Here is a 48,401-nt window from a genome sequence, read left to right as displayed (position 1 = left end):
GCGCCCCGGGGGCCCCCCCCCCGCCCCGGCGCCCCGGGGGGCCTGCGGTTGGGGGCGGGGGGGCCCCGCGACCCCACCCTAACCCAAACGGCAGACCCTAGACGTTACTCCGCACAGGGGTGTGAGACAGACCCTGGGTGCGGGCATGCTGCTGGCAGGGACCGAGCGACTGGCAGGGACCGAGCGACGCGAGGTGGCGCATGGCGCGGATCGGGAGACGGGGCTTCGTGGCGAGCGCGGCGGTCGGGGCGCTGGCCGCCCTGGGGACGGCGGGCGACGCGGCGGCCGCGCCGCGTCGGCACAGCGCGCACCCCGAGTTCCGGGGCATGTGGCTGGCGACCGTCACCAACCGCGACTGGCCGTCCCGGGCGGGGCTGAGCGCGGAGCGGCAGCGCGAGGAGCTGACCGCTCATCTCGACACCGCCGTGGCGCGCCGGCTGAACACCGTCGTCCTCCAGGTCAGACCGGCCGCCGACGCGCTGTGGCCCTCGCCCTACGAGCCGTGGTCGCAGTATCTGACCGGCGTCCAGGGCCGGGACCCCGGCTGGGACCCGCTCGGCACCGCCGTGACCGAGGCCCACCGCAGGGGCCTGGAGCTGCACGCCTGGTTCAACCCCTACCGGGTCGCGACACACACCGACCCCTCGCGGCTGGTGCCGGAGCACCCGGCGCGCCGCCATCCGGAGTGGGTCCTGCCGTACGGCGGGAAGCTCTACTACAACCCGGGGATCCCCGAGGTCCGGGCCTTCGTCCAGGACGCCATGACCGACGCGGTGCGCCGCTACGAGATCGACGCGGTCCACTTTGACGACTACTTCTATCCGTATCCGGTCGCCGGGCAGACCTTCGGCGACGACGAGACCTACGCGCGGTACGGCACGGGCTTCGCCGACCGGGCGGCCTGGCGGCGCGACAACATCGACCGGCTGGTGCGGGAGATGTCCGCGCGGATCCGGGCGGCCCGGCCGGGCGTACGGTTCGGCATCAGCCCCTTCGCCGTCTGGCGCAACGCGGCGACCGACCCGCGCGGCTCGGACACCAGGGCCGGAGTGCAGACGTACGACGATCTGTACGCCGACACCCGTACCTGGGTCCGGCAGGGCTGGATCGACCATGTCGTACCGCAGGTCTACTGGAACATCGGCTTCGCCGCGGCGGACTACGCCAAACTGCTGCCCTGGTGGAGCGAGACAGTCCGGGGGACGGGCGTCGATCTCTGCATCGGCGAGGCGCTCTACAAGGCGGGCGACCCCGCGCAGCCGGCCGCCTGGCAGGACCCGGCGGAACTCTCCCGCCATCTGACGCTGGCGCGCGAGTACGAGGAGGTGCGCGGGCACTTCTTCTTCTCGGCCAAGGAGGTCGGGGCGGACCGCAACGGCGCGATGGCCAGGGTGGTGGCGGACCACTATCCGAGCAGGGTGCTCCCGCCCGGCTGACGCCCCGGCCCCGGCGGGCCCTGTCAGAGGGCGTGCTCGTGCGGCCTGACCACACAGTCGGGGCCGGGGGACATCACGGTCTCGTGCCCGTCCTCGAAACGGACGCGGTACGGGGGCGAGCCCTCGGGTCCCAGCACTTCGACGACTTCGGCGACCCTGTCGTGCACGCCCACGGTCCTGCCGTGCACCAGCAGCTTGTCGCCCACGCTCGCATGCATCGGAAAGCGACCTCCTCGCAAGGGCGGTGATCCGTCCGGCGATCCGTACTGTCGAGTCTACGGCGCACCCCGGGGCCCCGCCCGTGACGGTCAGCTCCTGGCCCGCTGGGTGACCGCGATGCAGACCAGGACGGCCACGGCCGCGAGCGGGGCGGCGGGGGTCAGCTCCTCGCCCAGCAGCGCCACCGACCAGAGGAGGGTGAGCAGGGGCTGCGCCAGCTGGAGCTGGCTCGCCCGGGCGATGCCGATCGCGGCCATGCCCCGGTACCAGACGTACAGCCCGAGGAAGGACGATCCGGCGGCCGCCCAGAGCAGTCCGGTCACTCCCGGGACCGTCAGCCGCACCGGCTCCACGGCCAGCGCCGCCGCCGCGCCCGCCAGCATCAGCGGCAGACACAGGACCAGGGCCCAGCCGATCACCTGCCAGCCGGGCATCTCGCGGGCCAGCCGGCCGCCCTCGGTGTAACCGGCGGCGCACACCAGCAGCGCGCCGAAGAGATACAGATCGCCGCTCCGGAGCGAGCCCCCGCTCTGCGACACGGTGAAGACGATCACGACGGCCGCTCCGGCGGTCGCCGCCAGCCAGAAGGCGCGGGAGGGCCGCCTGCCCTCGCGCACCGCCGCGTAGCAGGCGGTGGTCAGCGGCAGCAGCCCCACCACCACGGCGGCGTGCGAACTGCTGGAGGTCTTCAGGGCGAGCGTCGTCAGCAGCGGATATCCCACCACCACACCGGCGGCCACCACCGCGAGCGACCCCCAGTGGCGGCGCTCGGGCGGGGCGACCCGCAGCGCCAGCAGAAAACCGCCCGCGATCAGCGCCGCGAGCGCGCCGCGGACCGTCACCAGCGACCAGGGGCCGAAGGACTCCAGGCCCCAGACCGTGGCCGGGAAGGTGAGGGAGAAGGCCACCACGCCCAGCACGGCGAGCAGGGTGCCGCCGCCCGCGGCCGGGGCGGTGACCGCTATCGGCGCGGTAACGGTAGCGCTATTCTGTACTCTCATGCACGAGCGTAGCAGCGTCACCGAACTGGCCGGAATCCTGCGCCAGGAGTTCAACCGCTACTCATCAGGCGAGAAGCTGCCATCGAGCCGAGCCCTGGTGGAACGCCATCGGGTCTCCCCGGTCACCGTCTCCCGCGCCCTCGCCCGGCTCACCGCCGAGGGGCTGGTCGTCACCCGCCCCGGCGCGGGCGCGTTCCGCGCCGAGCCCCGCGCCCGGACGGCCGACGCCGGGGACACCTCCTGGCAGGAGGTCGCCCTCAGCGCCGACGCCTCTGCCGACGCCGTGCCGCGCACCGTCGACGCCTCCGGGGTGCTGGTCACCCTCGCCGCGCCGCCGCCCGGCGTGATCGAGTTCAACGGCGGCTATCTGCACCCCTCGCTCCAGCCCGAGCGGGCCATGGCGGCGGCGCTCGCCCGCGCCGGCCGCCGCCCCGGAGCCTGGGGCCGACCCCCCTCCGAGGGCCTGCCCGAGCTGCGCGAATGGTTCGCCCAGGGGCTCGGCCCCACCGTCGCCGCCGCCGATGTGCTGGTCACGGCGGGCGGCCAGTCCGCCCTGACCACCGCGCTGCGCGCGCTCGCCCCGCCCGGCGCGCCCGTGCTCGTCGAATCGCCCACCTACCCCGGCATGCTCGCCATCGCCCGCGCGGCCGGGCTGCGGCCCGTACCCGTCCCGCTCGACGCCGAGGGCGTCCGCCCCGAACTGCTCGACGCCGCCTTCCGGGCCACCGGGGCCCGGGTCTTCGTCTGTCAGCCGCTCTTCCAGAACCCGACCGGCGCGGTGCTCTCGCCCGCCCGCCGCCCCGAGGTGCTGCGCATCGCCCGAGCGGCCGGGGCCTTCATCGTCGAGGACGACTTCGCGCGCCGACTGGCCCACGACGACGCGGGCCGCCCGCCGGGCCCGCTCGCCGCCGACGACCCCGACGGCGTGGTGGTCCATGTCAGCTCGCTGACCAAGGTCACCTCGCCCAGCCTGCGGGTCGGGATGCTCGCCGCGCGCGGACCGGTCCTCGAACGGCTGCGCGCCATCCATGTCGTGGACAACTTCTTCGTACCCCGGCCGCTCCAGGAGGCCGCCCTCGAACTGGTCGGCGCGCCCGGCTGGAGCCGCCATCTGCGCGCCCTCGCCGTCGAACTGAGGACCCGCCGCGACATCATGGCCGCCGCCCTCCGCCGCCAACTGCCGGAACTCACCCTTCCGCACCTCCCGTCCGGGGGCCATCACCTCTGGCTCCGGCTGCCCGACGGCGCGGACGACACCCTGCTGCTCGCCGCGGCGCTGCGCGCGGGCGTCGCGCTCGCCCCGGGCCGCCCCTACTTCTGCGCGGAGCCCCCGGCCGGGCGGGTGCGGCTCAGCTTCGCCGGAGTGGCGGGCGGCCAGGAGATCGCCGAGGGGGTGCGCAGGCTCCGCACGGCGGCCGACGAAGTACTGGAGCCGGGACCGGGGCCCGGACCGAGGCCGGGGCCTGGACCGGAAAAGGGTGACGGGGGCGGGAACAGCGGGTGAACCCTGGACCGCCGGTACCGGAGTGGACCGTTCTGTCCCCTTGACCGCTCCGGGGCTTCAGGCACACCATCTCGCCATGAGTGTCCGGATCACGCTGGTGGCTGCCGCTCGCAGCTCCGCCCTGCTCGCGGAGCGCTTCGACGACGACCGGCCGCTCGACGGCGCGGGCTGGGACGAGGTGCGGCTCGCCGCGCACGCCCTGGTACCGCTCAACGCCGCCGAACTGCGCTACTGCTCACCGAGCCCGCGCAGCCGCGCCACCGCCCAGGCGCTCGGCTTCGCGCCGATGGCCCAGCCCGGGCTGCGCGACTGCGACATGGGGCGCTGGCGCGGCCGGACCCTCGCCGAGGTGACCGCCGTGGAGCCGGGCGCGGTCGACTGCTGGCTCGGCGACCCGCGCTCAGCGCCCCACGGCGGCGAGTCGCTCCTCGCCTTCATCGGGCGGATCGGCGGCTGGCTGGACACCCGCCCGGCCGGGGACGACGGCTCCGTCGTCGCCGTCGCCGAGCCTTCCGTCGTACGGGCGGCGCTGGTGTACGCGCTCAACGCGCCGCCCCACGCCTACTGGAGCGTGGATGTACGCCCGCTCTCCACCCTGGTCCTCACCGGCCGGGCCCGGCGCTGGAGCCTGTGCCTCCAGTCCGCCGCCTGAGCGGGCCCGCGCCGTTGACGGCTTACGCGCCGAAGCCCGTCACCCGGCTGGGAGCGATCCGCAGCACGACCCGGACATCCTCCGGCGGCAGCTCCAGATAGGCCACGCCCGCGCCGGGCCCGTCGTACTTCTCCGCGAGCAGCACCGCCGTACGGCGGCCGGTGTCCTCGACCACCGTCGCCGTGCCGCGCACCTCGATATAGCGGTCCGGCTGCCGGGGGTCGCAGACGCTCAGGCTGACCCGGGGGTCGGCCTCGATGTTCTTGACCTTCTGCCTGCCTCGCTGGGAGGAGATGATCACCTCTTCGCCCTCGACGCCGAGCCAGACGACCGAGGTCTGCGGACTGCCGTCGGGGAAGAGGGTGGCGAGGGTGGCGAGATGCGGCTCGTCGAGAATCCGGCGCGCGGAGTCGCTGAAGGCGAAAGTCATGCCGGGAGCCTAGTCCGGAGGCGTCAACTACCGCCGGACAATCGGGACTTGATCCATCTCATCGGCCGGTTGTCGCCCTTCGGCGGCCTTGGCCCGCCGGTGGGCCGCGACCCGCTCACGGGTGGCGCACCGCCGGGAGCAGTAGCGGCGCGGCGGCCCGGCCCCCTGGGTGAGGAAGACGTTTCCGCAGCTCGCCGAGGCGCAGAGGCCGCCGGGCGGGCACTGCCGGTCCCATACGAGGACGGTCAGCGCCAGGGCGGAGGAGGCCAGCAGCCACTCGCCCCAGGGCGCGTCGTCATGGCTGTCGAGATGGGGGTGCCAGGGGGACGCGCCCCGGTGCGAGGTGAGCCGCAGCGACCCGGCGGTGAGCGCCAGCAGCCCGTTGAGCCGCGCCGCCGCCTCCGCCGCCCCCGGCGCGGCGAAGACCTCGCGCAGCCGCAGGGCCGCCGCGCGCATCTCGGCGGTGTCGCGCTCGGAGAGATCGAGCTCTCCCGGCTCGCCGTGCTCGCGCAGCACCGCGACGACGGCCGCCGCCGACGGGGCCTCCCGCGCCGTCAGTACGTTGACCAGGGCCGCCGTCCGCCGGGCGGCGGCCTCCACCGCGTGCCGGGCGGACCAGGTGCCGCCGTCTGATGTCACCATCCGGCGAATGTAACGCATCTGGCGCATATTTGAGTTACCTGCGTACCGTGCCCGGGATGGAAAAGCGTCACCCCCGGCGTCGGCTGTGGAGCTGGACGGCCGGTGCCACCGCCGCCCGCACCGGCGACGAGATGTCCGGCCCCGCCCTCCTGCTCGCGGGCCTCGCCGTCACCGGCTCGCCCGCCTCGGCCTCGGCCCTGCTCGCCGGGGCCACGGCCGCGGCGGCCGTGGGCGGCCCGCTCATCGGCGTACTCCTGGACCGCTCGCCCGCCCCGGGCCGCCTCCTCGCGGCGGTGCTCGCCGGACACGCCCTCGCGCTGACCGCCGTCCTCGTCTGCCTCGGCCGGGCCCCGCTCGGCTGGACCGTCCTGATCGCGGTCGCCGCGGGACTCCTCGCCCCCGCCCTCGCGGGCGGCTGGAGCGCCCAGCTCCCGAACGTGGTCCCCGCCGGAGCACTGCCCCGCGCGGGCGCGCTCGACGCGCTGACCTTCAACGCCGCCGCACTGGCGGGCCCCGCGCTGGCAGGCGGGACCGCGCAGCTCGCCGGGGCCCGGGCCGGGGTCGTCGCCTCCGCCGTCCTGATCTGCCTGGCGCTGCCCGCCGCCCTGCGGCTGCCCCGGCGCACGGCGGGAGCACCCCCGTACCCCTTGTCCGCCGGGATCGCCTCCGAGATCGCCGCCGGGTTCCGCGCCATCACCCGCGTCCCGCCGCTCGCCCGGGCCACCGCCGTCACCGCGGTCTCCTGCGCGGGCGAGGGCATGCTCGTCGCCTGCGCCCCGCTGCTCGGGGAGCGCGCCCTGGGCGGCGCGGGTCACGGGGCCCTCCTGCTCACCGGGATCGCCGTCGTCGCGCTCGCCGCGGGCGCCCTGCCCGCCCGCCGCCACGGCCCCCCGAGCCCCGACACGGTCCTCCCCGTGAGCGCCCTCCTGCTGGCCGCCGCGACGGCGCTCGCCGCGACCGCCGCCCCCGTACCCCTGGCGGCGGCCGTGGTGCTCGCCGGGGTCGGCCAGGGAGCCCAGCTCACCGCCCTGTTCGCGATACGCCACCGGGAAGCCCCCGGCCGGCTGCGGGCCCAGGTCTTCACCACGGGCGCGAGCCTCAAACTCACCGGCTTCGCCGCGGGCGCGGCCCTCGCCGGGCCCCTCGCCCTGTGGTCGCTGCCGGGCGCGCTGCTCACCGCCGCCGCCGTCCAGCTGCTGGCCGCGCTCCCCGGCGTGAAACCCTGCGCGGGAAGACGGCGAGAGCGAGGAGCGGGGACAGATGGACGAGCGTGAGAACACCGCGGCGGGGCGCACCGTCGCGGGCTTCGGCGTGGACGACATCCTGCGGCAGCGGTACGTGACCGTCCCGGCGGCCGGCCGGCAGGTGTCCCTGAGCTTCGAGGACGCCGACCGCGAGACGGTCGAGGCGCTCCTGCCGCAGGCCCGGGCGGTGCTCGCGGCCTTCGCCCGGCTGAGCGAGGAGGGGACCGCCTTCCTGTGGGCGTGGGGAGCCGAGGGGGACGAGAGCGCCGAGGAGGCCGCCGGCTTCCTGGCCTCGATGAACCCGACCACCGTGGTCATCGGCCCCTCGGGAGCCTTCGCGCTCCACTACGAGGAGGTCGGCGAGGAACACTTCCTCGACGGCTACTGGCCCGCCGTCCACTTCACCGCGGGCCTCACCCCGGAGAAGGTCACCGTGGAAGCCTGACCAATCCTGACCCGCTCCGACCGGCCCCGCCGCGCCCCGGGAGGGAGGGCCCTTTCGAGAGGGGGGCGCGGACGAGATATCTTGATGTCGAGCAATGTTGCAGACGTGGAGCGGAGCACCCGGTGACTGACTCGACCATCATCTACACGCACACCGACGAGGCCCCAGCGCTGGCCACGCACTCGTTCCTGCCCGTGGTCGAGGCCTACGCCTCGACGGCCGGGGTCACGGTGGAGAGCCGTGACATCTCCCTCGCGGGGCGGATCATCGCCGGCTTCCCCGAGTACCTGGAGGAGAGCCAGCGCATCGAGGACGCACTCGCCGAGCTGGGCGAGCTGGCCAAGACCCCCGGCGCCAACATCATCAAGCTGCCGAACATCTCGGCCTCGATCCCGCAGCTGAAGGCCGCCGTCGCGGAACTCCAGGAGCAGGGTTACGCGCTGCCGGACTACCCGGACGACCCGAAGACCGACGAGGACCGCGACGTTCGCGCCCGCTACGACAAGGTCAAGGGCAGCGCCGTCAACCCGGTGCTGCGCGAGGGCAACTCGGACCGCCGCGCCCCCGCGTCGGTCAAGAACTACGCCAAGACCCACCCGCACCGCATGGGCGCCTGGACCCCCGAGTCCAAGACCAATGTCGCCCACATGACCGCCGACGACTTCCGCTCCACCGAGAAGTCGGCCGTCCTCGCCGAGGCGGACTCGCTCCGCATCGAGCTGACCGCCGCCGACGGCACCACCACCGTGCTGCGCGAGTCGGTCCCCGTCCTCGCGGGCGAGGTCGTGGACGCCTCCGTGCTGCGCGTCGCCGCGCTGCGCGAGTTCCTGGCCGCCCAGGTGGCCCGCGCCAAGGACGAGGGCGTCCTCTTCTCCGTCCACCTCAAGGCCACGATGATGAAGGTCTCCGACCCGATCATCTTCGGCCATGTGGTGCGCGTCTTCTTCCCGAAGACCTTCGCCGCGCACGGCGCCGCGCTCGCCGCCGCCGGCCTCAGCCCCAACGACGGGCTCGGCGGCATCCTCAAGGGCCTGGACTCCCTCCCCGAGGGCGCGGCGATCAAGGCGTCCTTCGAGGCCGAGCTGGCCGAGGGCCCCGCGCTCGCGATGGTCGACTCGGACCGGGGCATCACCAACCTGCACGTGCCGAGCGATGTCATCGTCGACGCCTCCATGCCGGCGATGATCCGCACCTCCGGCCACATGTGGGGCCCCGACGGCAAGGAGGCCGACACCCTCGCCGTCATCCCCGACAGCAGCTACGCCGGCATCTACCAGGCCGCCATCGAGGACTGCCGCGCGAACGGCGCGTACGACCCCGCCACCATGGGCTCGGTCCCCAACGTCGGTCTGATGGCGCAGAAGGCCGAGGAGTACGGCAGCCACGACAAGACCTTCGAGATCCCCGCCGACGGCACCGTCCGCGTCCTGAACGGCGCGGGCGAGACCGTGCTGGAGCACACGGTGGGCGAGGGCGACATCTGGCGCATGTGCCAGACCAAGGACGCCCCGATCAAGGACTGGGTCAAGCTCGCCGTGACCCGCGCCCGCGCGACCGGCGTCCCGGCCGTCTTCTGGCTGGACGAGGGCCGCGCCCACGACGCGAGCCTCATCGCGAAGGTCCGCGAGTACCTGCCCGAGCACGACACCGAGGGTCTCCAGATCGAGATCAAGGCCCCGGTCGACGCGATCAACTTCTCCCTGGAGCGGATCCGCCGCGGCGAGGACACCATCTCGGTCACCGGCAATGTGCTGCGTGACTACCTCACCGACCTCTTCCCCATCCTGGAGCTGGGCACCAGCGCCAAGATGCTCTCCGTCGTCCCGCTGATGAACGGCGGCGGCCTCTTCGAGACCGGCGCGGGCGGCTCCGCGCCCAAGCACGTCCAGCAGCTCGTCAAGGAGAACTACCTGCGCTGGGACAGCCTGGGTGAGTTCCTCGCCCTCGCGGTCAGCTTCGAGCACCTCGCCCAGACCACGGGCAACGCGCGCGCCCAGGTCCTCGCGGACACCCTGGACCGTGCCACGGCCACCTTCCTCAACGAGGACAAGTCGCCCAGCCGTCGCCTCGGTGGCATCGACAACCGCGGCAGCCACTTCTACCTCGCGCTGTACTGGGCGCAGGAGCTGGCCGGGCAGAGCGACGACACCCAGCTCGCGGAGGCGTTCGCGGCGCTCGCCAAGACGCTCTCCGAGCAGGAGGAGACCATCGTGGCCGAGCTGATCGCGGTCCAGGGCTCCCCGGTCGACATCGGCGGCTACTACCAGCCCGACCCGGCCAAGGCCGCGGCCGTCATGCGCCCCTCGGCGGCCTTCAACCAGGCCATCGCCTCGCTCGGCTGACACGACCCCGGGGCGGTGAGCCGCCCCGGTCGAGCACGGAGCGGTGAACGCGCCCCGGCCGGTGAAACCCACCGGCCGGGGCGCGCCCGTGTACCGGGCCCGTGCCGGGCCGTGGGTACGCCGGGGGCCCTCACCCGGATGGCGTGCCCGCCGCGCCCGGGATCCGCCGGATTGTTCCACTGGAGCCATGACGACAGCGATTGTGGGCACCGGCAACATCGGATCGCGGCTGGCCGCGAATCTGACCCGGGGAGGCGAGCCCGTCCTGGTGGCGGGCCGCGACGAGGCCAGGGCGCGCGAGCTGGCCGCCCGGCTCGGCACCGGGGCGACCCCGGTCACCACCGACCGGGCGGTGGCCGGTGCGGACGTCCTCGTCCTCGCCGTCTGGTTCGAGACGATCAAGGAGTTGATCGCGGAGTACGGCGAGCGGCTGAACGGCCGGATCGTCGTCGACCCCTCGAACCCGATCGCCCCCGACGGCAAGGGCGGATTCGTCAAGACGATCCCCGAGGACCAGTCCTCCGGAACCGTCCTCGCCGCCCTGCTCCCCGAAGGGGCCCGCCTGGTCAAGGCCTTCGGAACCCTCGGCGCCGAATCCCTCGACAAGCTCTCCCACCGCACCCCGGACCGCGCGGTGGGCTTCTACGCGGCCGACGACGAGACCGCGGGCGAGACGGTGGCCCGTCTCATCCGGGCGGCGGGCTTCGAGCCGCTCTCCGTGGGCGGCATCGACCAGTCGCGAAGGATCGAGGTCTTCGGCGATCTGCACGAGTTCAGCCTCGGTACGGTCCCCTCCGCCGAGGACGCGAAGAGCCTGCTCTGAACCCGGCACGCGGCCCCGGCCCGCCCGGCCTCACCCCCGCCCGGCCTCACCCCCGCCCGGCCTCACCCCCCGGCGCGGCCCGCGCCGGCCGCGGTGACGACGGCGAGTTCCTCCTCGGTCAGCGGCGGCCCGCCCAGCGGCGGATGCCGGGGCCCGACCGCGGCGGCCAGCAGCACCCGGGGCCTGACCAGGGTGCGCAGCGGGGCCTCCAGCGAGGTGACGTCGGTGAACTCCTTCGTCATCAGGAAGCTCCCGGTGGACGTCTTGACCAGCCGGTCCACATACCGCGCGAGCATCCGGTCGGTCCGGCTGGGGGAGCCGCCCCGCACCCCGGGGAAGAAGACGTCCTGGCCCGTCGCCAGATCCCAGGCCACCGAGACCCGCCGGGCCACCGAGTACTGCACCCGCCGGGCGAGCCGGGGCGCGGCGAGACCGTGCTCCGAGGCGTGCTCGCGCAGCGCGGCCGCGCTCTGGGCGGCCACCGACATGCCGTGCCCGTACACCGGGTTGAAGGTCGCCACCGCGTCGCCGATCACGACGAACCGCTCCGGCCACTCCTTGACCTTCTCGAAGAACTGACGCCGATTGCGGGTGCTGCGGTTGATCGTCACCCCGCCCAGCGGCTCCAGATGCGAGATCAGCTCCCCGACCACCGGGTGGCGCAGGCTCCGGGCGAAGCCCTCGAAGTCCTCGGCGCGGTCGGTGGGCTCGCCGCCCCGGGTCCCGGAGTTGGTCACCAGCCAGCGGCCCCCTTCGATGGGCAGGATCGTCGCGCTCCGCCCCGGGCGGGCGGCCCGCGCGTCGGCCTGCACACTGACCACGGGGAACTCCTCCGCCCCCGGGGGCGCGCGGAAGACCCGGCTCGCGTACACCAGCCCCAGATCGACCGTCCGCCCAGCCGGAGAGTCCACCCCCAGCTCCTCCAGGAACCGCGGGGCCCGGGAGCCGCGCCCGCTCGCGTCCACCACGAAGTCGGCCTCCAGCACCCGCCGTACGCCGTCGGCCCCCCGTACCCGGACACCGGTGACACGTGTCGCCGTTCCGACGAGACCCTCCGCCCGGGTGCGCTGCACCACCCGTACCGCCGGGTCCTCCAGCACCTGTTCGCGTACCACCGCGTCCAGCAGATCGCGGCTGCACGCGATCAGGAAGTGGGTCTCGCGCCGCCAGCGGCGGTACCAGCCCTGCGGACTCAGACCGACCATCCCGGTCGGGACGGGTATTCGCCGCGCGCCCGCGGCCAGCCATCTGCGGGTCACTCCGGGCAGCAGCTCCTCCGCCGCGCGGACCCCGCCGCTCCACAGCAGATGCACATGGCCGGCCTGGGGCAGCCCCCGGCGGGGGAGCGGACCGTCCGGCAGCTCGTCGCTCTCGATCACACGGATCTCGTCCGCCAGACCGCGCAGCGCCGCCGCCGTCAGCATTCCCGCCAGCCCGCCGCCGATGACGACTGCCCGGCGACCACGCGCGTCCGCACAAACTCTCTTGGGGTCGGTCATGTGTGCCTGCTCTCTACCAGGCCGCCCGGGGGCGGGCTTCTTCGGCGAGGGGGGATGGTCGGGTGAGGGGGGCCGCGGCGGTCCTCGGCCGGGCGGCCGGCATCCCGGGGAACGGAGGTCCGGCGGCGTACGGTTCAACGGCGTGCGCCCCGGCGGCCGGGGCCCGGGCCGTAGCCGGGGCCGGGGCCGAGCGAAGATCAACAATCATCGGTCCATGATCGCTCAGCTCTCCGGCAGCCGGTCGGGCCGCCCACCGCCCGCTCTCCCGCCCGCCGCACCTCCGCCGCCGGACGGACCCCGCGGGCCGGCGCCCTCCCGTGATCCGCTCCGGCGGGCCGCCCCGCGCCTCCCTGGGACACCATTTCCCGCTCCTCGCTCTCCGCTGCCCGGGGAGATCGCCGCGCCGACGGCCCGGCCATCGGAACCCTAGCCTTTAGGCTGGCGGCCATGGTGATGTCAACAGGCGTTACGGGGCTGTGGAGTTCGGGCCTTCGGTTCGCGGGGACGGACGACGCCGTGGCGGCGGCGGTACGCGCGGAGGAGCTGGGCTACGCCTCGGTCTGGGTGCCCGACGCGGACGGGAAGGGCCTCTTCGACCGGCTGTCGGCGCTGCTCTCCGCGACCGGCCGGATCACCGTGGCCACCGGGGTCCTCAATCTCTGGATGAACGACCCGAAGACAGTCGCACAGCGGTACGCGGAGCTGACCGCCGCCCATGAGGGGCGGCTGCTCCTCGGCATCGGCGTCAGCCACGCGCCGGTCGTGGAGGGCTCCGGGGCCGGTGTCTACACGAGGCCGATCGCCCGGACGGCGGAGTTCCTCGACGCTCTCGACGCCGCCTCGCCGCCGGTGCCCGCCGGGAAGCGGCTGCTCGCGGCCCTCGGGCCCCGGATGCTGGACCTGGCCAGGGAGCGTACGGCGGGAGCGCACTCGTATCTGGTGACGCCCGGGCACACCCGTGCCGCCCGAGCGGCGCTGGGCGCGGACCGGCTGCTGGTGCCGGAGGTGACCGTGGTGGCGGAGAGCGACCCCGGCAGGGCCAGGGAGATCGCCCGGGCCGGGCTGGCCGTCTATCTCACCCTGCCCAACTATGTGAACAACTGGCTGCGTTCCGGGTTCACCGAGGACGACGTGGCCCGGGGCGGCAGTGACCGGCTGGTCGACGAGCTGGTGGCCTGGGGCGGCGACGAGACGATAGCCGCCCGTCTCCAGGCCTTCCGGGACGCCGGGGCGGACCATCTCGCGGTGCAGATGTGGGACAGGGACACCCTCGCGGCCTCCCGTCGAGGCGAGACGCAGACGGGCTTCCCCCTCGCCGACTGGGAGCGGCTGGCCCCGCTCCTCAACGGCTGACCGCGCCCCCCTGGGCAGGGGGGGGCAGGGGGGCAGAGGGCCGGGTCGGTCCGGATCCCGCCGGATCCGGACCGTACCCCGCCGGATCAGCCGCCGACGATCTCGCGGACCTCGGCGGTCACGGTCCAGTGCTCGTCGTGCACCTCAAGGAACCGCCTGGCCCACTTCACGGCCTCGGCCCTGTTCTCGGCCTGGATGATCGAGTAGCCGCCGACGACCTCCTTGGCCTCGGTGAAGGGCCCGTCGGTGTGGCTGATCCGGCCCCCGGACCAGGTCACCCGGGTCCCCTCGGAGACGGGGGTGAGCGCCGCGGTGTCCAGCATCACCCCGGCTTTGGTGATCTCCTCCAGCAGCACCCCCATGCGCTCGGTGCACTCGGGGCTGAGGCCCTCCTCGGTGGTGGTCGTCTCGTCGACACGGATCATCGTCAGAAAGCGCGGCACGGTGACTCCTCGGCTCGCTCGGGTTCCTCGGGCGGGGCCTCTCCCCGCCTCTCACGGGTATGTCGAACGGGAGAGGCCCGGATCGACAGCCGCCGGGAACTTTTTCCGGGAAATCTTCGAAACCGTTCGGCGACCGCACACGGGCACACGGGTGACTTCCTCAGGGGTCGGCGGCGACCGGCGCGGGAGCGCGTTTCCCGGCCGGGTCGTCGGTAGCCTCGCGCCATGGCTGACACTTTCGACCACGCCCCCGCGGTGTGGACTGCGGGGCGGCTCCGGGAAGCCCTCGTGAACCTGCCGGACGACACGCCCATCCACATCGGAGTCGCCGACGGTCCCGGTGACTTCGACGGCTACAGCGAGTACGCCCTGGTGAACCTCGAACCGGTGGAGAAGGACGCCACCGGAAGGACCGGCGCCCCCGCCACCGTGGAGTACACCCTCTTCGCCGACTACAAGGCGGGCAGCTACCACCCCGACCCCGCCTGATCCGAACGAACGACAGGCCTGAGCCCGCCCGGGTCCGCCCGGGCGGGCGGCCATCGTCGCGTTGAACGAGCCGTGGCCGAGGCCGTCGGCGAGCGCGGTGGCGGTGCCGGACGCGAGGAGTTCCCGCGCGGCGCGCGCGACCAGGGCGTAGCCGCACTCGGCGACCCCGGGGCCCCCGGGGGAGGACTACGCCACGGCCTAAGGCCTGCGGCGGGGCTTTCCGCGCTTGGCGGCGGCCTTGGCCCCGCCGGAGCCGCCCCGGGCGCCCTTGCCGCCCTTGGCGCCGCCCGCGCCGCCACCGGCACCGCCGCGCGGGTTCTTGCCCCCGGCGCTCTTGCCGCCGGATCCGGGCCTGCCCCGGGCGCCGGTCTTCTCCGCGCGCTTGGTCTTCGGCTGCGGCGGGGTCGGCCGGCCGCGAGAGCTGTTGACGGTCCGCCCCCGGACGATCCCGATGAAGTCCTCCACCAGCTCGGTGGTCGCCTCCTGCGGCCAGGACAGCGCGATCCGCGATTCGGGGGTGCCGGAGACCGGCCGGTAGGTGAGGTCTTTGCGGTGGTGCAGCCGGGCCAGCGACTGCGGCACGACGAGCACGCCGATGCCCGCGGCCACCAGCTCGACGGCGTCCGCCGTGGTGGCGGGGCGCTCCAGCGCGGGCTTTCCGGGCAGCCGCTCCCAGCTGAGGATGTCGTCGAGGGGGTGCAGCACGATCTCCTCGGCCAGATCCTCGGCCGAGATCTCCTCCACCGCCGCCACGACATGGTCCTTCGGGACCACGACCACCGTCGTCTCGGTGTAGAGCGGGATCGCGCTGAGATCGTCCCGGTCGACCGGCAGCCGGACGAATCCGGCGTCCGCGCCGCCGCTCCTCAGTACGCCGAAGGACTCGGCCGCGGTCACCGCGGTGAGGATCAGGGGGACGTCGGGCCGTCGCTCGTTCCAGATCCGCACCCACTTCGTGGGCGTGACCCCCGGGACATACGCCAGCCGGAACGAAGGGGAGGTATCCGAGCCTGTCACCCCGCCAGGTTAACCGGTCGTGGTCGGCGGCGGCGCACACGCTCGATACCCTTGACAGCATGAAGTCGCACCAGACCGCCCAGACGATGAAGCCCGCGACCGCGGCGAAGAAGCTGGGTGTGTACCTTGAGGCCACCCCCGCCGAGTTCCAGGAGGGCGTCGTCTCGCGCAGCGAACTGAACGCGCTGCAGACCGACCCGCCCGAGTGGCTCCAGGAGCTGCGCCGCACCGGCCCGCACCCCCGGCCGGTCGTCGCGGCCAAGCTCGGCGTCTCCATCGCGGGTCTCGCCCGCGGCGGTGTCACCGAGCCCCTCACCACGGAACAGATCGACGCGCTGAAGAAGGACAGCCCCGAGTGGCTCCAGAAGGAGCGCGCCACCCAGGCCGAGGTCCGCAAGGAAGCGGTCCGCATCAAGGAGAAGAACGCCGAGCGGGCCGAGCAGTCCCGCCCCCCGCGCTCCTGATCCACCGGAAGCGCCCCCGTACCTCCCGTACTCCCCGTACGACACCGGCCGGACCGCGGGCGGTCCCCACCATCTCGGTGAGGACCGCCGGCGGCCCGGCTCCGTCGTTCTCGGGACCCCCTCACGGGATCAGTCCGAACGACTCCGCGCCGTCATGGCACATCGCGCCGCACCAGCGGCATTTCCCGCGCCTGGGGGGATCAGCCGGCGAGCGGCACAGCTCAGCCGCTTGACCTTGACACGGTGACAGGGCCTTCACTGCTGCCGAGGAGGTGGTCTCGATGACGATCACGCGACAGGACACGGACCGGCAGGACACGGACCGGCAGGACACGGACCGGCAGGACACGGGCGCGGACGCGGTACGGGCGGTGCTCCGGGGTCTGGAGGACGGCCGTTCGTCCGTGCGGCTGCGGGCCGCCCTGGAGGCCGGTACGACGCCGGACCCGCGCTTCGTCGACAAGCTCGTCGAGCGGTGCGCGATCGAGCCCGAGTTCTTCGTCCGCGACATGCTGACCTGGGCGCTCACCCGCCACCCGGTGTCCATGACGCTTCCCGGGCTGCTCCGGGAAGTCCGCTCGGAGCGGACGCAGGCACGGAGCCAGGCGCTGCACACGCTGTCCAAGGTCGGGGACCGGCGGGCGTGGCCGGCGATCACCCGGGCGCTGCTGTCCGACGCCGACGACGAGGTGGCGCGGAGTGCCTGGCGGGCCGCGGTCGTGCTCGTGCCGGAAGGCGAGGAGGCGGCGTTGGCCGTGGTGCTGGCGACGCAGCTCGGGCGCGGCGGGCGGGAGACGCAGCTGAGTCTCAGCCGGGCGCTGGTCGCGCTGGGGGAGGTGATCGCGCCGGCTCTGCTCGCCGCGACGACAGCCCCCGACCCGGGCGCACGCGCACACGCGCTGGCGACACAGCGGCTGCTGCGCGACCCGGACACCGGATTCGAGTCCGCGATCGAGGAGGCGAAGCGCATCGTGGCCCTCGACGGATGGGGTCAGGAGGGATGATGGGGCCGTGTTGATCGGCGAGGTGGCGCGACGGTCCGGGGTCAGTGCCCGCATGCTCCGGCATTACGAGTCGCTCGGCCTGGTGCGCCCTTCGGGCCGTACCGGCTCCGGCTACCGGGAGTACTCCGGGGAGGACATCCGGCGGATCTTCCACATCGAGAGCCTGCGGTCGCTGGGGCTGTCGCTGCGCGAGGTCGGACGCGCGCTCGACGATCCCGGCTTCACGCCTTCGGCGCTCGTCGACGACCTCGTCCGGCAGACGCGCGAACGGATCGCGGCGGAGACCGAGCTGCTCACGCGGCTGCGCCGGATCGACGCCGCGGACCCCGCCGGCTGGGAGGGCGTCCTCCAGGTCGTCTCGCTCCTCCAGGCGCTGGGATCGAAGAGCGCCGATGTGCGCCAGCGCGCCGCCCTCTCCTCGGTCGACGAGGTGCCGGTGCCGGTGGAGGCGCTGGTCGAGGCGGTGCTGAGCGAGAGGGATCCGAATGTCGCCGGGGCCCTTCGATGGGCCCTGGCGCGATCGGGCGGCCGTGGCACGGCACTGCTGTCGAAGGGCCTTCGCTCACCGGCGGCCGCGGTGCGGGAACGCGCCGTTCAGTCCCTCGCCGAGATGCCCGGCGACGAGGCCGCCGCGCGGCTGCGGGACGCCCTCGCGGACGACGACATCACGGTCCGCGGGCACGCGGCCCTGGTGCTCGGGGCACGTGGTGCGGCCGACGCGGTCCCGACGCTCATCGACATGATCGTGGCGGGAGGGAACGACACCGGCGCGGCCGACGCACTGGGCGTACTGGCGAGCGACACCGCTGCGGCGGACCGGATCACGGCGAGGCTCGTCGACCGCCTCGCCCACGACACCACCCCCGCGCCCGCGCGCGGACGGCTGACCCAGGCGCTGGGGGACATCCCGGGCACGAGCGCGTCGGACGCCCTTGAGGAGTTGTCGCGGGACGCGGACCGCGCCGTCGCGCTGACCGCCGCGTACCTCCTTCGGCTGCGCGACGCACGATGACGGACCCTTCCCAGGGCCGTCGGGCCCCCGGGCCGTCCGTGGTCCGTCCCCACTCCATTGCATAAAAGTGCAGTGCTGCGTATAGTCATGCCGTCGACAAGGAGGGTTCGATGGCGGTACGAGCAGCAGTGGCGGGCGCGAGCGGCTATGCGGGCGGGGAGGTGCTCCGGCTGCTTCTGGGGCATCCCGGGGTCGAGATCGGCGCGCTCACCGGCCATTCAAACGCCGGGCAGGCGCTCGGCGGACTTCAGCCGCATCTGACGCCGCTGGCCGGACGGGTGCTGGAGCCCACCGAGGCCGAGGTGCTGGCGGGGCACGATGTCGTGTTTCTCGCGCTGCCGCACGGGCAGTCGGCCGCCGTGGCCGAGCAGCTCGGCGAGGATGTCCTCGTCATCGACATGGGGGCGGACTTCCGGCTGGCGGACGCCGCGGACTGGGAGAGGTTCTACGGCTCGGAGCACGCGGGGACCTGGCCCTACGGCCTCCCCGAGCTGCCGGGCGCGCGGGGCGCGCTGACGGGGGCCAGGCGGATCGCGGTGCCCGGGTGCTATCCGACCGCCGTCTCGCTGGCGCTCTTCCCGGCGTACGCGGCGGACATCGCCGAGCCCGAGGCCGTGATCACGGCCGCCTCCGGGACCTCCGGCGCGGGCAAGACGCCCAAGGCGCATCTGCTGGGCTCCGAGGTGATGGGTTCGATGAGCCCGTACGGCGTGGGCGGCGGCCACCGGCACACCCCCGAGATGATCCAGAACCTGAGCGCGGTGGCGGGGGAGCGGATCACGGTCTCCTTCACCCCGACCCTCGCCCCCATGGCGCGCGGCATCCTCGCCACCTGCTCCGCGAAGGCGCGGCCGGGCGTCACGGCGGCGGACGTACGGGCCGCCTACGAGAAGGCGTTCGCCGACGAGCCCTTCGTCCGGCTGCTCCCCGAGGGGCAGTGGCCCGCGACCGCGTCCGTGTACGGCTCCAACGCCGCGCAGATCCAGGTCGCGTACGACGAGAGCGCCCACCGGATCATCGCGATCAGCGCCATCGACAACCTGACCAAGGGCACCGCCGGCGGCGCGGTGCAGAGCATGAACATCGCCCTGGGCCTCGACGAGACCACAGGACTCTCAACGATCGGAGTGGCACCGTGAGCGTCACGGCAGCGCAAGGATTCACGGCGGCGGGCATCGCCGCCGGAATCAAGGAGAACGGCAACCCGGACCTGGCCCTCGTGGTCAACAACGGTCCCCGCCGCGCCGCCGCGGGCGTCTTCACCTCCAACCGCGTCAAGGCGGCCCCGGTCCTCTGGTCCGAGCAGGTCCTCAAGGGCGGCACGGTCGGCGCCGTCGTCCTGAACTCCGGCGGGGCCAACGCCTGCACCGGCCCGCAGGGCTTCCAGGACACCCACGCCACCGCCGAGAAGGCCGCCGAGGTGCTGAAGGGCCACAGCGCGGGCGAGATCGCCGTCGCCTCCACCGGTCTCATCGGCCTGCTCCTCCCCATGGACAAGCTGCTGCCGGGCATCGAGAAGGCGGCGGGCGAGCTCTCCCCGTACGGTGGCGAGAAGGCCGCCATCGCCATCAAGACCACCGACACCGTCCACAAGACCGCCGTCCGCCAGGGCGAGGGCTGGACCGTCGGCGGCATGGCCAAGGGGGCCGGAATGCTCGCCCCCGGGCTCGCCACCATGCTCGTGGTGCTCACCACCGACGCCGATGTCGACAGCCCCGCCCTGGACAGGGCGCTGCGCGAGGCCACCCGCACCACCTTCGACCGGGTGGACTCCGACGGCTGCATGTCCACCAACGACACCGTGCTGCTGCTCGCCTCCGGCGCGTCCGGGACGGTCCCCGAGGAGGCCGCGTTCGCCGAGGCCGTCCGGGCCGTCTGCGACGATCTCGCCCGTCAGCTCATCGGCGACGCCGAGGGCGCGTCCAAGGACATCCGCATCGAGGTCGTGGGCGCGGCCACCGAGGACGACGCCGTCGAGGTCGGCCGCTCGATCGCCCGCAACAACCTCCTCAAGTGCGCGATCCACGGAGAGGACCCCAACTGGGGCCGGGTGCTCTCCGCCATCGGCACCACCAAGGCCGTCTTCGAGCCCGACCGGCTCAATGTCGCGATCAACGATGTGTGGGTCTGCCGCGCGGGCAGCGTCGGCGAGGACCGGGACCTGGTGGACATGCGCTTCCGCGAGGTGCGGATCACCGCGGACCTCTCGGCGGGCTCCGCCTCGGCCGTCATCTGGGCCAACGACCTCACCGCCGACTACGTCCACGAGAACAGCGCGTACAGCTCATGAGCGGCCCCCAGACCCCCGCGCGCAAGCACACCGCGCTGCCGAAGGCCCGGATCCTCATCGAGGCGCTGCCCTGGCTGACCCGTCACCAGGGCAAGACCGTGGTGGTGAAGTTCGGCGGCAACGCCATGATCGACGAGGATCTGAAGGCGGCCTTCGCCCAGGACGTCGTCTTTCTCCACCACGCCGGTCTCAAGCCGGTCGTCGTCCACGGCGGCGGCCCGCAGATCAGCGCCCAGCTCGACAAGCAGGGCCTGGTCAGCGAGTTCAAGGCGGGGCTTCGGGTCACCACGCCCGAGGCGATGGACGTCGTACGGATGGTGCTGGCCGGACAGGTCCAGCGCGAGCTGGTCGGGCTGCTCAACCAGCACGGGCCGCTCGCCGTCGGTCTCACCGGCGAGGACGCCCACACCATCACCGCGACCAAGCATCTGCCGCTCATCGACGGCGTACCGGTCGACATCGGCCGGGTCGGCGAGGTGACCAGGATCGACACCGGCGCCGTGAAGGCGCTGCTGGAGGACGGCCGGATCCCGGTCATCTCCTCCATCGCCCGTGCGGAGGACGACGGCCATGTCTACAACGTCAATGCTGATACGGCGGCTGCGGCTCTCGCTGCGGCGCTTGGCGCGGAAACCCTGATGGTGCTCACCGATGTCGAGGGCCTCTACGAGGACTGGCCCCACAGCGACGAGGTGATCAGCAGGCTCACCGCCACCCAGCTGGAGAAGCTGCTTCCGGATCTCTCCAGCGGGATGGTCCCCAAGATGGAGGGCTGTCTCTTCGCCGTCCGCAACGGGGTCAACACCGCCAGGGTGATCGACGGCCGGGTGCCGCACTCGATCCTGCTGGAGATCTTCACCGACGAGGGCATCGGCACCATGGTCGTGCCCGACGACCGGTCCGTCACTGAGGGGAAATGATGAGCAACCAGGAGTTCGCCCAGCGCTGGCGCGGCGTGATGGCCGACAACTACGGCACCCCGTCGCTCACCCTGGTCGGCGGCGAGGGCGCCCGCGTCCGGGACGCCGACGGCGTCACGTACACCGACTTCGTCGGCGGCATCGCCGTGAACGCGCTGGGCCACGGCCACCCCGCCGTGGTCGAGGCCGTCTCCCGGCAGATCGCCTCCCTCGGCCATGTCTCCAATCTGTACGCCGCCGAGCCGCCCCTCGCCCTCGCCGAGCGGCTGATCCAGCTGGCCGGCCGGCCGGGGCGGGCCTACTTCTGCAACTCGGGCGCGGAGGCCAACGAGGCCGCCTTCAAGATCGGCCGGCTGACCGGGCGTACGCACATGGTCGCTGCCTCCGGCGGTTTCCACGGCCGGACCATGGGGGCGCTCGCCCTCACCGGCCAGCCCGCCAAGCGGGATCCGTTCCTGCCGCTGCCCGGCGAGGTCACCCATGTGCCCTACGGGGACGCCGCCGCCCTGCGCGCCGCCGTCACCACCGAGACGGCGCTGGTGATCCTGGAGCCGATCCAGGGCGAGAACGGTGTGGTCGTCCCCGACCTCGGCTATCTGGAGGCGGCCAGGGAGATCACCCGGGCCACCGGCACCCTGCTGGTCCTGGACGAGGTCCAGACCGGCATCGGCCGGACCGGCCACTGGTTCGCCGCCCAGGCCGAGGGCGTCGAGGCCGATGTGGTCACCCTCGCCAAGGGGCTGGGCGGCGGGCTGCCGCTCGGCGCGGTGCTCGCCTTCGGCCCGGCCGCCGAGCTGCTGAAGCCCGGCCACCACGGCTCCACCTTCGGCGGCAACCCCGTCGCCTGCGCCGCCGGACTGGCCGTTCTGGACACTCTCGCCGCCGACGGACTGCTCGACCAGGTCAAACGGCTGGGGGAGAAGATCCGGGACGGAGTGGAATCTCTCGGACACGAGCTGGTCTCCCATGTCCGCGGCGCCGGCCTGTTGCTGGGTATCGTGCTCAACGAGCCCCTCGCGCCTCAGGTGCAGCTCGCGGCTCAGAACGCCGGCTTCCTGGTGAACGTCCCGGCTCCCGATGTCGTACGGCTGATGCCGCCGCTGATCATTGGTGAGGCGGACGTGGACGCGTTTCTCCGGGCCCTGCCCGGCGTTCTCGACACGGTCTACGAGCGGAACGGGACAGGACTAACCGGAGAATGAGACGACGATGACCGAGGCGCAGGACTCCGAGCAGGGTGGGCCCGCGGTACCGCAGACCCGTATGGCCCGCCACCGTCGGATCGTGGACATCCTCAACCGGCAGCCGGTGCGCTCACAGAGCCAGCTGGCGAAACTCCTCGCGGACAACGGGCTGAACGTCACTCAGGCGACGCTCTCCCGGGACCTCGACGAGCTGGGCGCGGTGAAGATCCGCAACACCGGTGGCGAGCTGATCTACGCGGTGCCCAGCGAGGGCGGCTTCCGCACCCCGCAGGCCCCTCTCGGCGAGTCGGCGAAGGAGGAGCGGATGCGCCGGCTCTCCGGGGAGCTGCTGATCTCCGCGGAGGCCTCCGCCAATCTGGTGGTGCTGCGGACGCCCCCCGGGGCGGCGCAGTTCCTCGCCTCGGCCATCGACCAGGCCGAACTGCACGACATCCTCGGCACCATCGCGGGCGACGACACCCTGCTGCTGATCAGCCGTGGTCCCACCGGCGGGCAGGCGCTCGCCGACCATCTGCTGGGGCTGGCGCAGAAGGACCGCTGAGACCTGCCTCTTCCGGCCCGCGTCCCGCTCCGGGGCGCGGGCCGGAAGCGTGCCCGGGGCCGGTCAGACGGTGCGCGCCGGCAGCGGCAGCGGGAGCGCGGGCAGCCCGTCCAGGCTCACGCCCAGATGCTCCTTCTTCTCGCAGTACGCGGCGAACTCCTCGTCCGTCTTCCGCGCGAAGTGCTCGGCGTGCTGCGTCCGCTCCTCGTCGTACGTCATGAACGGCACCGCGAAGCCGCAGGCGTCGCTGATCCGGCGGGCGCGCACCAGCACGATCGCCCGCGCGCTCGGCCCGTCCACCTCCGCGAAGTACCCGATCAGCTCCGCCCAGCGCGGGTCGTCCCGGAAGACCGCCTCGCCCTGGCCGTGCACCCGCAGCACCTTGGGCGGCCCGGAGAAGGCGCACCACATCAGGGTGATCCTGCCGTTCCCCTCCTCGCGGAGATGGGCGACGGTCTCCGCGCTGCTGCCCCCGAAGTCCAGATAGGCCAGGGTCAGCCCGTCGATGACGACGAGGGTGCCGCTGCGGCCCTTGGGGGAGAGGTTGACATGGCCGTCGCCGCTCAGCGGGGCGGTCGCGGTGAAGAAGACGGGCTGCTGCTCGATGAATGTCCGGATACGGCCTTCTATGCGTTCATAGCGCTGTCCCATGAAGCCGATTATCGGCCGGATCCCCTCGCTCCGGGCGTGCTGTTTCACGCCTTGAGAGCCCCGGGCGCGCCCCGCGTCACCCGAAGAGACGTTGACGAATCATGCGGAAGCTTGCATACTTATTCCATCACCGAATGCACCGTAAGGAGAATCCCGTGACCGAGCGCGTCGTACTCGCCTACTCGGGCGGTCTGGACACCTCTGTCGCCATCGGCTGGATCGCCGAGGAGACGGGCGCCGAGGTCATCGCCGTCGCCGTGGACGTCGGCCAGGGCGGCGAGGACCTGGACGTCATCCGCAAGCGCGCCCTCGCCTGCGGTGCGGTGGAGGCCGAGGTCGCCGACGCCAAGGACGAGTTCGCCGACGAGTACTGCCTCCCGGCGATCAAGGCCAACGCCCTCTACATGGACCGCTACCCGCTGGTCTCCGCGCTCTCCCGGCCCACGATCGTCAAGCACCTGGTCGCCGCCGCGAAGAAGCACAACGCCGGCATCGTCGCCCACGGCTGCACCGGCAAGGGCAACGACCAGGTCCGCTTCGAGGCCGGCATCTCCGCCCTCGGCCCCGACCTGAAGTGCATCGCCCCGGTCCGCGACTACGCGATGACCCGGGACAAGGCGATCGCCTTCTGCGAGGAGAAGCAGCTCCCGATCGTCACCACCAAGAAGTCGCCGTACTCCATCGACCAGAACGTCTTCGGGCGGGCCGTGGAGACCGGCTTCCTGGAGGACATCTGGAACGCGCCGATCGAGGACGTCTACGAGTACACCTCCAACCCGGCCGAGCCCCGCGAGGCCGACGAGGTCGTCATCTCCTTCAAGGCGGGCGTCCCGGTCGCCATCGACGGCAGGCCCGTCACCGTCCTCCAGGCGATCCAGCAGCTCAACGAGCGGGCCGGAGCCCAGGGCATCGGCCGGATCGACATCGTCGAGGACCGTCTCGTGGGCATCAAGTCCCGCGAGGTGTACGAGGCCCCCGGCGCGATCGCGCTGATCACCGCCCACCAGGAGCTGGAGAACGTCACGGTCGAGCGCGAGCTGGCCCGCTACAAGCGGCAGGTCGAGCAGCGCTGGGGCGAGCTGGTCTACGACGGCCTGTGGTTCTCCCCGCTCAAGCGCGCTCTGGACGGCTTCATCAACGAGGCCAACCAGCATGTCACCGGCGACATCCGGATGACCCTGCACGGCGGTCGCGCCGTCGTCACCGGCCGTAAGTCGGACGAGTCGCTCTACGACTTCAACCTCGCCACCTACGACACCGGCGACACCTTCGACCAGTCCAAGGCCCAGGGCTTCATCGAGATCTTCGGCCTCTCCTCGAAGATCGCCGCCCGGCGCGACCTCGCCTGACCTCCGCCGTCACACCGCCTGCCGCCCCGCTCCCCCGGGGCGGCGGGCGGCCCCGGGCACGGGCGCGGGCCCGGGGAGCGGCAGCACATCCACTCATTCGAGGAGCTTCAGCAGTGAGCAGCAACAGCGGTGACGTCCGGCTCTGGGGCGGACGGTTCGCCGACGGTCCCGCGAAGGCGCTGGCGGCGCTCTCCGCCTCCGTCCACTTCGACTGGCGTCTCGCGCCGTACGACATCGCCGGCTCCCGCGCCCACGCCCGGGTGCTGCGCACGGCGGGGCTGCTCACCGAGGACGAACTGACCCGGATGATCGCCGGGCTCGATCTGCTGGAGGCCGACGTCGCCTCCGGCGACTTCGTGGGGACCGTCGCCGACGAGGACGTCCACACCGCCCTGGAGCGCGGGCTGCTGGAGCGTCTCGGCCCCGACCTCGGCGGCAAGCTGCGGGCCGGCCGCTCCCGCAACGACCAGGTCGCCACGCTCTTCCGGATGTATCTGCGCGACCACGCGCGGATCATCGGCGCGCTGATCGCCGATCTCCAGGACGCGCTGGTGGGACTCGCCGAGGCGCACCCCGACGTGGCCATGCCCGGCCGTACGCACCTTCAGCACGCGCAGCCGGTCCTCTTCGCCCACCATGTGCTCGCCCATGTCCAGGCCTTCTCCCGGGACGCCGAGCGGCTGCGCCAGTGGGACGCGCGCACGGCGGTCTCGCCCTACGGCTCCGGGGCGCTCGCGGGCTCCTCGCTGGGGCTCGACCCCGAGGCGGTCGCGGCCGATCTGGGCTTCGAGGGCGGTTCGGCGGGCAACTCGATCGACGGCACGGCCTCGCGCGACTTCGTGGCGGAGTTCGCCTTCATCACCGCGATGATCGGGGTGAACCTCTCCCGGATCGCGGAGGAGATCATCATCTGGAACACGAAGGAGTTCTCCTTCGTCACCCTCCACGACGCCTTCTCCACCGGTTCCTCGATCATGCCGCAGAAGAAGAACCCGGACATCGCGGAGCTGGCTCGCGGCAAGTCCGGCCGGCTCATCGGCAATCTCACGGGCCTGCTGGCGACGCTGAAGGCGCTGCCGCTGGCGTACAACCGGGATCTCCAGGAGGACAAGGAGCCGGTCTTCGACTCCTGCGACCAGCTTGAGGTGCTGCTGCCCGCCTTCACCGGGATGATGGCCACCCTCACCGTGCACCGGGAGCGGATGGAGGAGCTGGCCCCGGCCGGCTTCTCGCTCGCCACCGACATCGCCGAGTGGCTGGTCCGGCAGGGGGTGCCGTTCCGGATCGCCCACGAGGTCGCGGGCGAGTGCGTCAAGGAGTGCGAGGGCCGGGGCATCGAGCTGGACCAGCTCTCGGACGAGGAGTTCGCCAAGATCTCCGAGCATCTGACCCCCGAGGTCCGCACGGTGCTCAACGTCCCGGGCGCGCTGGCCTCCCGCGACGGCCGGGGCGGCACCGCGCCGTCCGCCGTCGCGGTCCAGCTCGCCGAGGTCAAGGCGGATCTGGCCGTGCAGCACACCTGGGCCGCCGCCAAGCGGTAGTCCCTTCCTTTCCGCGGTTCCCGCAGCGCCGCCGCCCGTCACGGGCGGCGGCGCTGTGTCGTTCACGGGGTGGCACCGGGAAGCAGTGGTGAGACATTCATGTCTCATTTGGGTTATGGTTGTCTCATGACCGTGGATCGCGAGCAGGTGCTCAGAAGCGCCGCCACCCTTCTCTCCCGCAGGGCCACCGCCACGATGGACGAGGTGGCCAAGGCCGCCGGCATCGGCCGCGCCACCCTGCACCGGCACTTCGCCGGGCGGGACGCGCTGGTCCGGGCGCTGGAGGAGCTCGGGCTGCGCGAGTTCGAGGCCGCCGTCGAATCGGCCAGGCTCCACGAGGGCGACCCGGCCGACGCGCTGCGCCGGCTCGTCACCGCCTCCACCCCGGCCACCGGTCTGCTCGGCTTCCTGATCTCCGAGAACCAGCTCTTCGAGGGCGAGCACGTCAACGAAGGCTGGGACCGGCTCGACGCCCGCATCGCCGCGCTCTTCCGGCGCGGCCAGGAGGAGGGCGGCTTCCGCGTCGACCTCAGCGCGAGCTGGCTCGCCGAAGCCCTCTACGGACTGATCAGCGCGGGAGCCTGGTCGGTCCACTCCGGCCGGCTGGCCGCCAACGACTACCAGTACATGACCACCGAGCTGCTGCTCGGCGGCTGCACCAGACGGAGCGTGAAGGAATGAACGGCACCGACCTCAAGGCCCGGGAGGCGGTGCGCGCGCCCGGCCGCTGGCTCGCGCTCGCCGTGCTCGTCCTGGCCGTACTGCTGGTCGCGGTGGACGCCACCGTGCTCGGCCTGGCCACCCCGTATCTGAGCGAGGACCTCCAGCCGTCCGGCACCCAGCTCCTCTGGATCGGCGACGTCTACTCCTTCGTCATCGCCGGTCTGCTGATCTCCATGGGCAGCCTCGGCGACCGCATCGGCCGCAAGAAACTCCTGCTGGTCGGCGCCGTCGCCTTCGGCGCGGTCTCCGTGCTCAACGCCTACGCCACCAGCCCCGAGGCCATGATCGTGGCCCGGGCGCTGCTCGGCGTCGCCGGTGCGACCCTGATGCCGTCCACGCTCGCCCTGATCCGCAACCTCTTCCACGACCCCAAGGAACGCAGCATCGCGGTCGGCATCTGGGGCGCCGCCGCCTCCGCGGGCGCGGCCGTCGGCCCGGTCGTCGGCGGTGTGCTGCTGGAGCACTTCTGGTGGGGCTCGGTCTTCCTGATCAACCTGCCCGTCATGGCGGTCCTGGTCCTCGTCGGCATCAAGCTGCTCCCCGAGTCGCGCAACCCCGACCCCGGCCCCTGGGACCTCATCAGCGTCGCCCTCTCACTGATCGGCATGGTCGCCGTCGTCTACGCCATCAAGGAGACGGCGGTGCACGGCCCGAGCCTGGCGTCGGCGGGCTCGGCGGTGATCGGCATCAGCGCGCTGATCTGGTTCGTACGGAGGCAGCTCACCCTGCCCTCGCCGCTGCTCAATGTCCGGCTCTTCCACAACCGGGGCTTCTCCGGCGCGGTGCTGGCGGATCTGCTGACCATCCTCGGCCTCTCCGGGCTGGTCTTCTTCCTCTCCCAGTTCCTCCAGCTCGTCCAGGGGCGCTCCCCGCTGGAGGCCGGGCTGATCGAACTGCCCGCCGCGGTCGGCGCGGTCGGCTCCGGTCTGCTCGCCGGACATCTGGCCCGCCGGGCCTCGGTGCGCGGCGCCGTCTCCGGCGGACTGGCGGCGGTCGGGCTCGCGCTGGGCTCCTGTGTGCTGCTGACCGCCGAGACCGGTCCGCTCGCCATGGGGTTCGCGCTCTTCCTGGGCGGTCTCGGCGCGGGTCTCGCCTTCACGGTGACCGCCGACGTCATCCTCTCCAGCGTCCCCAAGGAGGAGGCGGGCGCGGCCTCCGCGGTCTCCGAGACGGCGTACGAACTCGGCGCGGCGCTCGGTATCGCACTGCTGGGCTCGGTGGTCACCGGCGTCTACCGGAACTTCACCGTCCCCGAGGGGGTGCCGGCCGAGGTCGCGGCGGAGGCCCGGGACTCCCTCGGCGGCGCGGCCCAGGCCGTCCAGGGGCTCCCCCAGGAGCAGGGCGCCGCCCTGCTCTCCTCGGCGCGGGACGCCTTCGCCGACGGCTTCCACGTGGCAGGCGCGGTCGGCTCGGCGGTGCTGCTGCTCACCGCCCTCGCCTCCTGGTTCCTGCTGAAGGGCCAGAAGCTGGAGGACGGCGTCGAGCACCCTTAGACAGCAGAAAGGGCCGGACCCCGCTCGGGGTCCGGCCCTTCTTCCGTTTCTCAGGCGGCCTTCGCCTTGGTGGCGTACATGTCCACGTACTCCTGGCCGGACAGCCGCATCACCTCGGTCATCACCGAGTCGGTGACCGCGCGCAGCACATAGCGGTCGCGGTCCATGCCCTCGTACCGGGAGAACTCCATCGGCTCGCCGAAGCGCAGCGTCACCTTGCCGGGGCGCGGCAGGCCCGCGCCGCCGGGCTGGAGCTTGTCCGTGCCGATCACGGCGAACGGGACCACGGGCGCGCCGGTCATCAGGGTCAGCCGGGCGATTCCGGTACGGCCCCGGTAGAGCCGGCCGTCGGGGGAGCGGGTGCCCTCGGGGTAGATGCCGAAGACCTTGCCCTCCTCCAGCACCCGACGGCCCGTCATCAGCGCCGCCACTCCGCCGTTCGCGCCGTCGCGGTCCACCGGGATCATGCCGACGCCGGTGAAGAACCAGGCCATCGCGCGGCCCTTGAGGCCCTTCCCGGTGACGTACTCGTCCTTGCCGATGAAGTACACCGGGCGCGAGCACGACAGCGGCATGATCATCGAGTCGATGAAGGTGAGATGGTTTCCGGCCAGAATGACCGGGCCGGAGCCCGGGATGTTCTCCACGCCTTCCACCCGGGGACGGAACATCAAGCGCAGGAAAGGTCCTAGAACGGCCTTGATGATCGACAAGCGGGACAACGGGTCCTCCGGTGTCATGGGCGGACGGCGGCCGTGGGCAGCCTGGTTCTGCGCAGGTGAGGACGATACTCGCGGATCGCGTCCGATCGCACATCGGGTTCACGTTCTGGATACGGGCTGTTGACATCTGTTCGCGCCACGTTCGCCCCGGGTCCTCCCGCCGGCAGAGCTCGCTCCCTAGCGTCGGAAACGGCCGCCGGGCGCGGGATGTCACGGGGCGTCACCGCAGAGCACAGGAGGAATCTCGATGACACAGGGTGCGTCGCAAGGTGCGGAGAACAGGGGAGTACGGCGGCGGGCCGTCGGCGCGGCGGCGCTGGGCGGCGCGGTCCTCGGGGTCACGGGCGCGGCCGCCCCGGCGGCCTCGGCCTCGGCTGCGGTCCCGGCCCCGGCGGGCGGGCGGCACGGCGGCGGGGGCTCGTACCGCTCACTGCCCCGGCCCACGGTGATCGCCCACCGGGGAGCCAGCGGCTACCGGCCCGAGCACACCATCGGCGCGTATCAGCTCGCGCTCGACATGGGGGCCGATGTCATCGAGCAGGATCTGGTGCCCACCCGGGACGGCCATCTCGTATGCCGTCACGAGAACGACATCTCCGGCACCACCGATGTCGCCGACCGCCCCGAGTACGCCGCCCGGCGGGCGACCAAGAGGGTCGACGGCACCACCCTCACCGGCTGGTTCACCGAGGACTTCACCCTCGCCGAGCTGAAGACCCTGCGCACCCGTGAGCGCATCCCGCGCAACCGCCCCAAGAACACCCTCTACGACGGCCGCTGGGCCGTCCCCACCTTCGAGGAGGTGCTGCGCTGGGCCGAGGGGGAGGGCCGCCGCCGGGGCCGGCCCGTCTGGCTCCACGCCGAGACCAAGCACCCCACCTACTTCCGGGGGCTGGGGCTCGGTCTGGAGGAGCCGCTGGCCCGGCTGCTGCGCCGGTACGGCAGGCACCGCGCCGACTCCCCGGTCTTCCTCCAGTCCTTCGAGCCGGGCAGCATGCGGCGGATGGCCCGGCTGGTCTCCTCGCCGCGCGTGGTGCTGCTCTCCGCCCCGGGCGACCGGCCCTGGGACTTCGTCGAGGCCGGGGACCCGCGCACGGTGGCCGATCTGATCACCCCCGAGGGGCTGAGGTGGATCGCCTCCTTCGCCCAGGGCATCGGACCCAGCCTGGACCTGGTCGTCCCCCGGGACGCGAGCGGGGCGCTCGGCCGGCCGACGGCGCTGGTCCGCGACGCCCACCGGAGGGGGCTGATCGTGCACCCCTACACCCTGCGCAACGAGAACAGCTTCCTCCCCGCCGACTTCCGCCGTGACCACGGACTGCCCCCGGCGGTCGCGGCGAACGAGTACGGCGACGTCTTCGGCGCGTACCGCCGCTACTTCGCCACCGGGATCGACGGGATCTTCACCGACCACCCGGACACCGGGCTGCTCGCGGCGGCCGACTTCCGCGACTGAGCGGGCCCGCCGGGGAGGGGGCCATGCCCCGAACGGGTGGTCGTCGCGGCCCGGCGGAGGGAGACCGGGCGGCCCGGGCACCCGTACACCCGGAGTGCATATCCGGCTGCTGACTGCGATGTTGTTGTTCAGGGCCGCCACTTGCCGAGAAATCGCAGGAGAGTTGGGAATATCACAGGGAAGTCTGGGGTCCAGGCGTTCCCGTTGCCTGGGATGCCTGCGCAGAATGCTCCCGACAGAGGTTGCGGCTCCTGAACATGGGGGAATGGAGCGATAAGACAACCGTAAGAGAACAGGTGAGCGGGAGGCATGCGCGCATGGGCATGAGCGTGACCATCTCAGCGGCGACAGCACAGGATGCCGAGCACATCCTCAAGCTGCAGTATCTCTGCTACCAGAGCGAGGCGGAGCTGTACGGCGACTACGCCATCGAGCCCCTCACCCAGTCGCTCGACGACCTGTGCGCCGAGATCGCCGGCGGGCACGCCCTGGTGGCCAGGCTCGGCGACGAAGTGGTCGCCTCCGTACGGGGCAGCGTCGGCCCGGACGGCATCGCCCGGATCGCCAAACTGATCGTCCACCCCCGGCTTCAGCGGCACGGCCTCGGCGGCCGGCTCCTCGACGCGATCGAGGACCGCTTCGCCGCCGATTCGCCCGCCCAGCGGTACCGGCTCTTCACCGGCCACCGCAGTGAGGGCAATCTCCGGCTCTACCGCAGCCGGGGCTATGTCCCGGTCGCCCGCGAGGAGGTCGGGCCGAGGCTCACCCTGGTCACCCTGGAGAAGGAGGCCGCGGCGCTCGGGGCCTTCGTCGCCAGCGCCTGAGGAGGCGTCCGGCTCCCCGCCGGCTCGCGCGGTTCCGGGTTCAGGCCTCGGCCGGCCCGGTGCCGCGCGAGCGGCGCAGCCAGAGCATCCCGGTCACCGGCAGCAGCACCGGGATGAAGACATAGCCCATGCCGTACGCCGACCAGACGGTGGAGTCGGGGAAGGCCGACGGCTCCAGCACCGTCCAGGTGCCGACGATCAGCACCCCGGCCAGCTCGGCCGCGCAGCACACCAGCGCGGCCCTGCGGGCCGTCTCCCCGCCGCGTACCAGGGTGTAGGTGATGAACGCGTACACCACCGCCGCGACGGCGGAGAGCGAGTGCGCGAGCGGGGCGGTGTCGAAGCGGACCACGATCTCGTAGACCGAGCGGGACACCGCGCCGACGGACATCACCGAGTACAGCCACACCAGCAGCAGCCCCGGACCGGCGACCAGCCTGGTCCGCCCCGGGCGCTCGGACTTCCCGGCGGCCCCGGACCTCTCGGCGGCCTTCGTCCCGGCCGTGACGGGCTCGGTCATCGTCAGCCTCCCCAGATGTCGTAGAGCCGGACCTCCAGCACCGCGAGCACCACCGCGCCCGCCGCGACGGTCGCCGAACCCCAGCGGGTCCGCTCCGTCAGCGACAGGAAGGCGGCGGCCGGCACCGAGAGGAACGCCCCGATCAGATAGACCACGAAGGTCGTCGTCCCGTCGTGGGCCCGCTCGCCCCGCGCCAGCTGGACGATGCCCACCACGAGCTGCGCCAGCGCCAGCACCGACACCACGGCCATGCCGATGAAGTGCCAGTCCTTGGTCGGCTGGTCGCGGTACGCGGCGAAACCGCACCAGGCTACGAGGGCGAGCGCGGCCACACCGACCGCGACCGTCAGGGCGTCAAGCATGGCCCCGAGACTATTACGGACCACGGCTCCCCGTGCGCGCGCCCCCGCACGCCCGGGGCCCGCGGCGGCGGCCGTGGCCTTGGCCACAGCCCGGCCGTTCTCCCGGTTCCCGGCACCGGCCCTCCCCGAACGGCCAAACGGACGTATCCGTGCAGGTCAGCCCGGAAGCACCGGGATCGACACCGCGGGACGGGCCGTCCGCATGGCGCGAGTGGACCGTCCGCTATGCGGACAGCCTTGGTTCGGCCGGAAAGCCATCTGCTTTACTTGCCGACATGACCACGACGAGCAGCCGCATCCTTGCGACCGAGGCGATCACGACGCCCGGTGTTCGTTGTATGTGTCGAATGTGCGCCTTCTGAGGGCCCCTGCCTGTACCTCGCGCCCCGAAGTGAGATCGCCCGCCGCCCGTCCGCCCGTGGACGGCCGCTGCCCCGCACACGAGTCGTACCCCCTCCGGATGCCCAGCGCCCCCGAACTCCGACCGTGCCGCGTTCCCACCAGAAAGCCCAGAAGACGAACGCCCCGTGCTCCGGCGAGGACGCTCGCCCCGCACTCGACAGTGACGGACATCCCAGTGATCACCACAACGGGCCTCACCAAGGTCTACCGCTCGCGAGGACGCGAGATCACCGCCCTGGACGGCGTCGATCTCCATGTCAGGGAAGGCGAGGTGTACGGCGTCATCGGACAGAGCGGCGCCGGCAAGTCCTCGCTCATCCGCTGCGTCAACCTCCTTGAGCGCCCCACCTCCGGCACCGTGACCGTGGACGGCCAGGACCTCACCGCACTCGCCGGGCCCGGACCGCGCGCGGGCAGACAGCTCAGGGAGGCGCGCAGCCGTATCGGCATGGTCTTCCAGCACTTCAACCTGCTGTCCTCGCGCACCGTGCAGGACAACGTCGAACTGCCGCTGGAGATCCTCGGACACTCCGGACGGGAGCGCTCCAGGAAGGCGCTGGAACTGCTCGACCTGGTGGGCCTCGCCGACAAGGCCAAGTCCTACCCGAGTCAGCTCTCCGGCGGCCAGAAGCAGCGCGTCGGCATCGCCCGGGCGCTCGCCGGGGATCCCAAGGTGCTCCTCTCCGACGAGGCGACCAGCGCGCTCGACCCCGAGACCACCCGCTCCATCCTCCAGCTGCTGCGCGACCTCAACCGCCGCCTCGGCCTCACCGTCCTGCTCATCACCCATGAGATGGACGTCGTCAAGACGGTCTGCGACTCCGCCGCACTGATGGAGAACGGCCGGATCGTCGAGTCCGGGACGGTGAGCGAACTCCTCGCCACCCCCGGCTCGGAACTCGCCGCCGCCCTCTTCCCGGTCAGCGGCGCGGCCTCGGGCGAGGACCGCACGGTCGTGGACGTCACCTTCCACGGGGACGCCGCCACCCAGCCGGTGATCTCCCAGCTCTCCCGCACCTACAACATCGACATCTCGATCCTCGGCGCGGCGATGGACACCGTCGGCGGCCTCCAGGTCGGCCGGATGCGCATCGAGCTGCCCGGCCGCTTCGAGGAGAACGTCGTCCCGATCGGCTTCCTCCGCGAACGGGGCCTCCAGGTCGAGGTCGCCGACACGGCGCCCGCGCCCGCCGCCACCACCGTTCCCGGCCCCGCGGCCACCGCCGCCGTCTCCGCCCCCGTCGCCAAGGAAGGTGCCAAGTGACCTGGTCGGAGATGCGCCCGCTGCTGGAGCAGGCATGTTGGGACACCCTCTACATGGTCGGCTGGTCGACCGCCATATCCATCGCCCTGGGACTGCCGCTCGGCATCCTGCTCGTCCTCACCGACCGGGGCGGACTGCTGAGCAGCCCCCTGCTCAACAAGGTGATCGGCCAGATCGTCAACATCACCCGGTCCATGCCGTTCATCATCCTCATGGTCGCGCTGCTGCCGTTCACCCTGGCGATAGCCGGCACCACCATCGGCCGCGACGGGGCGATCGTGCCCCTGGCGGTCGGGGCCATCCCCTTCTTCGCCCGGCTGGTGGAGACCTCCGTCCGCGAGGTGGACGGCGGGCTCGTCGAAGCCGTCCAGTCCATGGGCGGCAGCGTCTGGACCGTCGTACGGAAGGTGCTCGTGCCCGAGTCCCTCCCGTCGCTCATCGCCGGAGCCACCACCACCGTCGTCGCGCTCATCGGCTACTCGGCGATGGCCGGCTCGGTCGGCGCGGGCGGCCTCGGCGACATCGCCATCCGCTACGGCTACATGCGCTTCGAGAACGAACTGATGTGGATCACGGTCGCGATCCTCGCCGCCGTCATCTCGCTCATCCAGTTCGCCGGCGACTACGCCGCCCGGAGCCTGCACCGGCGCGGCCGAGGCGGACCGGCCCCCAGACTGCGCCTCCTCAAGGCCGTCCCCAAGGACCCGGTACCGGAACCGGTGCCCACCAAGACCCTCTGACCGGCCCCACCCGGGGCGCACCACCCGCACCACTCATGGAGAAAGGCACTTTTCGTGCGTAACACCGCCAAGATCACCACCGCCGTCCTGGCCGCCGGAGCCCTCACCCTCGGACTCACCGGCTGCGGCAAGGACTCCGACTCGAACGCCGGAGCGGGCTCCGCCGACAAGCCGCTCCTCGTCGCCGCCAGCTCCGTCCCGCACGCCGCCATCCTCGGCTACGTCAAGGACAACCTGGCCGCGAAGGAAGACCTCAAGCTGGAGGTCAAGGAGTTCACCGACTATGTGACGCCCAACACGGCGACGCAGAGCGGCGAGGTGGGTGCCAACTACTTCCAGCACAAGCCGTACCTCGACGACTTCAACAAGAAGAACGGCACGACGATCGTCCCCGTCGCCACCGTCCACCTGGAGCCGCTCGGCCTCTACTCCAAGAAGAACGAGAAGCTCGCCGACCTCAAGAGCGGCGCGACCATCGCCCTGCCCAACGACACCACCAACGAGGCGCGCGCCCTCAAGCTCCTCCAGGAGAACGGCCTGATCAAGCTGAAGGACGGCGCGGGCAACGAGGCCACCCCCAAGGACATCGCCGAGAACCCCAAGAAGCTCAAGTTCAAGGAGCTCGAAGCGGCCCTGGTGCCCCGCGCCCTCGGTGAGGTCGACGCCGCCGTGATCAACGGCAACTACGCCGTCGAGGCCGACCTGAGCCCCAAGAACGACTCCCTCGCCCTCGAATCCGCCACGGACAACCCGTACGGCAACTTCCTCGCGGTCAAGGAGGGCAACGAGAAGGACGAGCGGGTCGTGAAGCTCGCCAAGCTGCTCACCTCGCCCGAGGTGAAGAAGTTCATCGAGGACGAGTACGACGGCTCCGTCATCCCGGCGTTCTGATCCCCCCGGGGCCCGCACACCCCGACAGGTGCGCGGGCCCGGGGCGTCCCGGTCACGACCGGGGCCAAGTGCGCCACCCTGTGGTGCGGTTCGGCGGGCCCATGCTGCATGCTGGGTTTTTCGGCAGGCCCCTGGTTATGGAGCGGCGCAATGACTACCACCTTCCCGGACGTGTCCATCAGCACGGATCGGTTGGTGCTGCGCCCCTTCGAGGAGGCCGACATCCCGGCGTACACCGAGATGATGAACGACGAGCAGGTCACCGCCTGGACCACCGCGCCCCACCCCTACACCAGGGCCGACGCGGAGCACTGGATCCGCCGGGCCGCCCCCGCCGAGCACGGCCGGGGCCGGGGCATCGCGCTGGCCGTCACCGAATTCCTCACCCAGCGGCTCGTCGGAGCCGTACTGCTGCGCGCTACCAACTGGCGCACCCGCTCCACCGAGGCCTCCTACGTCACCGCGCCCTGGGCGCGCGGCGAGGGCTACGCCACCGAATCACTGCTGGCCACCGCCAAGTGGCTCTTCCGCGACCAGCGGTTCGAACGGCTGGAGCTGCGCACCGCCGCCGGTAACACCGCCTCCCAGCAGGTCGCCCAGAAGGCCGGGGCGATCAGTGAGGGCGTACTGCGCAACGCGTGGATAGCGCGCACCCAGACGGAGGACGGCCGCTGGGCCGAGACCCGCACCGACCTGATCGTCTGGAGCCTGCTGCCCGAAGACCTGGAGGGCGGCACGGACCAGATGGCCGAGTTCGGCTACGCCTCCTTCACCGAACTGAATTGAACCGAATCACCCCGGTCCAAACTGAATTATCCCGGACGGTCATTGAACCGACACCGAACCGGTGCCGAACCGAGCTGAACGCCCGCGCCGGGTAGTCTCACCCTGCTCGCCCCGCTCAACCCGGCCCCACCTGCGACGACATCAGGGAGACTGACGATGGCCGACCGCGTCACGGTGATCGGCTGGGACGGTTCGCCCCTGACCGCCGCGGCCACGTCCGCCCTCGCCGCCGCGACCCTGGTGGCCGGCGCGGGCCACCATCTCGCCCTCCCCCAGATCCCCGCCAACGCCGAACGGATCCGTCTCGGCAGCGTCGACCTCGCGGCCCGCCGGATCGCCGGCCACCGGGGCACCGCCGTGGTCCTCGCCGACGGAGACCCCGGCTTCTTCGGCGTCGTACGCACCCTGCGCGCCCCCGAACACGGCCTTGAGGTCGAGGTCGTCCCCGCCGTCTCCTCCGTCGCCACCGCCTTCGCCCGCGCCGGAATGCCCTGGGACGACGCCCAGATCGTCGTCGCGGGCCGCCGTACGCTGCGCCGCGCCGTCAATGTCTGCCGCGCGTACCCCAAGGTCGCCGTCCTCACCTCCCCGGGCGCCGGCCCGGCGGAACTCGCCCTGCTGCTCGAAGGCGTCCACCGCACCTTCGTCATCTGCGAGGAACTCGGCACCGACGCCGAACAGGTCACCGTCCTCACCTCCGACCGGGTCGCGGACCACGTCTGGCGCGACCCCAACGTCGTCATCGTGATCGGCGGCGCGGGCGGCCACCCGGCCGCCGCGGGCGGCGGCTGGATCGCCGGGCGGGACACCGGCTATCCCCCCGGGATACGCGGCTGGGCACTGCCGGAACGACCCCACGACCCCCGGACCGAGACCCCCGACGAGGGCGAGTCGGAGCCGCTGCGCGCCCTTCAACTGGCCCGGCTGGGACCCCGGACCGGCGATCTGGTCTGGGACGTCGGCTCCGGCGGCGGGGCGTTCGCCGCCGACGCGGCCCGCTTCGGCGCGGCCGTGATCGCCGTCGACGCCGATCCGGCGGCCTGCGCCCGCACCGACGCCGCCGCCCGCCGCGCCGGAGTCCGGCTCCAGGTGGTCCACGGCCGCGCACCGCACGTACTGGAGCGGCTGCCCGAACCCGATGTCGTACGAGTCGGGGGCGGCGGCGCGGAAGTGGTCACCGCCTGCGCCGACCGCCGGCCCGAGCGCATCGTCGCCCACGCCTCCACCCGCGACGGGGCCGAGGCCATCGGCGCGGCCCTGGCGGACGGCGGATACACCGTCGAGTGCGCGCTGCTCCAGTCGGTGGAACTCGATCCCCAAGGGTGGGCGGAGCGGGAGCGATCCGTCGTCTTCCTGCTCTCGGGGCGGCAGCCGGACCGCGCTGTCAGCGGCGCGAGGTAGGCTGGCCGATCGTTGTACCGCACCTTGGACGTCTGTCGTTTTCCTTCGCGGACGGCCGGGAGCGCCGGAAAAGCAGTGTCGCTTTGGCTCCGGTATGTGGTACGTCGCGACCGGGGGAAGCGTAACGTGGCGCAGCCCACAGCGAACCCTGGCGGATCTCCCTGCCGCGGCCGCGAACGGCCGCGAGAATGCTTGGAGTCCGTGGGGCGATCGTGCCGCGTGGCCCGTGCGCTCGTTCTCCTGGACGGGCGTCCGTACCACCGTGACCGGCCGTCCACGGCGATGGGCGAAGGACTCACAATCGATGTGCGAGGGGTACGCATGACTGACACCGGCCAGATCCCGGGCGACGGGCTGCCGGGGAACGCAGGCGTGGCGGAGCAGCAGCCGGGCATGCCCGGCACCGGTGCTTACACCTTCCTGGACCCCTCCGCGCACGGTCCGGACGAGGACGATCTGCTGTTGATGCCCGGCGCGCAGGGCGCGTGGAGCGACACCCAGGGAGCGCTGGCCATGCCGCCCCTCCCGCCGGAGGTCCAGCAGCCCCCGCAGCCTCAGCCCCCGCAGCAGCCGGTGGGCGCTCCGGCCGCTGAGCCGTTCGTGCCCGGAGCGGTCCCCGCCGGGCCCGGCTTCCACGCTCCGGCGGACCTCGGCGCGCCCGAGCCGGCCGTCCCGGTGTCGGGCATACAGGCGCTCGCGGAAGCCGCGGCGGCGGAGCGGCCCGTCGGGCAGCCCGCGCAGACCATGGCCCCGCCGGCCGCCGGGGAAGCGCCCGCCGCTCCCGGCGTCCCCGAGGCCCCTCAGGCTCCCGGCGCTCCCGCCGGTGAGCAGCCCGCTCCCGCTCCGGCGTTCCCCCCGGCGCCCCCGGCCGCCCGCCGGCCGCTGCACATGGGCCCGCCGCTGCCGGACACCTCCGGCGGAGTGGTCCGCTCGCTCGCCGACCGGGGTCCCGCCGGTGCGCCTCCGCACCCCCTGACCGTGCAGAACACTCCCGGGCCGCAGAGCACCGGGCCGGAGTACCTCGACACACCGCGCGAGAGCGCGGCGACCGTGCTGCCGGGGCCGCAGCTGGGCGAGATCCCGCCGCAGCCCGGGATCCCGTGGGACCCGCAGCCGCCGGTGACCGTTCCCGCGCCCGCCGCCTCCGCACCGGCCCCGGCGGAAGCCGTCGCGCTTCCCCCGGAGGTGCTGGTGACCGAGCTGGTGGAGGCCCTGGTGCCGGTGGCCGCCGAGCCCGAGGCGGTCGTGGCCGAGCCCGAGCCGGAGCCGGTCGCCGTCGAGCCCGAGGCGCTCGCCGAACCGCCCGTGGCCGTCGGCACCGAGACGGAGCAGCCCGCTCCGGCCGAGGCCGCCGTTCCCGCCCCGGCGGAGGCCGTCGTCCCCGCGCCCGAGGCGCAGACGGCCGAGGTCGCGGAGCCCGTCATCGCCGAGGCCGAGGCTGTGGCCGTGGAGCCGGAGGCCGCCGAAGCCGTCGAGCCCGCCGCCGAGGCCCCGTCCGCCGAGCCCGAGCCCGAGCCGGTCGTCGCCGTCGAGCCCCAGGCCGCTCCCGAGCCCGCCGTCGTGGCACAGCCCGCGCCGGAGCCGGTCGCCGAAGCCGCTCCCGAGCCCGAGGCACCGGCCGAGCCTGTCGTCGTACCGGCGGAGGCCGTGGCCGTACCGGCTGCCGCCCCGGTGGCCGAACAGCCTCCGGCGCCCGAGCCCGAGGCGCCCGCCGAGCCCGTCGTCGTACCCGAGGTCGTCGTCGTACCGGAACCGGAGGCCGTGGCCGTACCTGCCGCCGCCCCGGTGGCCGAACAGGCCCCCGAGCAGGCCCCGGCGGCCGAGCCCGTCGCCGTGGTGGCCGAGCCGCAGCCCGAGCCCGCTCCTGTTCTCGTCGTCGAGGAGGAGCCGGAGCAGGAGCAGGCCCCGGCGGAGGCCGCCCCCGAGCCGCAGCCGCAGCCGGTCCCCGAGCCCGTCGTCGTCGCCGAGGAGCCCGCGGCCCCGGAGCCCGCCGCCCCCGAAGCCGTCGAGCCCGCCGCCGCCGAGGAGCCCGCGGCCCCGGAGGCCGTCGCCCCCGAGCCCGCGGCCGAGGAGCCCGAGCCCGAGCCGGAGGCCGCTGCCGAGCCCGCCCCTGTATCCGTACCCGTGCCCGAGCCGGTCGCCGAGGCCCCCGTCGAGCCGAACGCGCCCGCCCCCGGGTACGACGACGCCGAGCGTGAGGCCGTGCTCCGGGTGATGCGCGAGCGCCGCGACATCCGCAACGGCTTCCGCGCCGACCCCATCCCGCACGAGGTGCTGCTGCGGGTCCTCGAAGCCGCCCACACCGCGCCCAGCGTCGGCCACTCCCAGCCCTGGGACTTCGTCGTCATCCGCTCCGCCGAGACCCGGCGGACCATGCACGAACTGGCCACGCGCCAGCGTGACGCCTACGCCAAGTCGCTGCCGAAGGGCCGGGCGAAGCAGTTCAAGGAACTGAAGATCGAGGCCATCCTCGACACCCCGGTCAACATCGTCGTCACCGCCGACCCCACCCGGGGCGGCCGCCACACCCTGGGCCGCCACAGCCAGCCGCAGATGGCCCCCTACTCCTCGGCGCTGGCCGTCGAGAACCTCTGGCTCGCCGCCCGCGCGGAGGGCCTGGGCGTGGGCTGGGTCAGCTTCTTCGACGAGCGTGAGATGGTCCGCGCGCTCGGACTCCCGGAGCACCTGGAGGTCGTGGCCTATCTGTGCGTCGGATACGTCGACGAGTTCCCCGAGGAGCCCGAGCTGATGCAGGCGGGCTGGTCCCAGCGCCGCCCGCTGGCCTGGGTCGTCCACGAGGAGACCTACGGCCGCCGCGCGCTGCCCGGCGAGGAGCCGCACGACCTGCTCCAGGAGACCGTCGCCGGGATCCGCCCGCTGGACGCGAAGGCGCTCGGCGAGGCGTGGGAGCGGCAGAAGCGGATGACCAAGCCCGCCGGGGCGCTCGGCATGCTGGAGATCATCTCCGCGCAGCTCAGCGGTCTCTCCCGGATGTGCCCGCCGCCGATCCCGGAGCCCGCGGCGGTCGCGATCTTCGCCGGGGACCACGGGGTCCACGCGCAGGGGGTCACCGCCTGGCCCCAGGAGGTCACCGGCCAGATGGTCGCCAACTTCCTGGGCGGCGGCGCGGTCTGCAACGCCTTCGCCAACCAGGTCGGGGCCGAGGTCTGCGTCATCGACGTCGGCGTCGCCGTCGACCTGCCCGCCACCCCCGGTCTGCTGCCGCGCAAGGTCCGCGCCGGCACCTCCGACTTCACCACCGGCCCCGCCCTCAGCCGCGAGGAGGTCCTCCAGGCGATCGAGGTCGGCATCGAGACCGCCCGCGACCTGGTGGCGGCGGGGAACAAGGCGCTGCTCACCGGTGAGATGGGCATCGCCAACACGACCGTCTCCGCCGCGCTGATCTCCGTCTTCACCGGGGTGGACCCGGGGGAGATCACCGGCCGGGGCACCGGCATCAACGACGAGATGCACGCCCGCAAGGTGGATGTCGTGCGCCGCGCGCTCGAACTCCACAAGCCGGACACCACCGACCCGATCGGAGTCCTCGCCGCGATCGGCGGGCTGGAGCACGCGGCCCTGGTCGGGCTGATCCTCGGCGGTGCCTCACTGCGTACGCCGGTCATCCTCGACGGCGTCTCGGCCGGGGCCGCCGCCCTGGTGGCGCGCGCGATCGCGCCCGAGTCGCTGGCCGCCTGCATCGCGGGCCACCGGGGCGCGGAGCCGGGCCACGTGGCCGCGCTCAACACGCTGGGGCTCCGTCCGCTGATGGACCTGGACCTGAGGCTGGGGGAGGGGACGGGGGCGCTGCTGGCACTGCCGGTCGTGCAGAGCGCGGCCCGGGCGATGCACGAGGTGGCCACCTTCGACTCCGCCGGAGTCACCGAGAAGTAGCCTCTTGCGCCCCCGGCGGGGTACGGCCTCCGGGCCGTACCCCGCCGGGGGCGTACTCAGGTCCCCGCCCGCACGCCCCCCGCCCGCCGCCGAGGGCCCGGCCCGGAAAGGGCCCGCGCGTTCGTTGGCGCGGCCCGCGCCAAGCCCCCCGCACGCCCCCGGGGGCCGCACCGTAAAGTTTGCCGAGGCAGGCAAGACCCGTCCCCACCTGCCGCTTCGCGGACGCGGCGGCACCCCGCCGCACGCACCCCGCACCATCACCCCGCACCACGCAGCGCGTCGTACCCGCCCGAGGAGCCCCACCGCCATGGTCGATCACCCCGCCTACCCCGTCGGTCTCCGTCTCTCCGGGCGTCGTGTCGTCGTCATCGGCGGAGGACAGGTCGCCCAGCGCCGGCTCCCGGCGCTCATCGCCGCCGGCGCGGACATCACGCTGGTGTCGCCCTCGGCGACCGCCTCCGTGGAGGCCATGGTCACCGCCGGGGAGATCCGCTGGGAGCGCCGCCGGTACGCCGAGGGCGACCTCGCCGAGACCTGGTACGTCCTGATCGCCACCACCGACCCCGAGGCCAACGCCCGGGCCTCCGCCGAGGCCGAGCGCGCCCGCGTCTGGTGCGTACGCTCCGACGACGCCGACGCGGCCACCGCCTGGACCCCGGCCACCGGCCGCTCGGAGGGCGTCACCGTCGCCGTCCTCACCGCGGGCCCGCACGGCCGCGACCCCCGCCGCTCGGCCGCCGTCCGCGACGCCATCGTGGAGGGCCTGCACAACGGGACCATCGCGGCCCCCCACCACCGTACGAGAACCCCCGGCGTCGCCCTCGTCGGCGGCGGCCCCGGCGACCCGGACCTGATCACCGTCCGGGGGCGCAGGCTCCTCGCCGAGGCCGATGTCGTCATCGCGGACCGGCTGGGCCCCCGCGACCTCCTCGCGGAACTTCCCCCGCACGTCGAGGTGATCGACGCGGCGAAGATCCCGTACGGCCGGTTCATGGCCCAGGAGGCGATCAACGCGGCGCTGATCGAGCACGCCAGGGCGGGCCGGGCCGTCGTCCGGCTCAAGGGCGGCGACCCCTATGTCTTCGGCCGGGGCATGGAGGAGCTGGAGGCGCTCGCCGAGGCGGGCATCCCCTGCACCGTGGTGCCCGGCATCTCCAGCTCCATCAGCGTGCCCGGCGCGGCCGGCATCCCCGTCACCCACCGGGGCGTCGCCCATGAGTTCACGGTGGTCAGCGGCCATGTGGCCCCCGAGGACGAACGTTCCCTGGTGGACTGGGACGCGCTCGCCCGGCTGCGCGGCACCCTCGTGGTGCTGATGGGCGTGGACAAGATCGGCGCGATCGCCCGCGCCCTGATCGCGGGCGGCCGCGCCCCGCACACCCCGGTCGCCCTGATCCAGGAGGGCACCACCGCCTCCCAGCGCCGGGTGGACGCCACCCTGGAGACCGTCGCCGAGACCGTCGCTGCCGAGGACGTCCGCCCGCCGGCCGTCATCGTCATCGGAGAGGTGGTCGAGGTGGGGGCCCGTGCCGCCGCCGCCCTGCCGACGACGGCCGACCCGGTGAACCAGTGACCCCGTGAACCAGTGACCCCGTGAACCCGGCGCCCCGGACCGATCCGGTGACCGCGGAATTCCGTACCCCCCGGTAACCAACCGTCTCCCAGACGTTGGCACCACACCCAGGAGAAGGCAGTATCACCCTGTGGCTGATCTCATCACCGTCGAGGACCCCGACGACCCCCGGCTGAGCGACTACACCGGTCTCACCGATGTCGAGCTGCGCCGCAGGCGCGAGCCCGCCGAGGGCCTGTTCATCGCCGAGGGCGAGAAGGTCATCAGACGCGCCAGGGACGCCGGCTACGCGATGCGGTCGATGCTGCTCTCCGCCAAGTGGATCGACACCATGCGGGACGTCATCGACGAACTCCCCGCACCGGTGTACGCGGTCAGCCCCGAGCTGGCCGAGCGCGTCACCGGCTACCACGTGCACCGGGGCGCGCTCGCCTCCATGCAGCGCAAGCCGCTGCCGACCGCCGCCGAACTGCTGACGTCCGCCCGCCGGGTCGCCGTCATGGAGTCGGTCAACGACCACACCAACATCGGCGCGATCTTCCGCAGCGCCGCCGCGCTGGGCATGGACGCCGTCCTGCTCTCGCCCGACTGCGCGGACCCGCTCTACCGCCGTTCGGTGAAGGTGTCGATGGGCGCGGTGTTCTCCGTGCCGTACGCCCGGCTGGAGGGCTGGCCGAAGGGGCTGGAGACGGTACGGGAGGCGGGCTTCAGACTGCTCGCCCTCACCCCCGACGAGAAGGCCACCGTGATCGACGACGCCCAGCCGCACCGGCTCGACCGGGTCGCGCTGATGCTCGGCGCGGAGGGCGAAGGGCTCTCCACCCGGGCGCTGCGGGCGGCGGACGAGTGGGTCCGGATCCCGATGGCGCACGGAGTGGACTCGCTCAATGTGGGCGCGGCCGCCGCCGTGGCCTTCTACGCCGTCGCCACCGGCCGCCCCGGGGCCTGACCCCGGCCCGGCCCGGGGCCGCGCCCGCTACAGCTGCTGGGCCGCGGCGATCCCCAGCGCCACGATCAGGGTGACCACGATGAAGACGACGAGCCGCTGCCGCAGCAGCCTGGGGTTGGCCGGCCGCCGTCCGGTCGAGGTGGTGCGCACCCCGGACCCCGGGCCCTGACGGCCGGTCACCCGGCCGGACTCACGCGGCCGGGGCGGCCGCGATCCGCCGGCCCGCCCTCCGTCGGTGCGCGCCCCACCGGGCCGCGAGGGCTGCGAGCGGGGCCCCGAGCCCCCGGCGGTCCGCCGGTCGGGCCGTTCGGACCGCTCCAGGCGCTCGGTACGGGCGGGCCGCTCCGGGTAGCGGGCGGTGGGCCGGTCGGCGTCGATCCGCTCGCGCTGGGCTGGCTGTCTGGCCTCCGGCAGCCCCTGCGCCTCACGGGCCGCGATCTCCTTGAGCCGCATGGAGAGCTGAAGGGTGCTGGGGCGCTCCTCGGGGTCCTTCGCGAGACAGGCCCGCAGCAGCGGGGCCAGCGCGTCCGGCACGCCGTGCAGCTGCGGCTCCTCGTGCACCACCCGGTAGAGCATCACCTCGGAACCGCCCTGGCCGAAGGGCGAGTCGGCGGTCGCCGCGTAGGCGAGGGTGGCCCCCAGCGCGAAGACGTCCGTGGCGGGGGTGACGGCGACGCCGCGCACCTGCTCGGGCGCGAGGAATCCGGGGGAGCCGACCGCCGTGCCGACATGGGTCAGCGTGCTCGCGCCGGTCGCCCAGGCGATGCCGAAGTCGATGATGCGGGGGCCCTTGGGGGAGAGCAGGATGTTCGACGGCTTGAGGTCCCGGTGGACGACACCGGCCTCGTGCACCGCCACCAGGCCCTCGGAGAGCGCCGCGCCGATGGCGGCGACCTCGGCGGCGCGCAGCACCCCCTCCTCGGCGACCCGGTCGTGCAGCGAGGGGCCGGGGACGTACTGGGTGGCGAACCACGGGCGGTCCGCCTCCAGATCGGCCGCGACCAGCCGGGCCGTACAGCCGCCCCGGATCCGCCGGGCGGCCGAGACCTCGCGGGCGAACCGCGATCTGAACTCCTGGTCCTCGGCCAGATCCGGCCGGATCACCTTCAGCGCGACCCGCTGGCCGCGCCGGTCGGAGCCCAGATAGACGACGCCCATCCCGCCCGCGCCGAGCCGCCGGTGCAGCCGGAACGAGCCGACGACACGCGGGTCCTCGCGCCGGAGCCGCATCATCGCCATGTCCGTCCCCTACCTGGGAGTGGGGTCGCCCACCCCCCTGCCTGCGGCGGGTGAAGGCCCCGCCCCTGCTGAGCGGGTGGGAACGAGCCCCACCCCTGTCCCAACGGATGGGGTTCCCCACCCGGCTGCCTGATCGTCCGTTTTTGCCGTGGCACAGCTTACGTACCCCTGCCCCGGACCGCTCATAGGCCGCGCCCTCGGGGGCGGATCGATTGTCGGCGGCGCGCGGGCGGCCCGAAGTGCGCCCGCGGAGCGCGGGATCCGGCCACACCCGTCGGCGCCCGTTGTCAACGGACTTTCCGCGCAGGGGGATTGGCTCGGCCGGGGCCCGCCGCGCCGGGGCGGTGCCGGGCGGCCCGGGTACGGACGAAGTCGTGGCAAGCCGGGCGGGCCGCCGGGGGCGGGGCGGGGGGTACGCGGGGGTGGCCGGAGTGAGAGAAGTCACCAGGGGAGAAGCTGTGGTTTCCGGCCGCCGTCGGCTCCGGCCCTCCGGGGGCCTTCCCCCGGGCGTCCCCTCCGGGAAGACCCCAAGAAGCGGAGTCGCTTCTCCACCCAGGGGAGTAGACGAGAGGGTGCCGGCTCATCCTCCGGGAGGCCCGGGAATCGGTACGCGGGCATGACGCCCGGGCCCCGTCGCATCCCTAGTGTTGAGGTCAAGCGGCGGGTGCAGCACTCGTCCCCCGAGGTCAAGCACCCGCCGCTGTCCTATTCGACAGGAGAGGAACCATGGCGGACACGGCAACACGGACGATCATCCGCACGCGGGGACGCGTGGCGTCCGCCGCGTTCGGCGGTCACGCGTCCGGCCGGCGTCATCCCCTGGTGGCGACCGCCATGGTCCTCCCTCTCGCGGCCCTGCTGGTAGTCGTCTTCGGCGGCTGGGAAGCGGTGGTCACACAGGCGTCGTCCGTTGGCGTGATGCTGGGGCGCTGAAAAAGGCGCTCCGGACCCGGAAGAGCGGTCCGGGTCGGGGACATCCGGCCGATAACCCCGTGGGGACGGGGGTGCGGCGGACGGCAGCGATGGCCGGTCAGCTGGGGAGCTGACCGGCCATAGCGCTGCCCTGGGCCCTGCGCCGCGTAGGCTCCCGGTCGGGCCGGTCGTGCCGGTCGTGCCGGTCGGGACCGGTCGTGCCGTCGTCGGGGGAGATCGTGAGCACAGCAGTCGTCAGCGCACTCGCCGGGGCCGCTCGGCGGGCGGCCCACTTCGGCGGCGCCGAACGCGCCTGCCGGGCCTGCGGGCGGGACGAGGAGGTCCTCGCGGACCGGGCCGACGGGGTGGTCGTCCGGCACGGCCGGGCGGTCGCCAAGGCGCATGCCCCGGGCACCGATCCCGGTGGGCACCGGGCGCGTCTCGCCGTCGCCGGGGATCCTCGGCTGGCCGGGATCCTGCTGCCGCCGCTGCCCCTGGACGCGCCGCCGCTGTCGGACCGGCCCGTCACCGCCTGGCCCTATGGCGTGCCCGTCGACCCGGAGGATCCGGACGCCGCCCCCTGGGAGGAGGCCGCTGTCCTGCTCGCGCGCCTGCACTCGGTCGCGCCGGGGGAGCTGCCGGGACCGCTGCCGCCGATGCGCGGCCCGGCGAAGGCGGCCGCCGCGCTCGCCCGGATGCGGTCGGCGGCAGGGGAGCACCCGGCGGCGGCCGGGGTGGAGCGGGTCTGGGCGGGGCTGCCGGGCTGGGCCCGGGGCGAGGCCCTCGCGCCCCGGGGCGGGTTTCTGTGCCACGGGGATCTGCATCTGGGGCAGTTGGTGCGGTATCCCGCCCCCGGCGGCCCCTGGCTGCTGATAGACGTCGACGATCTGGGTCTCGGCGACCCCGCCTGGGATCTCGCCCGCCCCGCCGCCTGGTTCGCGGCGGGCCTGCTGGCTCCCGAGGTGTGGCGGCGGTTCTACGCCGCCTACACGGCCGCCGGAGGTCCGGCGGCCGCCGGTACGGGCGGCGATCCCTGGGCCCCGCTCGACGTTCCGGCCCGCGCGCTGACCGCGCAGACCGCCGCGCTCTCGCTCGTCAGGGCGGCGGCCGAGGGGCGGGAACCGGACGAGACGGAGACAGCGGTGCTGGAGGCCTGTGCCCGGATAGCCCGAATCACCCGGCTCCCGGGCGAGTTGGCGGACGGGCATCCGTCGTAGGCTGCCTGTCACGCGCCTTGATCACCGGGGTGCGGACGATCAGCGAGGAGTGAGCCACGACCATGCAGTGTCCCAAGTGCCATGCGCCGATGCACACCTACAACCGCAACGGCGTCCAGATCGAGCAGTGCGGCGGCTGCCGGGGGATATTCCTCGACTACGGCGAGCTGGAGTCCCTCACCCGTCTGGAGTCGCAGTGGAACCAGCAGGTTCCGCCGGCCGCGCCCGCCCCGCCGCCCCCGCCCGCCCCGCAGGCGTACCCGGCTCCTCCGGCGCCCGCCTGGGGAGCCCCGCAGCACGGCGGTCACCACGGCGGCCACGGCCACGGCCGTCACAAGGGCTTCGGGCGGATGCTCTTCTCCTCCTGAGCACCCGGCTTGAGCGACGAGGACTGAACGACGAAGACCGAACGACGAAGCCCCCGGCCGTGGATACGGCCGGGGGCTTCGATGCGGTGCGCGATACTGGGATTGAACCAGTGACCTCTTCCGTGTCAGGGAAGCGCTCTCCCGCTGAG

46 protein-coding genes and 1 pseudogene are annotated in these 48,401 nt (G+C 73.2%); 35 read left to right on the top strand and 12 right to left on the bottom strand.

The genetic code is table 11. From position 1 onward, the window contains the following. Window positions 1–200 precede the first annotated feature (200 nt). Window positions 201–1,436 (top strand): glycoside hydrolase family 10-like protein, encoded by a 1,236-nt coding sequence (locus IE247_RS19105; RefSeq protein WP_190124393.1) that lies wholly within the window; start codon window positions 201–203, stop codon window positions 1,434–1,436. A gap of 23 nt (window positions 1,437–1,459) precedes the next feature. Here IE247_RS19105 and IE247_RS19100 read toward each other — a convergent pair whose 3' ends face one another. Continuing rightward, on the bottom strand, window positions 1,460–1,654 hold the full coding sequence (locus IE247_RS19100) for a DUF1918 domain-containing protein (RefSeq protein WP_190124392.1): 195 nt from the start codon (window positions 1,652–1,654) through the stop codon (window positions 1,460–1,462). A gap of 90 nt (window positions 1,655–1,744) precedes the next feature. After that, window positions 1,745–2,656 (bottom strand): DMT family transporter, encoded by a 912-nt coding sequence (locus IE247_RS19095; protein WP_190124391.1) that lies wholly within the window; start codon window positions 2,654–2,656, stop codon window positions 1,745–1,747. Between IE247_RS19095 and IE247_RS19090 the strand changes: the two genes are divergently transcribed. Both IE247_RS19090 and IE247_RS19085 read left to right on the top strand, forming a co-directional pair. After that, window positions 2,655–4,160 (top strand): aminotransferase-like domain-containing protein, encoded by a 1,506-nt coding sequence (locus tag IE247_RS19090; protein WP_190124390.1) that lies wholly within the window; start codon window positions 2,655–2,657, stop codon window positions 4,158–4,160. The two genes, IE247_RS19095 and IE247_RS19090, sit on opposite strands and share 2 nt — an antisense overlap. Window positions 4,161–4,236: 76 nt before the next feature. After that, window positions 4,237–4,812 (top strand): histidine phosphatase family protein, encoded by a 576-nt coding sequence (locus IE247_RS19085; RefSeq protein WP_190124389.1) that lies wholly within the window; start codon window positions 4,237–4,239, stop codon window positions 4,810–4,812. A 22-nt stretch (window positions 4,813–4,834) separates the two neighbouring features. On the opposite strand, the gene IE247_RS19080 is transcribed toward IE247_RS19085, so the two are convergent. Beyond that, a complete protein-coding gene (locus IE247_RS19080) occupies window positions 4,835–5,242 on the bottom strand; it encodes a PPOX class F420-dependent oxidoreductase (protein ID WP_190124388.1) in 408 nt (135 codons plus the stop codon). Between the two features lie 27 nt (window positions 5,243–5,269). Then, window positions 5,270–5,884, bottom strand: a complete 615-nt coding sequence (locus IE247_RS19075) for a CGNR zinc finger domain-containing protein (RefSeq protein ID WP_229869222.1) — start codon at window positions 5,882–5,884, stop codon at window positions 5,270–5,272. A gap of 56 nt (window positions 5,885–5,940) precedes the next feature. On the opposite strand from IE247_RS19075, the gene IE247_RS19070 reads away from it, so the two are divergent. The 4 genes from IE247_RS19070 (at window position 5,941) to IE247_RS19055 (ending at window position 10,738) form a co-directional block, all read left to right on the top strand. Continuing rightward, a complete protein-coding gene (locus IE247_RS19070) occupies window positions 5,941–7,158 on the top strand; it encodes an MFS transporter (RefSeq protein WP_229869221.1) in 1,218 nt (405 codons plus the stop codon). Then, the gene (locus tag IE247_RS19065; protein ID WP_190124386.1) at window positions 7,145–7,573 is read left to right on the top strand and encodes a hypothetical protein; all 429 of its coding nucleotides are present in this window, start codon (window positions 7,145–7,147) and stop codon (window positions 7,571–7,573) included. Before IE247_RS19070 ends, IE247_RS19065 begins: the two co-directional genes overlap by 14 nt. Before the next feature lie 122 nt (window positions 7,574–7,695). Next, window positions 7,696–9,915, top strand: a complete 2,220-nt coding sequence (locus IE247_RS19060; protein WP_190124385.1) for an NADP-dependent isocitrate dehydrogenase — start codon at window positions 7,696–7,698, stop codon at window positions 9,913–9,915. A 187-nt stretch (window positions 9,916–10,102) separates the two neighbouring features. Continuing rightward, a complete protein-coding gene (locus IE247_RS19055; RefSeq protein ID WP_190124384.1) occupies window positions 10,103–10,738 on the top strand; it encodes an NADPH-dependent F420 reductase in 636 nt (211 codons plus the stop codon). A 62-nt stretch (window positions 10,739–10,800) separates the two neighbouring features. On the opposite strand, the gene IE247_RS19050 is transcribed toward IE247_RS19055, so the two are convergent. Beyond that, window positions 10,801–12,237: an FAD-dependent oxidoreductase gene (locus IE247_RS19050; protein WP_190124383.1), complete on the bottom strand. Its 1,437-nt coding sequence runs from the start codon at window positions 12,235–12,237 to the stop codon at window positions 10,801–10,803. Between the two features lie 447 nt (window positions 12,238–12,684). On the opposite strand from IE247_RS19050, the gene IE247_RS19045 reads away from it, so the two are divergent. Then, window positions 12,685–13,590, top strand: coding sequence for a TIGR03620 family F420-dependent LLM class oxidoreductase (locus tag IE247_RS19045; RefSeq protein WP_229869220.1), 906 nt, complete (start codon window positions 12,685–12,687; stop codon window positions 13,588–13,590). Window positions 13,591–13,676: 86 nt separating this feature from the next. Here IE247_RS19045 and IE247_RS19040 read toward each other — a convergent pair whose 3' ends face one another. Next, window positions 13,677–14,033 carry a YciI family protein gene (locus IE247_RS19040; RefSeq protein WP_190124382.1) on the bottom strand — a complete coding sequence of 119 codons (357 nt, stop codon included), beginning with the start codon at window positions 14,031–14,033 and terminating at the stop codon, window positions 13,677–13,679. A gap of 225 nt (window positions 14,034–14,258) precedes the next feature. Here IE247_RS19040 and IE247_RS19035 point away from each other — a divergent pair, with 225 nt between their 5' ends. Then, window positions 14,259–14,522 (top strand): DUF6225 family protein, encoded by a 264-nt coding sequence (locus IE247_RS19035; protein WP_190124381.1) that lies wholly within the window; start codon window positions 14,259–14,261, stop codon window positions 14,520–14,522. Window positions 14,523–14,720: 198 nt separating this feature from the next. On the opposite strand, the gene IE247_RS19030 is transcribed toward IE247_RS19035, so the two are convergent. Next, window positions 14,721–15,539, bottom strand: coding sequence for a LysR substrate-binding domain-containing protein (locus IE247_RS19030; protein WP_190124380.1), 819 nt, complete (start codon window positions 15,537–15,539; stop codon window positions 14,721–14,723). A gap of 59 nt (window positions 15,540–15,598) precedes the next feature. Here IE247_RS19030 and IE247_RS19025 point away from each other — a divergent pair, with 59 nt between their 5' ends. From IE247_RS19025 to IE247_RS18990, 8 genes are all read left to right on the top strand, one after another. Further along, a complete protein-coding gene (locus tag IE247_RS19025) occupies window positions 15,599–16,003 on the top strand; it encodes a DUF5997 family protein (protein ID WP_190124379.1) in 405 nt (134 codons plus the stop codon). A 281-nt stretch (window positions 16,004–16,284) separates the two neighbouring features. After that, on the top strand, window positions 16,285–17,007 hold the full coding sequence (locus IE247_RS19020) for a HEAT repeat domain-containing protein (RefSeq protein ID WP_229869219.1): 723 nt from the start codon (window positions 16,285–16,287) through the stop codon (window positions 17,005–17,007). 7 nt (window positions 17,008–17,014) lie between these two features. Then, on the top strand, window positions 17,015–18,019 hold the full coding sequence (locus IE247_RS19015; protein ID WP_190124378.1) for a MerR family transcriptional regulator: 1,005 nt from the start codon (window positions 17,015–17,017) through the stop codon (window positions 18,017–18,019). A 110-nt stretch (window positions 18,020–18,129) separates the two neighbouring features. Continuing rightward, window positions 18,130–19,158, top strand: a complete 1,029-nt coding sequence (gene argC / locus IE247_RS19010; protein ID WP_190124377.1) for an N-acetyl-gamma-glutamyl-phosphate reductase — start codon at window positions 18,130–18,132, stop codon at window positions 19,156–19,158. Continuing rightward, window positions 19,155–20,309 carry a bifunctional glutamate N-acetyltransferase/amino-acid acetyltransferase ArgJ gene (gene argJ, locus IE247_RS19005; RefSeq protein WP_190124376.1) on the top strand — a complete coding sequence of 385 codons (1,155 nt, stop codon included), beginning with the start codon at window positions 19,155–19,157 and terminating at the stop codon, window positions 20,307–20,309. Before argC ends, argJ begins: the two co-directional genes overlap by 4 nt. Then, window positions 20,306–21,229, top strand: coding sequence for an acetylglutamate kinase (gene argB / locus IE247_RS19000; RefSeq protein ID WP_190124375.1), 924 nt, complete (start codon window positions 20,306–20,308; stop codon window positions 21,227–21,229). Before argJ ends, argB begins: the two co-directional genes overlap by 4 nt. Continuing rightward, window positions 21,229–22,431: an acetylornithine transaminase gene (locus IE247_RS18995; protein ID WP_190124374.1), complete on the top strand. Its 1,203-nt coding sequence runs from the start codon at window positions 21,229–21,231 to the stop codon at window positions 22,429–22,431. Before argB ends, IE247_RS18995 begins: the two co-directional genes overlap by 1 nt. Before the next feature lie 7 nt (window positions 22,432–22,438). Beyond that, on the top strand, window positions 22,439–22,975 hold the full coding sequence (locus IE247_RS18990; protein ID WP_190124373.1) for an arginine repressor: 537 nt from the start codon (window positions 22,439–22,441) through the stop codon (window positions 22,973–22,975). Between the two features lie 63 nt (window positions 22,976–23,038). Here IE247_RS18990 and IE247_RS18985 read toward each other — a convergent pair whose 3' ends face one another. Next, a complete protein-coding gene (locus IE247_RS18985) occupies window positions 23,039–23,626 on the bottom strand; it encodes a pyridoxamine 5'-phosphate oxidase family protein (RefSeq protein ID WP_190124372.1) in 588 nt (195 codons plus the stop codon). Window positions 23,627–23,781: 155 nt separating this feature from the next. On the opposite strand from IE247_RS18985, the gene IE247_RS18980 reads away from it, so the two are divergent. The 4 genes from IE247_RS18980 to IE247_RS18965 all read left to right on the top strand — a co-directional run bounded on the left by IE247_RS18980 (window position 23,782) and on the right by IE247_RS18965 (window position 28,732). Next, window positions 23,782–24,975 (top strand): argininosuccinate synthase, encoded by a 1,194-nt coding sequence (locus IE247_RS18980; RefSeq protein WP_190124371.1) that lies wholly within the window; start codon window positions 23,782–23,784, stop codon window positions 24,973–24,975. Between the two features lie 113 nt (window positions 24,976–25,088). Further along, a complete protein-coding gene (gene argH / locus IE247_RS18975; protein ID WP_190124370.1) occupies window positions 25,089–26,516 on the top strand; it encodes an argininosuccinate lyase in 1,428 nt (475 codons plus the stop codon). A gap of 126 nt (window positions 26,517–26,642) precedes the next feature. After that, complete coding sequence (locus IE247_RS18970) at window positions 26,643–27,197, top strand: TetR/AcrR family transcriptional regulator (RefSeq protein WP_190124369.1); 555 nt, start codon at window positions 26,643–26,645, stop codon at window positions 27,195–27,197. Further along, window positions 27,194–28,732 (top strand): MFS transporter, encoded by a 1,539-nt coding sequence (locus tag IE247_RS18965; protein ID WP_190124368.1) that lies wholly within the window; start codon window positions 27,194–27,196, stop codon window positions 28,730–28,732. The genes IE247_RS18970 and IE247_RS18965 overlap by 4 nt, the downstream gene beginning before the upstream one ends. A 50-nt stretch (window positions 28,733–28,782) precedes the next feature. On the opposite strand, the gene IE247_RS18960 is transcribed toward IE247_RS18965, so the two are convergent. Next, complete coding sequence (locus IE247_RS18960) at window positions 28,783–29,445, bottom strand: lysophospholipid acyltransferase family protein (protein WP_190124515.1); 663 nt, start codon at window positions 29,443–29,445, stop codon at window positions 28,783–28,785. 256 nt (window positions 29,446–29,701) lie between these two features. Between IE247_RS18960 and IE247_RS18955 the strand changes: the two genes are divergently transcribed. From IE247_RS18955 to IE247_RS18950, 3 genes and pseudogenes are all read left to right on the top strand, one after another. Then, window positions 29,702–30,910, top strand: coding sequence for a glycerophosphodiester phosphodiesterase (locus IE247_RS18955; RefSeq protein WP_190124367.1), 1,209 nt, complete (start codon window positions 29,702–29,704; stop codon window positions 30,908–30,910). A 9-nt stretch (window positions 30,911–30,919) separates the two neighbouring features. Then, window positions 30,920–31,187 (top strand): annotated as a pseudogene (locus IE247_RS35030) (sigma-70 family RNA polymerase sigma factor); the annotation flags it as partial. Between the two features lie 40 nt (window positions 31,188–31,227). Continuing rightward, window positions 31,228–31,734, top strand: a complete 507-nt coding sequence (locus IE247_RS18950; RefSeq protein ID WP_190124366.1) for a GNAT family N-acetyltransferase — start codon at window positions 31,228–31,230, stop codon at window positions 31,732–31,734. 40 nt (window positions 31,735–31,774) lie between these two features. Here IE247_RS18950 and IE247_RS18945 read toward each other — a convergent pair whose 3' ends face one another. Next, on the bottom strand, window positions 31,775–32,254 hold the full coding sequence (locus tag IE247_RS18945) for a hypothetical protein (protein WP_190124365.1): 480 nt from the start codon (window positions 32,252–32,254) through the stop codon (window positions 31,775–31,777). A 2-nt stretch (window positions 32,255–32,256) separates the two neighbouring features. Further along, the gene (locus tag IE247_RS18940; protein ID WP_190124364.1) at window positions 32,257–32,616 is read right to left on the bottom strand and encodes a hypothetical protein; all 360 of its coding nucleotides are present in this window, start codon (window positions 32,614–32,616) and stop codon (window positions 32,257–32,259) included. Between the two features lie 577 nt (window positions 32,617–33,193). On the opposite strand from IE247_RS18940, the gene IE247_RS18935 reads away from it, so the two are divergent. The 8 genes from IE247_RS18935 to IE247_RS18900 all read left to right on the top strand — a co-directional run bounded on the left by IE247_RS18935 (window position 33,194) and on the right by IE247_RS18900 (window position 44,516). Next, window positions 33,194–34,282, top strand: a complete 1,089-nt coding sequence (locus tag IE247_RS18935; RefSeq protein ID WP_190124363.1) for a methionine ABC transporter ATP-binding protein — start codon at window positions 33,194–33,196, stop codon at window positions 34,280–34,282. Next, window positions 34,279–35,022: a methionine ABC transporter permease gene (locus IE247_RS18930; protein ID WP_190124362.1), complete on the top strand. Its 744-nt coding sequence runs from the start codon at window positions 34,279–34,281 to the stop codon at window positions 35,020–35,022. Before IE247_RS18935 ends, IE247_RS18930 begins: the two co-directional genes overlap by 4 nt. Window positions 35,023–35,076: 54 nt before the next feature. Next, window positions 35,077–35,913, top strand: a complete 837-nt coding sequence (locus IE247_RS18925; protein ID WP_190124361.1) for a MetQ/NlpA family ABC transporter substrate-binding protein — start codon at window positions 35,077–35,079, stop codon at window positions 35,911–35,913. A gap of 150 nt (window positions 35,914–36,063) precedes the next feature. After that, entirely contained in the window at window positions 36,064–36,699 is a 636-nt protein-coding gene (locus IE247_RS18920) for a GNAT family N-acetyltransferase (protein WP_190124360.1), read from the top strand. A gap of 156 nt (window positions 36,700–36,855) precedes the next feature. Next, window positions 36,856–38,100, top strand: coding sequence for a precorrin-6y C5,15-methyltransferase (decarboxylating) subunit CbiE (cbiE, locus tag IE247_RS18915; RefSeq protein WP_190124359.1), 1,245 nt, complete (start codon window positions 36,856–36,858; stop codon window positions 38,098–38,100). Between the two features lie 321 nt (window positions 38,101–38,421). Next, window positions 38,422–41,994 (top strand): nicotinate-nucleotide--dimethylbenzimidazole phosphoribosyltransferase, encoded by a 3,573-nt coding sequence (cobT, locus tag IE247_RS18910; RefSeq protein ID WP_190124358.1) that lies wholly within the window; start codon window positions 38,422–38,424, stop codon window positions 41,992–41,994. Window positions 41,995–42,301: 307 nt separating this feature from the next. Then, the gene (gene cobA / locus IE247_RS18905; RefSeq protein WP_190124357.1) at window positions 42,302–43,567 is read left to right on the top strand and encodes a uroporphyrinogen-III C-methyltransferase; all 1,266 of its coding nucleotides are present in this window, start codon (window positions 42,302–42,304) and stop codon (window positions 43,565–43,567) included. Between the two features lie 130 nt (window positions 43,568–43,697). Beyond that, on the top strand, window positions 43,698–44,516 hold the full coding sequence (locus IE247_RS18900; RefSeq protein ID WP_190124356.1) for a TrmH family RNA methyltransferase: 819 nt from the start codon (window positions 43,698–43,700) through the stop codon (window positions 44,514–44,516). 27 nt (window positions 44,517–44,543) lie between these two features. On the opposite strand, the gene IE247_RS18895 is transcribed toward IE247_RS18900, so the two are convergent. Then, the gene (locus tag IE247_RS18895) at window positions 44,544–45,755 is read right to left on the bottom strand and encodes a serine/threonine protein kinase (protein WP_190124355.1); all 1,212 of its coding nucleotides are present in this window, start codon (window positions 45,753–45,755) and stop codon (window positions 44,544–44,546) included. Window positions 45,756–46,481: 726 nt separating this feature from the next. Between IE247_RS18895 and IE247_RS18890 the strand changes: the two genes are divergently transcribed. The 3 genes from IE247_RS18890 to IE247_RS18880 all read left to right on the top strand — a co-directional run bounded on the left by IE247_RS18890 (window position 46,482) and on the right by IE247_RS18880 (window position 48,252). Beyond that, on the top strand, window positions 46,482–46,688 hold the full coding sequence (locus IE247_RS18890; RefSeq protein WP_190124354.1) for a hypothetical protein: 207 nt from the start codon (window positions 46,482–46,484) through the stop codon (window positions 46,686–46,688). A gap of 215 nt (window positions 46,689–46,903) precedes the next feature. Then, a complete protein-coding gene (locus IE247_RS18885; RefSeq protein WP_373305582.1) occupies window positions 46,904–47,884 on the top strand; it encodes a phosphotransferase in 981 nt (326 codons plus the stop codon). Between the two features lie 62 nt (window positions 47,885–47,946). Then, on the top strand, window positions 47,947–48,252 hold the full coding sequence (locus tag IE247_RS18880) for a TFIIB-type zinc ribbon-containing protein (RefSeq protein WP_190124352.1): 306 nt from the start codon (window positions 47,947–47,949) through the stop codon (window positions 48,250–48,252). Window positions 48,253–48,401 lie beyond the last annotated feature (149 nt).

The sequence above is a fragment of the Streptomyces inusitatus genome (genome assembly GCF_014651115.1).
GTDB lineage: Bacteria > Actinomycetota > Actinomycetes > Streptomycetales > Streptomycetaceae > Streptomyces > Streptomyces amakusaensis.
This window is presented reverse-complemented; position numbering and strand designations above follow the sequence as displayed.

Excerpts from the sequence above, each read along its gene's own strand:
- IE247_RS18990 (WP_190124373.1), top strand. The coding sequence starts at position 22,439 with ATGACCGAGGCGCAGGACTCCGAGCAGGGTGGGCCCGCGGTACCGCAG.
- IE247_RS19065 (WP_190124386.1), top strand. The coding sequence starts at position 7,145 with ATGGACGAGCGTGAGAACACCGCGGCGGGGCGCACCGTCGCGGGCTTC.
- IE247_RS19075 (WP_229869222.1), bottom strand. The coding sequence starts at position 5,884 with ATGGTGACATCAGACGGCGGCACCTGGTCCGCCCGGCACGCGGTGGAG.
- IE247_RS19035 (WP_190124381.1), top strand. The coding sequence starts at position 14,259 with ATGGCTGACACTTTCGACCACGCCCCCGCGGTGTGGACTGCGGGGCGG.
- cbiE (WP_190124359.1), top strand. The coding sequence starts at position 36,856 with ATGGCCGACCGCGTCACGGTGATCGGCTGGGACGGTTCGCCCCTGACC.
- IE247_RS19055 (WP_190124384.1), top strand. The coding sequence starts at position 10,103 with ATGACGACAGCGATTGTGGGCACCGGCAACATCGGATCGCGGCTGGCC.
- IE247_RS18890 (WP_190124354.1), top strand. The coding sequence starts at position 46,482 with ATGGCGGACACGGCAACACGGACGATCATCCGCACGCGGGGACGCGTG.
- IE247_RS19085 (WP_190124389.1), top strand. The coding sequence starts at position 4,237 with ATGAGTGTCCGGATCACGCTGGTGGCTGCCGCTCGCAGCTCCGCCCTG.
- IE247_RS19105 (WP_190124393.1), top strand. The coding sequence starts at position 201 with ATGGCGCGGATCGGGAGACGGGGCTTCGTGGCGAGCGCGGCGGTCGGG.
- IE247_RS19095 (WP_190124391.1), bottom strand. The coding sequence starts at position 2,656 with ATGAGAGTACAGAATAGCGCTACCGTTACCGCGCCGATAGCGGTCACC.
- IE247_RS18995 (WP_190124374.1), top strand. The coding sequence starts at position 21,229 with ATGAGCAACCAGGAGTTCGCCCAGCGCTGGCGCGGCGTGATGGCCGAC.
- IE247_RS19045 (WP_229869220.1), top strand. The coding sequence starts at position 12,685 with ATGGTGATGTCAACAGGCGTTACGGGGCTGTGGAGTTCGGGCCTTCGG.
- IE247_RS19025 (WP_190124379.1), top strand. The coding sequence starts at position 15,599 with ATGAAGTCGCACCAGACCGCCCAGACGATGAAGCCCGCGACCGCGGCG.
- IE247_RS19080 (WP_190124388.1), bottom strand. The coding sequence starts at position 5,242 with ATGACTTTCGCCTTCAGCGACTCCGCGCGCCGGATTCTCGACGAGCCG.
- IE247_RS18955 (WP_190124367.1), top strand. The coding sequence starts at position 29,702 with ATGACACAGGGTGCGTCGCAAGGTGCGGAGAACAGGGGAGTACGGCGG.
- IE247_RS18920 (WP_190124360.1), top strand. The coding sequence starts at position 36,064 with ATGACTACCACCTTCCCGGACGTGTCCATCAGCACGGATCGGTTGGTG.
- IE247_RS18945 (WP_190124365.1), bottom strand. The coding sequence starts at position 32,254 with ATGACCGAGCCCGTCACGGCCGGGACGAAGGCCGCCGAGAGGTCCGGG.
- IE247_RS18880 (WP_190124352.1), top strand. The coding sequence starts at position 47,947 with ATGCAGTGTCCCAAGTGCCATGCGCCGATGCACACCTACAACCGCAAC.
- argB (WP_190124375.1), top strand. The coding sequence starts at position 20,306 with ATGAGCGGCCCCCAGACCCCCGCGCGCAAGCACACCGCGCTGCCGAAG.
- IE247_RS18895 (WP_190124355.1), bottom strand. The coding sequence starts at position 45,755 with ATGGCGATGATGCGGCTCCGGCGCGAGGACCCGCGTGTCGTCGGCTCG.
- argC (WP_190124377.1), top strand. The coding sequence starts at position 18,130 with ATGGCGGTACGAGCAGCAGTGGCGGGCGCGAGCGGCTATGCGGGCGGG.
- IE247_RS18970 (WP_190124369.1), top strand. The coding sequence starts at position 26,643 with ATGACCGTGGATCGCGAGCAGGTGCTCAGAAGCGCCGCCACCCTTCTC.
- IE247_RS18965 (WP_190124368.1), top strand. The coding sequence starts at position 27,194 with ATGAACGGCACCGACCTCAAGGCCCGGGAGGCGGTGCGCGCGCCCGGC.
- IE247_RS18950 (WP_190124366.1), top strand. The coding sequence starts at position 31,228 with ATGGGCATGAGCGTGACCATCTCAGCGGCGACAGCACAGGATGCCGAG.
- IE247_RS19070 (WP_229869221.1), top strand. The coding sequence starts at position 5,941 with ATGGAAAAGCGTCACCCCCGGCGTCGGCTGTGGAGCTGGACGGCCGGT.
- IE247_RS19020 (WP_229869219.1), top strand. The coding sequence starts at position 16,285 with ATGACGATCACGCGACAGGACACGGACCGGCAGGACACGGACCGGCAG.
- IE247_RS19100 (WP_190124392.1), bottom strand. The coding sequence starts at position 1,654 with ATGCATGCGAGCGTGGGCGACAAGCTGCTGGTGCACGGCAGGACCGTG.
- cobA (WP_190124357.1), top strand. The coding sequence starts at position 42,302 with ATGGTCGATCACCCCGCCTACCCCGTCGGTCTCCGTCTCTCCGGGCGT.
- IE247_RS19050 (WP_190124383.1), bottom strand. The coding sequence starts at position 12,237 with ATGACCGACCCCAAGAGAGTTTGTGCGGACGCGCGTGGTCGCCGGGCA.
- cobT (WP_190124358.1), top strand. The coding sequence starts at position 38,422 with ATGACTGACACCGGCCAGATCCCGGGCGACGGGCTGCCGGGGAACGCA.
- IE247_RS19090 (WP_190124390.1), top strand. The coding sequence starts at position 2,655 with ATGCACGAGCGTAGCAGCGTCACCGAACTGGCCGGAATCCTGCGCCAG.
- IE247_RS18940 (WP_190124364.1), bottom strand. The coding sequence starts at position 32,616 with ATGCTTGACGCCCTGACGGTCGCGGTCGGTGTGGCCGCGCTCGCCCTC.
- IE247_RS18985 (WP_190124372.1), bottom strand. The coding sequence starts at position 23,626 with ATGGGACAGCGCTATGAACGCATAGAAGGCCGTATCCGGACATTCATC.